The sequence below is a fragment of the Marinobacter sp. genome, assembly GCF_041690455.1.
Lineage (GTDB): Bacteria > Pseudomonadota > Gammaproteobacteria > Pseudomonadales > Oleiphilaceae > Marinobacter.
Window position 1 is genome coordinate 57,672 of the sequence record NZ_JAWLHI010000003.1, and the last position, 42,511, is coordinate 100,182.

General features: G+C 52.8%; 29 protein-coding genes (1 of these 29 running past the window's edge). 4 read left to right on the forward strand and 25 right to left on the reverse strand.

What is annotated here, in order from left to right; all coding sequences use genetic code 11:
- Positions 1-368, reverse strand: the start of a protein-coding gene (locus tag ACESMW_RS01150) for an AraC family transcriptional regulator (RefSeq protein WP_372985251.1). Its footprint begins 637 nt before the window's first position; the window shows 368 of its 1,005 coding nt (coding positions 1-368); its start codon is at positions 366-368; the stop codon falls past the left edge of the window.
- 179 nt (positions 369-547) lie between these two features.
- Here ACESMW_RS01150 and ACESMW_RS01155 point away from each other — a divergent pair, with 179 nt between their 5' ends.
- Positions 548-1,423 (forward strand): MaoC family dehydratase, encoded by an 876-nt coding sequence (locus ACESMW_RS01155; protein WP_372985252.1) that lies wholly within the window; start codon positions 548-550, stop codon positions 1,421-1,423.
- Here the strand turns inward: ACESMW_RS01155 and ACESMW_RS01160 are convergent.
- Genes ACESMW_RS01160 through ACESMW_RS01170 form a run of 3 tightly spaced genes read right to left on the reverse strand, consistent with a single transcriptional unit; the run spans position 1,420 to position 6,111 of the window.
- Positions 1,420-2,991, reverse strand: a complete 1,572-nt coding sequence (locus tag ACESMW_RS01160; RefSeq protein ID WP_372985253.1) for a response regulator — start codon at positions 2,989-2,991, stop codon at positions 1,420-1,422. The genes ACESMW_RS01155 and ACESMW_RS01160 overlap by 4 nt on opposite strands.
- A 51-nt stretch (positions 2,992-3,042) precedes the next feature.
- Positions 3,043-3,663 (reverse strand): response regulator FixJ, encoded by a 621-nt coding sequence (fixJ, locus tag ACESMW_RS01165; RefSeq protein ID WP_372985254.1) that lies wholly within the window; start codon positions 3,661-3,663, stop codon positions 3,043-3,045.
- A 39-nt stretch (positions 3,664-3,702) separates the two neighbouring features.
- Entirely contained in the window at positions 3,703-6,111 is a 2,409-nt protein-coding gene (locus ACESMW_RS01170; RefSeq protein WP_372985255.1) for a Lon protease family protein, read from the reverse strand.
- Between the two features lie 251 nt (positions 6,112-6,362).
- Here ACESMW_RS01170 and ACESMW_RS01175 point away from each other — a divergent pair, with 251 nt between their 5' ends.
- The gene (locus ACESMW_RS01175) at positions 6,363-6,740 is read left to right on the forward strand and encodes a PilZ domain-containing protein (protein ID WP_372985256.1); all 378 of its coding nucleotides are present in this window, start codon (positions 6,363-6,365) and stop codon (positions 6,738-6,740) included.
- On the opposite strand, the gene ACESMW_RS01180 is transcribed toward ACESMW_RS01175, so the two are convergent.
- The 6 genes from ACESMW_RS01180 to ACESMW_RS01205 form a co-directional block, all read right to left on the reverse strand.
- Complete coding sequence (locus ACESMW_RS01180) at positions 6,737-7,198, reverse strand: flavodoxin family protein (protein WP_372985257.1); 462 nt, start codon at positions 7,196-7,198, stop codon at positions 6,737-6,739. The two genes, ACESMW_RS01175 and ACESMW_RS01180, sit on opposite strands and share 4 nt — an antisense overlap.
- A 26-nt stretch (positions 7,199-7,224) precedes the next feature.
- Positions 7,225-8,271: a recombinase RecA gene (recA, locus tag ACESMW_RS01185; protein ID WP_372985258.1), complete on the reverse strand. Its 1,047-nt coding sequence runs from the start codon at positions 8,269-8,271 to the stop codon at positions 7,225-7,227.
- A gap of 176 nt (positions 8,272-8,447) precedes the next feature.
- Positions 8,448-8,948 (reverse strand): nicotinamide-nucleotide amidase, encoded by a 501-nt coding sequence (pncC, locus tag ACESMW_RS01190; protein WP_372985283.1) that lies wholly within the window; start codon positions 8,946-8,948, stop codon positions 8,448-8,450.
- A 781-nt stretch (positions 8,949-9,729) separates the two neighbouring features.
- Positions 9,730-10,446, reverse strand: coding sequence for an inovirus-type Gp2 protein (locus tag ACESMW_RS01195; RefSeq protein ID WP_372985259.1), 717 nt, complete (start codon positions 10,444-10,446; stop codon positions 9,730-9,732).
- A gap of 274 nt (positions 10,447-10,720) precedes the next feature.
- A complete protein-coding gene (locus ACESMW_RS01200) occupies positions 10,721-12,265 on the reverse strand; it encodes a YfjI family protein (protein ID WP_372985260.1) in 1,545 nt (514 codons plus the stop codon).
- A complete protein-coding gene (locus tag ACESMW_RS01205; protein WP_372985261.1) occupies positions 12,232-12,462 on the reverse strand; it encodes a helix-turn-helix transcriptional regulator in 231 nt (76 codons plus the stop codon). The genes ACESMW_RS01200 and ACESMW_RS01205 overlap by 34 nt, the downstream gene beginning before the upstream one ends.
- A 99-nt stretch (positions 12,463-12,561) precedes the next feature.
- Between ACESMW_RS01205 and ACESMW_RS01210 the strand changes: the two genes are divergently transcribed.
- Positions 12,562-13,872, forward strand: a complete 1,311-nt coding sequence (locus ACESMW_RS01210; protein ID WP_372985262.1) for a hypothetical protein — start codon at positions 12,562-12,564, stop codon at positions 13,870-13,872.
- Positions 13,873-13,956: 84 nt separating this feature from the next.
- Here the strand turns inward: ACESMW_RS01210 and ACESMW_RS01215 are convergent, their stop codons facing one another.
- The 9 genes from ACESMW_RS01215 to ACESMW_RS01255 form a co-directional block, all read right to left on the reverse strand.
- Positions 13,957-17,340 carry a DEAD/DEAH box helicase family protein gene (locus tag ACESMW_RS01215; protein WP_372985263.1) on the reverse strand — a complete coding sequence of 1,128 codons (3,384 nt, stop codon included), beginning with the start codon at positions 17,338-17,340 and terminating at the stop codon, positions 13,957-13,959.
- On the reverse strand, positions 17,315-20,707 hold the full coding sequence (locus tag ACESMW_RS01220) for a site-specific DNA-methyltransferase (protein ID WP_372985264.1): 3,393 nt from the start codon (positions 20,705-20,707) through the stop codon (positions 17,315-17,317). The genes ACESMW_RS01215 and ACESMW_RS01220 overlap by 26 nt, the downstream gene beginning before the upstream one ends.
- A gap of 44 nt (positions 20,708-20,751) precedes the next feature.
- Positions 20,752-21,342, reverse strand: a complete 591-nt coding sequence (locus ACESMW_RS01225) for a DUF4276 family protein (RefSeq protein WP_372985265.1) — start codon at positions 21,340-21,342, stop codon at positions 20,752-20,754.
- Complete coding sequence (locus tag ACESMW_RS01230) at positions 21,339-22,442, reverse strand: AAA family ATPase (protein WP_372985266.1); 1,104 nt, start codon at positions 22,440-22,442, stop codon at positions 21,339-21,341. The genes ACESMW_RS01225 and ACESMW_RS01230 overlap by 4 nt, the downstream gene beginning before the upstream one ends.
- 140 nt (positions 22,443-22,582) lie before the next feature.
- Complete coding sequence (locus ACESMW_RS01235) at positions 22,583-25,462, reverse strand: SNF2-related protein (protein WP_372985267.1); 2,880 nt, start codon at positions 25,460-25,462, stop codon at positions 22,583-22,585.
- 72 nt (positions 25,463-25,534) lie between these two features.
- Positions 25,535-27,538: a DUF262 domain-containing protein gene (locus ACESMW_RS01240; protein WP_372985268.1), complete on the reverse strand. Its 2,004-nt coding sequence runs from the start codon at positions 27,536-27,538 to the stop codon at positions 25,535-25,537.
- Positions 27,528-28,997 (reverse strand): DUF262 domain-containing protein, encoded by a 1,470-nt coding sequence (locus tag ACESMW_RS01245; protein ID WP_372985269.1) that lies wholly within the window; start codon positions 28,995-28,997, stop codon positions 27,528-27,530. The genes ACESMW_RS01240 and ACESMW_RS01245 overlap by 11 nt, the downstream gene beginning before the upstream one ends.
- Positions 28,990-31,578, reverse strand: a complete 2,589-nt coding sequence (locus ACESMW_RS01250; protein WP_372985270.1) for an AAA family ATPase — start codon at positions 31,576-31,578, stop codon at positions 28,990-28,992. The genes ACESMW_RS01245 and ACESMW_RS01250 overlap by 8 nt, the downstream gene beginning before the upstream one ends.
- 353 nt (positions 31,579-31,931) lie before the next feature.
- Entirely contained in the window at positions 31,932-32,858 is a 927-nt protein-coding gene (locus ACESMW_RS01255; RefSeq protein WP_372985271.1) for a viperin family antiviral radical SAM protein, read from the reverse strand.
- A gap of 105 nt (positions 32,859-32,963) precedes the next feature.
- Between ACESMW_RS01255 and ACESMW_RS01260 the strand changes: the two genes are divergently transcribed.
- A complete protein-coding gene (locus ACESMW_RS01260; RefSeq protein WP_372985272.1) occupies positions 32,964-34,967 on the forward strand; it encodes a hypothetical protein in 2,004 nt (667 codons plus the stop codon).
- A gap of 103 nt (positions 34,968-35,070) precedes the next feature.
- On the opposite strand, the gene ACESMW_RS01265 is transcribed toward ACESMW_RS01260, so the two are convergent.
- The 6 genes from ACESMW_RS01265 to ACESMW_RS01290 form a co-directional block, all read right to left on the reverse strand.
- The gene (locus ACESMW_RS01265; protein WP_372985273.1) at positions 35,071-37,029 is read right to left on the reverse strand and encodes a DUF3732 domain-containing protein; all 1,959 of its coding nucleotides are present in this window, start codon (positions 37,027-37,029) and stop codon (positions 35,071-35,073) included.
- Between the two features lie 479 nt (positions 37,030-37,508).
- Positions 37,509-38,651 (reverse strand): hypothetical protein, encoded by a 1,143-nt coding sequence (locus ACESMW_RS01270; RefSeq protein ID WP_372985274.1) that lies wholly within the window; start codon positions 38,649-38,651, stop codon positions 37,509-37,511.
- A 210-nt stretch (positions 38,652-38,861) separates the two neighbouring features.
- Positions 38,862-39,749, reverse strand: coding sequence for a hydrolase or metal-binding protein (locus ACESMW_RS01275; protein ID WP_372985275.1), 888 nt, complete (start codon positions 39,747-39,749; stop codon positions 38,862-38,864).
- 60 nt (positions 39,750-39,809) lie between these two features.
- Complete coding sequence (locus ACESMW_RS01280) at positions 39,810-40,811, reverse strand: YqaJ viral recombinase family protein (protein ID WP_372985276.1); 1,002 nt, start codon at positions 40,809-40,811, stop codon at positions 39,810-39,812.
- A gap of 86 nt (positions 40,812-40,897) precedes the next feature.
- The gene (locus ACESMW_RS01285; RefSeq protein WP_372985277.1) at positions 40,898-41,860 is read right to left on the reverse strand and encodes a DUF932 domain-containing protein; all 963 of its coding nucleotides are present in this window, start codon (positions 41,858-41,860) and stop codon (positions 40,898-40,900) included.
- Between the two features lie 4 nt (positions 41,861-41,864).
- The gene (locus ACESMW_RS01290) at positions 41,865-42,233 is read right to left on the reverse strand and encodes a hypothetical protein (RefSeq protein WP_372985278.1); all 369 of its coding nucleotides are present in this window, start codon (positions 42,231-42,233) and stop codon (positions 41,865-41,867) included.
- Positions 42,234-42,511: the final 278 nt, after the last annotated feature.

The following is a 42,511-nucleotide window of genomic DNA, read 5'->3' on the forward strand; positions in this document are numbered from 1 at the left end:
GCGTCAGATGCGGCGTCGAGCACCATGCAGGCGTCATCGCCCTCAATGAAGAAATCGGTATTGGCCGCATCGCTCAGCAGACGCTGATAGTTCTGGGCCCGGCGCAGCCCCTCACCGAAGGTTGGACTGCTGAGGAACAGGTACTCGAGTACCTGGCCCTTGTAGGCGGGCAGCAGTGGCCCGAGATGCAACCCGATATCCGGATCACCCGAGACGTCTTCAACGGCCTGCCAGAAGTACAGCTGTGCACTGTGGGGCGTGCGCAACTGGTCGGTGTATACGTAACTTTCATCTACGCCCAGGCGACTGAAGATGGCATCGGTATCGATACCCTTTTTCTTCATTGCCTCGTAAATCAGGCGTAACATTACTCCCGCGTCACGAAGTTCCTGCATATGATCCCGCTTTTATTCTTTATGGGTACTACCTTGACCGGCTGGACAACCGGCCGGGCTCGCCAAGTCAATGCCTGTTCTGGCCGGGTTTGCCAGACTCTAAGACCATCGTCTTACATTAGAGCATATCAGGCCACAAGGAGACCTGCACCATGCCAAACCCATTGATTTACCACCACACACCGCCACCACTGGTACCGATGTTTGCAAAATCCCTGCTTCCTAAAAAGACCAGTGCCGGCGATGACCCTGAAATTCCGGCACTTGAAGCACATCTTCTGGGTGCGTCCACCGCGACTAGACGGCTGCGGGACTACAAGAAAATCTGCGGGTTTGGCCAGCATACCCACGCCCCGATTACCTGGCCGCATATCCTGGCGTTTCCGCTACACTTGAAGCTGCTCACCGAGCCGGAGTTCCCCCTGCCGCTGCTGGGTCTGGTGCATCTGCGCAATACCATTACACAGCACCGCCCCATTGGCGAGGGCGAATCACTGGACCTTACCGTGCGCCTGGGCAACAAACAACGCACCGACCGCGGGATCGAATTCGATCTCATCACCGAGGCTCGCTCTGCCGGCGTCCTGGCCTGGGAAGAGACCAGCACCAACCTGTTCCGCCAGGCCCGGAAGAACGACAAACCAGCGGGTAAAACGGAGCGCCCGGAACTGGAGCGCTATCCGAACACTCTGAGCATCCAGGCGCCGGAGTCCATCGGCCGGCAGTACGGCTCGGTTTCCGGTGACCGTAACCCGATACACATGCATGCGCTCAGCGCAAAGGCATTCGGGTTCCAGAGAGCCATTGCCCATGGCATGTGGAGCAAAGCCCGGGCACTGGCGTTGCTGGAGCAGCAGGAAGGTTGGAAGGGCGGCGCACTGAGGGTCAGCTGCCAGTTCAAGAAGCCCCTGTTCCTGCCGGGAACGGCGCAGCTGAACTGGCAAGCGGGAGAAAAGGGCTGGGATTACCAGCTACTGAACAGCAAGGGCGATGCGCCCCACCTGAGCGGACGCATTGACTGGCTCTAGCCTTCCGATGCCTTGCAGGGCTCACCTTCAGCACCGGCAACCGGCAAGGTGAAGAAAAAACGGGCGCCGCCATCCTCGGGGCGCTCGAAGCCGATTTCACCACCCTGTGCCTGGATCAGCGAGCGACAGGTCGCCAGCCCGATCCCCATGCCCTCGTCCTTGGTGGTGTAGAACGGATGGAACAGCTTCTCCTCGGCCTCTTCCGGCAGGCCGACGCCGTGGTCCCGCACCTCGACCCGCACACAGCTGTTTCCGGCCAGACGCGCACTGACCTCCACGGGCACCGATGAATCGGCCGAGCGTGTCGCCTCGAGGGCGTTGCGGATCAGGTTCAGAGCCACCTGCTGCACCTGGATCGGGTCAGCCAGAACTTCGGGCAGGTCCTCGTCAACGGTAACCTGGATACCGCCTTCGTTGTTGCGCATGTCCACTTCCGCAAACTGACGGGTATCTTCCAGCAGGGCAGGTACAGAAAGCACTTCCTTGCCGGTCGCCGGCTTCTTCATGAACCGACGAATCCGGCGGATGATTTCGCTGGCCCGGTGGGACTGGGCCTCGATCTTGTCGAGGGTCTCCTGCAGCAGGGAAAGGTCCGGGGATTCCTTGCCCATCATGCGCTTGGCGACCCGGGCATAATTGGTGATCGCCGTCAGCGGTTGATTGACCTCGTGGGCAAAGCCGGCGGCCATCTCACCCATGGTGGTCAGGCGCGAGGTATGGGCCAGCTGGTCACGCTGTTCCTGGACCAGTTTCCGGGCCTCCTGAAGCTCCCGCTCGCTCTCGAGTTCCGCGGTAATGTCACGAAATACAACAACCGCCCCGTGGAGCTCGTCGTTATCCAGTTTGGGCGTGGCACGGTACTCGGCCGGAAAGCCGGAACCGTCCATGCGCAACATACGAATATCGCGCTGGCCCTCGGCCTGCCCCTGGCGACAGGTCGCCTGAACCGGCAGCCCGTCCGGGTTGTCCGACGCGGTGGCAAAATGGGTGTCAAAAAAGTTGCGGCCGATCAACTCTTCAACCGGAACACCAGCGATCTGGCCTGCAGCAGGGTTGGCGAACTCGATGACGCCATTCTCGTCGAGCCCGTAAATACCCTCGCTGATGGAATTGAGGATCCGGGCCTGGTCACCCTGAAGTTCCCGGTTGCGGGCCTGCAATTCCCGCTCGAGGCGGATGACGCGGGCATGAGTCTTGACCCGGGCAATGACTTCCTGGGACTGGAAAGGCTTAGAGATGTAATCGGCCCCGCCGAGATTGAACCCCTTGACCTTGGCCTGCAAGTCATCGAGTGCGGACAGGAATACCACGGCACAATCAGCCGTCTGGAGATCGGCCTTGAGGCGCTGGCACACCTCGTAACCGTCCATTTCAGGCATCATGATGTCCAGCAGAATCACTTCCGGCTGATGCCGGTGGGCAAGGTCCAGCGCTTTTTCGCCTTCGTTGGCAATGAGCAGCCGGTAGCCTTTGTCTTTCAGGGTTTCATAGAGGACTTTCAGGTTCTGCGGGTTGTCATCAACCAGCAGAACCGTCACCTCGGAGTTCTCGCAGACAGCTTCAGTCATACAAACGTGGCCGGTTAGAAACGTCCGGCTATGATGCCGGTGCCACCCGCCTTAGTCGATAAGGTCCTTTACGGACAAGACCATACGAACCAGATGGGCCAGGGAGTGGGTGCCCATTTTGTGCATGACCCGGGAACGATGGATCTCTACAGTGCGCTGACTGATCTCCAGCTCGATCGCGATCACCTTGTTCGCCTGGCCGGCGATCATCCGGTCCATGATCTCGTGCTCCCGCGGCGTCAGGCTCTTGATGCGACGGATGATCTCCTGCTTTTCGTCCAGGGTCTTGCGCTGGTCGAGATCCTGCTCCAGGGCCGCTTCGATCTTCTCCAGCAGGGCTTCCTCGCGGTAGGGCTTCTGGATGAAGTCCACTGCGCCCTCTTTCATGGCGTCCACCGCCATGGGAACATCGCCGTGACCGGTGACAAAAATGATCGGCAGGATCGAGTGCTTCTCGTTCAGCTTCTTTTGGAGTTCCATGCCATCCATGCCGGGCATCCGGATATCCAGCACAATACAGCCGGCCATCTTGTCGGAATAATCCTTGAGAAAGGCATTGGCGCTCTCATAGGTCTTCACCGGCTTACCGTCGGATTTCAACAGTAGCTCCAGCGAATCCCGCACCGCCTCGTCATCCTCTACCACGTATACCGTCTGCTGGATATCAGTCATGGGTGTATTCTCTCCTGTCCGTTTTCTTGTCGTTTCCGGTCAGTGAATTGACGGATCCTTATGTTCTTCTTTCGCGTGTTCCTGGCGCTCGTGTTCACGCATTTTTTCTAGCCGTTGCTGGATAATGCCAAAAACACTCTGCTTCGGGTACCGGCCCTTCTTGTCGGGCTTGCCCGCCGGGCGGCCCAGCAGCAACGCGATGACCTCCTCCACGTGGGATACGGCGTAGACCGCAAATTTGTCTTCCCGGACGGCCTGGACCACTTCGCTGTCAAGCATCAGGTTCTGGACGTTGGTGGTGGGCACGACCACGCCCTGAGTCCCCGTGAGCCCGCCTTTCAGCTGGCAGGTGGCGAAGAAACCTTCGACCTTCTCGTTCACGCCACCGATGGGCTGTACCTCGCCGAACTGGTTGACCGAGCCGGTAATGGCCAGGTCCTGGCGCAGGGGCACACCGGAAAGCGATGACACCAGCGCACACAGTTCCGCCAGCGACGCGCTGTCACCCTCCACCTCACCATAGTTCTGTTCAAAGGTGAGACTGGCCGAAAGGTGCATCGGATCCTCCACGGCAAACAGGGAGGACAACCAGGAGGTGAGAATCATCACGCCCTTGGAATGCAGGTTGCCACCGAGCTTCACATCACGCTCGATATCCATGACCCCGCCATCTCCATAGTAGCAGGTCGCTGTCACCCTGTTGGAAAGGCCAAACTCGAAGCCACCGGTGGACAGTACGGACAACGCGTTGACCTGGCCCACGCAGGTGCCCGTGGTGGTGACCAGGGTGGAGCCATCGCGGATCGAATCGTAGAACTGATCCCGGATACGGCTGCTTCGGTACCGGGCACTTTCCAGGGCCCGCTCCACGTGAACCTCGGTGATCAGCCTTGCCTTGGCCTGGCGCGCCCAGAAATCCGACTCGCGCAGGAGGTTGGCGATGTCGGCTGCGTGCAGGGACAGGCGGTTCTGGTGCTCCGCCATGCGGGCGCTGTGCTCGATGATCCGGGCCACCGCCTTGTTGGAGCAGTGCAGCAGCTGCTTCTCCACCACCAGGCTGGCAATGAACTTCGCGTACAGCAACTGACTGTCGTCGGTGCGGTACATCTCGTTCTCGAAGTCCGCCGTCACCCGGAACAGTTCGGCAAACTCGGAATCATACTCCTGCAGCAACAACCAGGTTTCCCGATCCCCGAACAGCACAATCTTCACGTCCAGCGGCACTGCCTCGGGCTCGATGGAAATGGTCCCGGACAGAGTCATCTCGCGCTCGAGGGAGTTGATCTGCAGGGAACGTGAACGCAGTGCACGCTTCAGACCGTCCCACACAAATGGTTGCTCGAGGACCTTGATGGCGTCCATCAGCAGGTAGCCACCGTTGGCCCGATGCAGGCTGCCCGGCCGGATCAGGGAGAAGTCGGTAAACACGGTGCCCTTGTAGGTGACGTTCTCCACATACCCGAACAGGTTGTGATAGGTGGGGTTGTCCTCGACCACCACCGGCACCTCGTTGGTTTTCTGGTGCACCAGCAGGTTGATCAGGTAACGGCGAGGCATCTTTTTGTCCAGGGAGGCATAGGCGATGGCCGCCTGTTCGTCGTTGTCCTCCAGGAAGATGTCCAGGTTTTCCACCAGATCGGCACGCACCGCTTCCAGGTACCCGACCACATCGGACAGATCCTTGTACTTCTCGATCAGCTCATCAATCTGGTGACCGGAAATACCCTCCAGGGTTTCCTGGTTCAGCGCCTGCTGCTTCTCCGCGTACTCCTGCTCCCAGTCGGCAATCTTGCGCAGGGCCTGGCGCAGCCTCTTCTCGAGCTTGTTGATCGAATCCTCAAACTTGTCCCGCTGCTCCTGGGTCAGCGCCTGGAAGGTCTCCGCGGTGTGGGGCTCCTCACCGTTCATCGCCACCAGACGATAGCCCCCGGGCGTCGAGACCGTCAGGCGTACCTTCTTCCGCTTGGCCTGGGTGGCCACTTTCTCGAGTTCTTCTTCCTGCTTTTGCGCGTACTCATTCTTGAGCTGTTCGGAGCGTTCCAGAAAGCTGTCACTGTCAAAGGTCTGGGGAATGACCTTGACCAGACGGGACATCAGTTTTTCCATGTCCTGCTTGAGCTGGGTACCCTTGCCGCCCGGCAACTGCAACAGTTTCGGCACCCGCGGCTCTTCGAAATTGGCGACATAGCACCAGTCATGGCTCTGCTGCTCGGTATCCACATGATGTTCCAGATAGCGGAGCATCATGGTGCGCTTACCCAGCCCGTTACGCCCTACCGCGTAGACGTTGTATCCGCCATGGGGCATTGCCAGTGCGAACCGGACGGCTTCCTGGGCCCGGTTCTGGCCGACAATCTCCGCCAGGGGCTCCAGCTGCCGGGTGGTTTTGAAGGGCAGGTCTTTAAGTACGCAGGCCTTGTACAGCTGATGCAGAGGCAATGACTTCAATGTGTGTTCCTGTAACAGTCAGAATGCGTTGATGATTTATCATCGAGTCTTTGGCCGCCCATTGTAGATTCTGCAGGCCGCCATGTCGCGTTTCGGCCAAAGTTTTAGCGGCCCGGGCCTCGACGGCTTTTGTTAACCAGCGCACAAAACCACATCTGATCATTTTTCAGCCGCCGATCCCGGCACTAAACTTCTTCACCCGGCCATGGTTCAGGCCGACACAAGACAAGAATCGCAATGGATGCCCAGTTATGACGAATGATTCCGCCGATCGCAGAATCAAGGACCGCTATCCGGCTTCGTGCCTGAGGGTGCGCATGCAGGAGCGGAGCTTCTTTGGCCGAAGCAGGAATGTCATCGCGGTCAGCTGTCTTGATCTCAACCGCTACGGCATGGCGGTGCTTTGCCCTCGCCCGATGGCACCGGGCGCGCGACTGTTTCTCGACCTGCAGGGCAAATACATCAGCGAGTCGCGGGTCGGTGCACGGGTGGTGGATTGCCAGCCGTTCCAGGCCGGTTACCGAGTCAGCGTGCAGTTCAGTTATTGCCTCAACAAGAAAGGCTATTCCCGGGCCATGGACAATGCCCTGTCCCGCATCGAGGGTTTCTACAACCGTCTCGCCGGCTAGATCAGCCCTGCATCCAGACTGGCCGCCACATACATGCCCAGCTCTCGGCACTGCTCCTCGAATTCATCCCGGTATTCCCCGCGGCAGATCAGGGGATCCTGCACCAGTTTCCAGCGAAGGCCGGTGGTGATGCTCTCGATGGCGCGATTGGTACCGGTGCCGTCGTGGCCGGCGCGGATGTAATAGGCGAAAGGTAAGCCCTGGGTCTTTTCGAGACAGGGATAGTAACTGCGATCAAAGAAGTCTTTCAGGGCGCCACTCATGTAGCCCAGGTTTTCGGTGGTACCCAGGATGATGGCGTCACAGGCGAGGATGTCATCGGGGCCGGCGTCGAGCGGTGCCTTGACCACCACCTCGACCGCCTCGATGTCTTCGTGGCGGGCGCCATCTTCGACAGCGTCCCGCAAACGGAGGGTATTCGGGGAAGGCGCGTGGGCAACAATAAGCAGTCGCTTCATGACATCCTCCCCCGACAAACGGAGCCTTAGAGCAATTCTCCGCTGGCTTCCGCCGGCGCTTCTGCGGCCGCTTCTTTCTTTTCCGGCTTGGGCATCAGCTTGTCCCGGACCTTGGCCTCGATCTCGTTGGCGATATCCATGTTCTCTTCCAGGAACTTGCAGGCATTCGCCTTGCCCTGGCCGATCTTGTCGCCATTGTAGGAGTACCAGGCACCGGACTTATCCACAAAGCCTTCCTTGACGCCCATATCCAGCACTTCGGCCATGTGATAGATGCCCTTGCCATACATGATCTGGAACTCGGCCTGTTTGAACGGCGGCGATACCTTGTTCTTCACCACCTTGACGCGGGTCTCGTTACCGACCACCTCATCGCCCTCTTTCACGGAGCCGATGCGGCGGATATCCAGGCGCACGGAGGAATAGAATTTCAGGGCGTTACCGCCGGTGGTGGTTTCCGGGGAACCGAACATGACGCCGATCTTCATGCGGATCTGGTTGATGAAGATCATCAGGCAGTTGGCGTGCTTGACGTTACCGGTCAGCTTACGCAGCGCCTGGGACATCAGTCGCGCCTGCAGACCGACGTGGCTGTCGCCCATCTCCCCTTCAATCTCCGCTTTTGGCGTCAGCGCGGCTACGGAGTCGACGATGATGACGTCAACGGCGTTGGAGCGGACCAGCATGTCCGCGATTTCCAGGGCCTGTTCCCCGGTGTCCGGCTGGGATACCAGCAGGTCGTCGACGTTGACACCCAGCTTCTCGGCATAGACCGGGTCCAGGGCGTGCTCGGCATCCACAAACGCACAGGTTTTGCCGGCCTTCTGGGCTTCAGCAATCACCTGCAGGGTGAGCGTGGTCTTACCGGAACTCTCCGGACCGTAGATCTCGCAGATTCGACCATAGGGGAGACCGCCGATACCCAGAGCCACGTCCAGTCCCAGGGACCCGGTGGATACCGCAGGAATGGCTTCACGGGGCTGATCCCCCATCTTCATGACGGCGCCCTTGCCGAACTGGCGTTCAATCTGGCTCAGTGCTGCGCTAAGTGCTTTCTTGCGGTTGTCTTCCATCGGTACAAAACCCCTTGTCGACTGGGCTGCCAGGTCATTCCAAGGTATTGGCAGCGGAATCCGGAAGGGAAACCACTGTGCTCGTCCAGCAGATTCCCTGTATATTTGAACAGTATTAAAACACAAGCGAACGGGGAGACCAACCCCTCATCCCGTGAACCTGATCAAGAAAATTGTTACGCCCCCTCAAGGAAGCCGGTAACTGCCTGCAATGCAAACAAAACCGACTGTCGGCGCACCTCATCCCGGTCACCGTCGAAGTGTTTGACCACAGCCTCGGTCTGGTCCAGGCCGCTGCCCCAGGCAAACCAGACCATCCCCACCGGCTTGTCGGGACTGCCACCGCCGGGACCGGCGACGCCGCTGATCGCTACAGCCACATCCACTCCTGCAGCCTGAACGGCGCCGGCCACCATCTGGCGGACAACCGGCTCACTGACAGCACCATGCTGTTCCAGGGTTTTCCCCGACACTCCGAGCAAGGCCTGCTTGGCACTGTTGCTGTAGGTTACCAGCCCGGCCATCACATAGGCGGAGGAACCCGCGCGATCGGTGAGCACCTTGGCCACCCAGCCACCGGTACAGCTTTCTGCCGTGGCAATGGTACGCCCCTGCTCCTGCAGCAGTTTACCCAGGCGAACCCCGGCCTGCTCCAGCTCCTGATCAGTCGTCACCATCATCCGCTCCTTCCTGAATAGGGATACAAACCCTTCATTTCATCGCCGCCGTTATTTTCTTACAATTCACGCCTTCATCCAAAAGCAAGGCAACCGGACCCATCCATGTCAGTAGCCCAGACCGATCTCTCCAAGCACACCCCGATGATGCATGAGTGTGTTAACACTGTTTTATAAAGACTTTTTGTCCGAAACGCGAAATAGCTACACTTAACGTTATACTTTGCCCCGAGACTGCAATAAATCTATCTGGACCACTTTGGCCCAAACCGACAACGAGGCGCCTACTAAATCGTGGTTCACCGGTACCCACGCTCAATCTCAGGTCAATCTATACCACTCAAAATCCCACTATAGTTTTGATGTGCGCTGTGACGTGGTGCCACAAAATATGCATTGACGACCTACCTGATGGGTCAGATACGGCCGGAGAGCCACCACTCATACCTTGAACAAAGCATCGCCCCTGTGGTTGCGGATTGCGGAGGATAACTTAAAAGGCTGGAGCCGGGAGGAGTTTGCCACCACATCAGGTTCGAGGCGGCTAACGAGAGCGAGCAACTGATAGGCGCTGAGAAGCCCGACAGTGCGATGTATGCACCTTCATCAAGAAGTGTGATCTTAGAGCGCGCCTAAAGGGCATGAGATAAGCTGAGGAGGCCGGCCACTGGATCACACGGCCTCCTTAAAAAAATGCCTGTAGACGGCCAGGGGCAGAAACTCGGTGACCAAATAGAACGATCACCAAGCCTTGTACACAGGATTACGCAGAAGCCTGAAGTTACCAGTCGGCAAACTTCAGACGCGGAGATACAAAAGAACGATAACCGTCATGGAAGTTTTTTGTTGCCACTTTCGCCAAGTAAGAGCTTACCCAAAATAGATTCTGGAACATCTGCTCATCTCCTCTTTCCAGAAGCATGGAGCCATAACGAACGTAGCTCTGCCCCCTGCTCTCAAGCGCACTCCCATTGGCGAACTGAATCAAGCCCTGAATTTCGGGCGCCCTCATGCCGAGTGCATAAGCCCATGCCTCATGAAGGCGGGTATAAAGATTTTCACATGATAAATCCCACTTTCCAGTCCCCCGAAAAGCATTCCCATTTAAAAGAATAAGGAGATGAAAGTGTGGTTTGCGCTCATGCTTATCATACTCTCGAGCGCACAAGAGCATTAAATCATGATTTCTATCCTGAGGAAGCCGGTCAAGTTTTCGCTTAAGATGGGCTCTAAAATCCTTTATAAATTCATTCCCAAGAAACTCTTCCTCATACCCCCAGTAGTTAGCTGGAAACCTGAGATCAATTCTAAGGGCTAGAACCCGGCTATGTTTTGCCAGCTGCTCCATAATACTCAATCTAATTCTTTCCAACCATTCTTTTACTAAAGGGCCTGCCGATGTCTGTACCGGCAGGCCAAGATATCGATTATCATAGTGAAGATTAAGGTTTGGGTTCTCCACCAACCTCTTCCTCTGTGTTTCTAAATGTTTGATCATCAACAACCCCTAATCATCCTTCACATCTATTCTTAATAAGCCAACACTAAATAAATCCTTACGCATCAGAATACAATATTACTATTAACCGCATGCAGGATTATTCGTAACGACCCAAACTCCCTGCCAAACACAGCAAGACACAACGATAAATAGAAAAATCAACAATTATTAAATATTAACCTTTGGTGTTACGCAAAGACTCAAAAAACCTTGATATTCCTGATACAAATATCAGGAATATCGGGCTTCACTCGAAAAAGAGAGTTAGACGTTACAACAAGTTGGCATTGACAGGGACCCGGATTCGATTTTCCAAACAAAAATTACTCCATTGAAAGTCGTCACGAGGATGCGACGGGTATAAATCAACAACCATCATTCCACTATGGGTAATAAGAACAGAGATCTCGCCAATCCGAGACAACTCATCCAAATTATTATCGAGAACAAGCTTATTCCTCATTCGAGCAGGTCCACTCTGACGAATTTTATTTTTCCTAACAAAGCGACGACCATCATCTCGTACCCCTTGAAGATAATCTCTTAGCGCCGCCAGATCTTTCACATATTCGGGAGTAGACTCAAAACACCGCAAAAAAACGTCAGAGAAGAAAAAGCCCATAATTTCTGCATCTTTAAGAACCCCAACTGATATCTCATGCTCCTCGCCATATTCAATGCAGGATAATAGTGCGGCAATCCTGGTTATATTTTCAGCGAGTTTTGATCCATGGTCCCTCGCATACTGGAATCGCCCATTTACTTGTAAGTTTTCCTCGATTTTGTTATACAGCGACTCCCAGTAAGTCTTGGCTTCCTCAGTAAAACGAAGTATCTTCTTATCATCCCTTGAGCTTTCAATATTACCCTTTGTCGCACGGAGTATTTCACTAGCTCTCTGAAGGTAGCTTTGATAACCATCACTATCTCCTCCAAGTGCTCCCCTCAACAACCTGGTACCTTGCGAACTACTTGGATTACACACCAAGAAGCGCGCTAAAAAACCAATCCCCCGTGACTCATCTCCTCTATTCTTCATGAACTTATCTACGGCGCTTGGCTGTGCCATTAACGAGACCGTCAAGCGCGCATCACTTACGGTGAAACTCTCGGAACTTTTCCGAGTAACGTTGAAAGGCTCAGCCGACCAAAGCTTGTTAAGCCGTGGTAAATCTTGGACAATCCTGCCATTCAAGATGGTGGCGCCTTCATCGGATACCAGAGCTGCGCTCCCGCATCCATGGTTTAACTCAAGAGCAATTGCTTCAGTTGTCACATCCTCAAAAATCATCTGAAATTTTCTTGGCTTTTTCGGTTCGTGCTTCCTTAATTCCACTAGTTGAAGCTTCAAATCCTCGACACTTAGTTCCTTTTTCAGTCTGCCTGATATTTTCTTCCGTAAGACTTTTACTGCGTCCCGGAAAACTTCGGTCTCAGCTTCATAGGTGGCCATTTTTTCTGCATACTCCTCATTTTGGCTAGCCTGAAACTCAACAACAGGCTTCTCCAAAAGACGAGCAACTGTAGACTTTCTTTCCCCGGAATCAGCAATCGTTAATCCAAACAGTGAGACCGGCCCCACCCCCACTCCTGGACGTTCAACATCGATCCTCCCCTGTAAAAGAAGGGAATACGTCGACAAAGCTGACAGCAAAATCAAGTCAGCCGGTGCCTGGGTCTTCCTCCACAACGAGTGCACAAGGTTGTGTGTCATTGGGCATGAGCCGGGCGCCTGCAGCGGCTGGTTCATTACTGGCAGTGCTGGAAGAGTAACTGGCAGATTCATGACCGGGCCTCCATTCTTGCCTGCAGCCATTCAATGACCTCCTGCTCAACGTAACCAACGGATCGCGCTCCTAGTTTTATGGGTTTTGGGTAGTCCGGGTCGTAGCTTGAGGAATTCACATTCAATTTCGCGAAGTGGGTCGCTCGCGAAAGAGACGTCATTTCTAGAACCTCATGGATTTTGAGAATCCTCAAAGATCCGGCGGTAGTTAGCGATGGTGCGGTCATGCAGCCTCCTGTACAAAGTACGATGTGGGTTCAGCTACAATGGAACCAGAATCATCCGAATCGAGACATCAAAACCCCATGGGAGATAGCTGCAAAATCATGGAAAGAACATCGCCATCAATGAGTTATAGCGATTTGCAGAACACGCTGGATGAAGGTTTTGCCGAGCAACGACACCGCGATCTCTGGCTTTTTTTATATTCTAGCCGCCACGCACACATCCAATTGCACCACCCGGATGCACACAAAAGTCTCTGCATAAGAAAAAGCAATCAGCTGATCGATGACACATATCTCCTACTAGAAAAATTTGCACCTGCGGAAACTATGGCGCTCCGTCCAACTAGTGAAAAATTAGCGGTGCTATTCTTTAGGTTTTGCTTTGGCATCACATATGCTTTTCATAGGCGACACTTCGCAGACGGCTTCATCGACATTCGCTTTGAAGCCCAACTTGCCCGCTACAACGCATTCATCAACAAGCTCACCCGAGATCAGATAGCAGTCGTATCTCAGCTGCATGATCTTACTCACAAATACGGCTTCCTAATAACTGAACTTTGGCTGCCTCTAGTTAGCTCGAAATCATTAATGGAAACTTTCGTTATAAAGAATCTAGAAATTAAAGATATCGCTCCAATTCCATCCTTTACTTTTACCAAAAAGCAAAGTCATCTCCAAGGCATCCAAATATCAAAAAAAGAGCACCAGAATAAAATAACTAAATCATGGGACCTTGTCATATTCATCAATGAAAATGACAAGCTATCAGACATAAAAGAGAAGGTCAGTGGTTGCTGGAAACTCTCTGAAAATCAAGTTATCGGTGACCACAAAAATCACAATATAGCTTTCTATGTAGGTAGGAAGCAGTGCAGCATCAGAAACTTATTAGACACAATCAAACTTCAGATCGATCAATTAAATAGCTATAACAACGGACTTTCGCTAATCGCAGAACCGGAAGATCTGGGCGGCTTTAATAAAAATAAGGCTAAGGCAAGCAAAGAAACTAAGAGAAATCTATCATCCACAATAGATCGCCTTAGATTAAGTGAAGGACTTATATATAAGCGCTGGAGCGTAGGACAGAGTAACGTGCGTCGCTCGGTAGGGCTTTACCTGTGGGATCAAAAAAATATCGAAACACCTTCCCGAAGCAGGAAAAGCATTATAAGGGACTTAATAGATAAACTGAAACGCCAACAACCGGAAGCTCTTGAATTCTATTTCAAAAACTTCAACAAATATGACTCACCAGCGCAAACAACAAAATTTGGAGACTCAGCAGGCGCTCTCGAAACAGTGACGAGAGAAATGGAGGCGGATTTCGATTTAACAGATAACTGCATTCGAAATTTCGAATTCCTTACGCCTCAAGATGTAAAATCCAGAAGAAGAAAAAGCTGAGCAGTCACTTTCTCACTTCTTTTCAGGGAAAAAGCCCGGAAATTGAACGCTATTCCCGGGCAACACCCCAAATTAACTCCACCTCTAAACGGCAGAAACGCTCTCAACCAGCTTCTCAATATATCGGTCATCTTCCTCCCGGAAGAGGATATTCCAGCTTTCCATAAGCTCCCGTGTCACGGGCTGGCCCGCAGCATCCCTCCACTGACTTACCAGTTGGGAGGAGTGGGTTTCCGAGATCAGGAAGGCATGTAGCTCGATTCCAGCGTTCTCAGGTTGCTGCTGGCGCAGGTCTCGCTCGATATCTTTGATGGTCTCATGGAAGCGAACTTTGGAATCGTCCGGTTTGTGATGGCGGAGGCCTTTCGGGTCGACGAACACGACTTTTTGCGACTGGCCTTTCACTAGCCACAAGATGAAGTCCGGGTAAAAGCCGCCGTCGACGAACACGCCTACGGCACCTTGCCCGGTCTGGTTCCGCAATAGGTAGACCTCGTAGCCTTCAAACGCACCAGATTTTGTGGCTGACTGTACATCTCGCACAAAATCAGCCTCACCCTTGTTCAGTGAAACCGGGCTTACCTGGAAGTCCAAGCCTTGGGTCGACGCCAGCAGAGGCTGATAGAAGTGTCGTTCGCACCAAATGAATTCCAGCCCTTCTGCAACCTTCTGATTCCAGAAGTCCACATCCCCCTCAGCAATACTTTCGCGGAGATTGGACAGCTGCTTAATCAATGAGTCATGCCGTACTCGGTCCAGCGTGATCGTGTAGCTGCCGTCTGGTGCCGCCTCGCTGACACCAGGCAAATACTTCCGGTTCTCAGTAATAGGCCGGTATTCAAGCTTGTCCGCCTCCCACTGCTTTCTACGGAAGCCATAGAACAGCTCACAGTACTTTCTGAGCAGAGAGATCGCCATGTCATGCCACAGCGTCATCTTCTCCAGCCGACCCAGCTCCATGGCCTCATCAGGGGCATAAAGCCGGTACCAGTCGTACCGGTTGTCTGTGAGCAGCTTTTCCACCACATCCTGAGTGATGGTCAGGTTCGACCAACGCTTGTCCCGCTTGAATGCCAGCAGCTCGAAATAAAGGCGCTGCATATCCAGCAACGCGATGTGAGTCGGCTTCAAACGCTGGATTTTGGCACCGGTGTTTTGAACGCCCTTCTTGTCGGTTGCGAACAGTCCAACCTGGGGATAGAAATCCAGACTGACCCTTGGCGGATTGCAAAAGTAGTCAATCTCAGTCGGCTCCAGGTCCCCTGGCGCCTTCAGTACTACCTGTTCGGCAAGTTCCTGAAATGCCGTACCGGAACCGCCAATGGCCTTATTGGCAATGCTTTCCTTTACTCGAACAACATTGAGGTCCTTGCGCAGATCCTTCATCGGTTTCAGCGGAAGCACGAATTCTTCCAGGCCTTCGTTAACCGGAATCTCTTCCTCTTGCAGCTCCTTTCTGAATTGCGCGATGTAATCGGCCTTGACCCCGAAAATATTCAACGTCTCCATGACACCGATGTGCTCAGGCCGCTCTATGCCAGCCTCTTTCAATCCGGCTGCCAGCTCGGCAGAACGTTTCAGCGTTGTCTTCCATCCCTTCAACCTCACACCACGGCCGAAAAGCTGAATGATCTGGGCACCCTCATTTCTGCCAACGTTCATCAACGTCATATTGGAAACGCGCCAACTGCTCCAACCCTCGGTGAACTTCTTCGAGCCCAACAGTAGGTTGACCGGCGAACCGTCGGTATTGATGCCATGGAACAGGCTTTCGCTAAAACGAGAATCCTGAGTGAACAGGTCGTGCTTCTCGCAGAGTTTGACCAGCTTTGAGTCATCCCCCACGTTGATGACACCGAAAGGCGTGTCTGAAGTGCCAGCTCGAAGCGCGATTTCGCCGGAAATGCCAGTAATGTTTTCGATGTGGAGACGACCACCACTGCTGTGGAACACCCGGTCTAACAGGTCGTGATAAAGCGTATCCCCACTTTCGCCAAGCTCTTTCAGGTAATTGAATCGGCCATGCAACAGATCGGTACCACCCTTGGCAACCATACCGCGCTTCAGAAGGTAATCAATGGCAGCAACCGTCTCCTCCTGCTTGTGCAATACCTGGTCGATAAACGCCAGCACCTGAACCGTGTCTGAAGCTTCACCGCTGGACAGCCCGGCCGTCACTTTGGAACTGACAAACACCCACAGGGGCCTCTCCAGGTTGAAGGGCTTGAAGCTTGCGCCGTGTTCTTCGAACAACCGCAATTGCTGGTAGTAGCTCAGTAACGATGCAACCAGATATCGGAATTCATCCTGGGCATTGGGATTCGCCTGCAGGTTCAGAATCTGGGATTGCTTACCATAGCCATCCCCGTAGAAATGTCGGTAGGAGTAATCGAACAGAATGGCCTTGGTATAGGTCTGGCGCAGGTTCTCGTGTTTGGAGCCTGACTGGGCAAACGTAGCGGAGTATTCAAAGGAAAAACCCAACGAACACAATTTTTGCCGGTATTCGTACCAGCTGCCACCCCCACTGGCTGTTCCCCGATGACCCTCGTCCACCAACAACAAGTTGCGAGAGCCGAAAGAGTCGACAGCAACCGTTTTCTTCTTCTCGCTATCACGGAGCTTGTTGATGTCGATAACAATCACATCCTGAGCAAACAGATCACCGCCACGAGCAGAGAACTCACTGGCCCGGATTCCGGATTTCTCCAGATCACGCAGGTGCTGCTGCGTAAGACCCTCGTTGGGGGTCAGCAAAATAATCTTGTTAATGTCCCCGGCTTTACCATACCGCTGCAGGTAGAAGCGATATTGCAGGATGTTGGCATGCATGATCAGAGTCTTGCCGGACCCGGTCGCGCTCCAATAGGCCACCATATTGAGTTGCGGCCAAAGATCGTCTTCCGGGTTCAGCAATTCCAGTGCCTTATGCTTAAAGCCCTGCTCCACAATCCAGTGCTCATTCCAGCGCTCAATCTGATGATTGAGCGCCTCCAGTAATTCATCCGGCTTAGTGAACAGATAGTCGAGGTAAATCTCAGTGAACAACAGCGTCAGGTACTGGAAGTACTTCCACTCAATTGGCTCTTCACCCGATGTCATACGAGCGTTATTGATGGTATCCGTCAGCTGCTTTATCCGGCGGTCGTACTCCAGGAGTTGCTCATCGCTCAGCTTGGCATTTTCGTTGAGATTCTCCCGGATTCTCTGAATCAGCAGGTGCTCCCCCTCAGCATTACGACCGCTGGTTTCGCCAATCAACTGGAAACGGTCCCGGAACGCCTCGAGCGTTGGCGCTTCCCGGTTTCCCAAATCAAACTGGCCACTGAGAGAATCGAAGCCGAACAGAGAAAACAACCACTGGTTCAGCACCAAGTGATGGCGGAAGGGCAACGTCTGTTTGCTGCCCTTGGCGGATTTCCGTGCTGCCATGATATTCCCCTTAGTGAACCGCTTCGGTGTCAGCAAACATCAGCCGATGGAACGCTTCCTCGATCAGCTGGATACGCGCCTGCTCCATGGGTTCACCCTTGCGGGACCGGGGGATACTGATGTTGTGGTCACCGTTTACGTACAGCACGTCGATCTCGTCGTCCTGGCTTTCGGTCAGGCGAATAGAGAGCTTCTCGATCAGTACCGCATCCAGCACAGCATTGTCCTTCTGGATACCATCGGCCTCTCCATCAATGACCGACGGCAGGTTTCTCCATACCACCAGCACCTGCTGCCCAGTCCGATTCGTGCCGTAGACGGTTCGGAACCACCACTTGCCGGTTTCACTGCGCTTAACCTTCGCCTGCCAGCGGCCGTATTCGCCTTGGTTCAGCTCAGCCTCGAAGTGAATGGGGGCGGCAATATGTTCGACTTCCAAGCCCAGGAGATAGTTGAAGGTTTCCAGCAAATCGACATTTATAGACCGAGTTTGATCACTATTAGAAGCGCAAACTTTAAGCTCGTAATGATCTGGATTCCAGAACTTCCTAGCATTAAGAAGGGAGTTAGATTCCCGTGATTCGACTTCAAGCATGTAATTCAAAAAATACGCTTCTCGGGCAGCTTGAACCTGAGGCGTTGAAAGCTCGCCAAAGATCTTTTGTTGATTTGGCGACTTGGTTAGAGACAAGTTGTTGAGAGAATCTTCGTAGCTTTCAAGTCGAAGATATTTGAAGAACTGTGATGTGGATTCGAATGTGCCATCTTCCGATAATTGAGGCAATCCACCTTTCCAGCGGGCAGAATACGAAACCTTTTTCAGCCTAGGAATAATAACAGTATCGAAATGCTCTCCCATCTCGATCAAAATATATTTACGATTTCCACCATCGGTTCTGTTTTTATCAATGACCGCATGGCCAGTGGTTCCTGAACCGGCAAAGAAATCAAGAACTTTAGCATCCTTTTTGTTTCCACCAGAAATATGAACAGTGTCCTTAACTGCATGTATTGATTTCGGGTAGGAAAAAGCCATATTTCCAAATAAATCCTTAATCAACGCTGAACCATGCTCAGTTGCCGAATACTTAGCGTCAAACCAAGAAGAGACCGATACTACGCCGTCATCATTTGGACGCCTCTTGTAATATACATAGTCTTTTCCTGATCGATCCTTTCGAATACCAATTAGACCTGGTGATGAAGCGACCTTCGAGTTCTCCCATCTCCACGTTTTTTCATCCCCCTGGTCGTTAATCGGCCAAACAACTGAATCAGTGGGCTTTGGATCTTCAGTAACGACCCATGACTTATCCTGCTCTTCCCAGTACATTTCTGGCACATAAGCCTTTTCATCTCTGATATAGATTGGATAATAAAGTGCGCGCCTTGCGCTTCGGTCAGAGTTCGAGCCTTCTCTTCTTAAATTTCTCCATTCGAAGATTCCAAATTCATCCTTCTCGCTGAACCGAGACAGCTGAGCGTCGGTCGGGGGCAGCCTACTTATATTAGACTCATCACTCTTTCCCACAAAAAGGTTGTACTCATGCGAAACAGAGTATCCGGTCTTGGTCGGTCGACCTGAGGGGTTGGACCGGATAGAGAACACTCCCAGGAGCTCCGATCTGAAGACCGACTCTAATAGAAATGCGAGCTCCTTTTGTTGTTCATCATCTATAGCTGACGCCAAAACACCATCACGACACATCAAATCTCTTGCTAACTGAAGTCGGTCATTCATCAAAGAAATCCAACTTGATGATTTATATCCATTTTTATACATTATGGCACTGGCATCAGTGTTATATGGCGGATCTATATAAATGCACCCGACTTCTGACGCATATCTCTCTTTCAAGAAAGACAGCCCTTGGAAGTTTTCTGCATTGATCAGAACGCCATCACACTTCTCATCAAGTCCCTCAACAAAATCAAGTAGACCCTGTTTAAAAGATTTATCAAATTTTGCAGTATCGACCAAAAGGTACCGGTATTTCGGGTTGTCAAGAACACCTGAATAACCTACTTTTTCTAAACACTTCCGAAGATCGGTCAAATCGATTTTATAGAGATCTTCCCACTCTTTTAATTGATCACTATTGCTAAAGATCTCTGCTAGAAGACCGTCATTGCCAGCCAGCACATCTAGCGTAAAACAGTAATTAGTTTCGGTTACGAACTTCTTTTTCAACCACAGTTTCTTCTGAAAGTTCTCCAACTGCGCAAGGAAAGCGATGATCTTCTCTCCAAGCGAACGAATCACTTCAATCTTGCTGAGCAGTGGGGCAAGTCTTGCCGTATCATTTTTTAACGAGGCGATATCCTCCCAATCGAGGAGCTCATTCTTGATGTAAAAATCCAGCTCCCGGGTTAAAAATCCGGCGAGATCTTTGTGGATGAAATAATCAAACGTATTCTTCTTGGTGTAGTTATTCAGTTGCCCAGCCAGCATTGAATAATCAGCTTGGTTGCCATCAGCCTTACGGTAGGACTTTGCCAGCGCACTCTTCCAATACTCCGGCACATCCGAGGCCGCTCCCAAAAGCCTTTCTTCAGCAATCGCTCGGAGCGCATCTTGTGTCGGCGGTTTCTTCTGGGCTGCAGCTGTCGCCTTTTTCTTCTCGGCTTCTGTCCAGTCGCTTTCCGTTGCCGGCCGAAACACGAACCGACATTGCAGTTCGGTGTGCTGGTCACCGTACTCGGTTGGTTCACCGGTGATCAGCTCAAACGGGTTCTCTACGTCCAGCACGAAAACTCGACGACTATCACCGGATTCTTTGTTGTTGTCTTTTGCACCGGCTTCCGCATCCACCAGCTTGAAATGAACCCGCATGGGATCTTCACCGGGGCCGGCATCCGGGTTCAGGCGGAAGCTGTAATCCCGCAAGGTTTCGCTGCTTTTAATGTAGTACTGGTCTTTGTTGGCCCAGTGCAGCACCACTTCTTCCCCCTGGTAGGGAATCGCATAGGTACCGTCTTTGTATACCCGGCGCGACAGGAAGTCGCCCTCGTTGTAGTAACGGTTAAAGAAGGTGACCAATGCGTCGTAGACTTCGCCCTCTTCCCGCGCGAGATCAAATCCACCCTGCAACTGCTGCTTGAGCTCCTGCACCTTGGGAATCGCGTCTGGGTCCATCCCCAGGCCTTTCGCGCTCTTGATGTGCTCTTCCAGCTCGGCTTCAAGCTGTGCCTGATCTTGGCTAGCGTATTGGCTGAACGCTTCCTGAGTGATTCTCGGCAGGTCTTGATCAATAAACCGATTAATGTCGTCTTTACGGGCATGCATAATGCGATAGAGCCCGAAATCCAGTTCTGGCTGATTCAGCTGGAACATTTCGCGCAAAAGGTCGGCAAATTTCTGTCGACGTTGCTGGGCCTTGAACTGCTGTGTCGCGTTACTCATGGTATTCCCTGTTAAAAGATCAAACTTGGCAGGTTGGGGTAGATTCAGGCCAATTCGAGGAGGCTTGAAACCCAAGCGTTAAATCTGGGGCACTGGTTGCGTACGGCATCCAGTGATTGTTCAAGTATTACCGGGCCGTGGAGCTTTTTGTCGTAGGCGGCAGCCAGGCCTTTAATTCGGCGGGAGGGGCAGGTTTCATAGCCGTCGTTTACATTTTCGGCGCCGCCTGCTGTTGTGACGATTTGCCTCAGCTGTTCGGCTAGGCCATTTACGCCAAGTGTATTCTCTGCCTGGTCTGGCGCAGCCAGCACCAAAGCCTCGAACTCGTATAGCTGCACGTATGGCAGCAACAGATGGCGTTGTCCCGGCTCCAGGAGCTCTTTAATGGCATGCTCAACGGCTTCCACGCCACCCTCTGGGCGTTTATGAAAGCCGTAGTAGTCGTAAAATGTAGTCACGTAATCGAAGGCCGGGATCAACCGTTTCAGCTCGTTACCGATGCGATCCAGTGACACTTTCCCGCGCATGTCTATCGGGCTGGCAAAGATGCCATGCTGGCTCAAAAAAGGAGCGAGAACTCTGGTGACAAATTCCCGCTCCGTTGCGCCCTCAACACTGACTCCAAGCCTGATCATTGGGGCGTGCCTCCAAGCAGGTTTTTCTCCCACAGGTCGCCCAGGCGATAGTCTTCCAACCAGGACTCAAAGGCTTTCGGGTCAAGCCGCCGGAACTGAGAGTTGTTGTCCCTGTGCTCTACCACAATCACGTTTTCTGGCTGAAACTCGTTGGCAAGCGTTACGGACTGAGTTGACGCAATAATCTGCGTGTTCTCACTGGCTGACCGCAGCATGGAGCCCAGCAACTGGATAGCGTACGGGTGCAAGCCCAATTCCGGCTCATCCAACAGGATCACCGACGGCAACTTTGGTTGAAGCAGCAGTGTTGCGAGGCAAATAAAGCGAAGAGTCCCATCCGACAAGGAATGGGCATCAAAATAAGCATCGTTGCCCTTGTGCTTCCAACGGAGCCGGATTTTGCTGTCGTTGTGACGATCGGGCTCCAGGATGAAGTCGTGGAAAAACGGTGCCGCGCGCTGAATGGTTGAAACGATGCGCTGGTATGACTCTGGTTGGTGTTCCTGAACGTCAAACAGGAACGCTGCGAGATTTTCACCTTGTTCTCTCAAGCGTTCGTTGTCCTGAACTTCGCACGGTTGCTTAACAACAGCAGTTTTACTGGTGTCGTGGAAGTGGTAGACCTTCCAATCTTCGATGTACCCAGCAACGTGGCCCGCAATGGTCGCGGTGTTAGGCCTTGGCAGGCCTGATTCTGCTGCCCCAGGGTCGGCCAAATTCTTTTGCTTAAGCCCGCCGCCATACCCAATTTTGTTGCCATCAAAACGACAGGTTTCAGACTGGAATACCAGACGACCATCGTTTGTTGGCATCAGTTCACAAGTGTAGGAATTGGGATCAAATCTCAGATTGGCTGAGAGTACCGGCGTTTGCTTCCGCCCAAAGTGCAAAACGGCATCAGCTCCACCCTGCTCTGCCACATAGAGCTGGAGATCTTTCTGGAGCAGCTTGTTCATGAAGCGGAAGAAGTTGATGAAGTTGGACTTCCCGGCGCCGTTAGGCCCAATCAGGACGTTGAGCCGGCCAAGGGGCAGGTCCATTTCCTTGATTGAACGAAAACCGCTCAGCTTGAGATGGTTCAGATAACCTAGCTTAGGCATGATTAAGCTTTCCCGTCAGATACCTACGTCCAGTACGGACAAATCGACCTGGCCAGCTAGTCTGGCTTGCCGGTAGATCAAAATGGGCGGAATTCTCCCACAAATGCCGGGGTAATCTCTAATTTGTTTTGACCTTGATTCTATTCCAGGCGCCAGCGAATGCGAAACAGATGATGAGAGCTGCTGCTTTGATGCATTTGCCTTTCCAGGGCATCAATCAATGCATCTCGGCGGGCTTCAATTTCATCCTCAACATCAAATATTTCCTGTCGCTGCCTGCGCTGCAACCGACTCAAACGTTGCAGCTCCTCCTCGGCGTGCTTCTGCTGTTCAACGCTCTCAGCCATTCTAGCCTGCCGTTTGGCTTCTTTGATTCGTGCCCGGGTATCCTCTAGCTTTTGTTCTGCGCTCAATAATTGATCATCCGCCCAGGCTTCAAGCTTTGAGCGTTCTCGCTGAAAGTATTGGTTGTTTTCATCCAACAACCGGCTGAGCCGAGCGTCCAGCTGTCGGGTAACGGTTTCAGTCAAAAGACTATCGGGCTGAACCTCAGGGCCATCCGAGTTGCTGGATAAGGCCTCACCTTGCAACCGGAAGATGAGCTCGCACTGCTCTTCATCCAGCAATGTTCCACCATCGGTGATTGCGGTAAAGACCAGATGCTCTTCCTGCTGAAAACTTTGCAACTCCAGGAGATTAAGCTCTAGCCACCCAGATTTTTCCGGCAGGTTCTGGAGGGCGGAAAGCTTCGCTTCGTGCCCGGAAAGGTTGAACACCATTTCGGTAACCGGCGTTTCCAGTCTGCGCCCGGTGTCCAAAACATACTCACCTAGCGGGTGGCTCAAGCGGTAGAGGTGAGCATGCTCTGATGGCTTCTCGCCTTTGCGAATCAATTCATAAGCTCCTGAGGGCACCTTGGCCAAGGGGCTTTCTTTCAGATCAAAGGCAAGACGCTTTTCGTCGAAAGTGGCGAACCGAGCCAGTTGATGACGGGTCAGTTGCCAAAATAAACGACTTACCCGATCCAGCTGTTGCTCAGCACGCTCACGCTGGATTTTGAGCAGGTCGTGGATTTGCGCATCAAAATGCTCCAGGAGCTTTTCCTGGGTCTCCTGCATTCTCAGATTGATGTTTTCTTCCAGTTCTTTCTGAAGCTCATTAAAGGCCCGCTCTATCTCTGACTGAGAGCGGCACGTGTCATAGATAGCTGCAATGCGCTTCTCAAAATCGACACCAGATTCAATTCTGCCCAACACTTCATCCGACGCACCAAACAGGCCATCAAACAAATGGAACTTATCGCTTAACAGCTCAAGTACCCGCCGATCAGCTTCGTTCTTCTGGTTGAGAAAGTTGATAACAACCACATCGAACTTTTGACCGTAACGGTGGCAGCGGCCGATCCTTTGCTCTACACGCTGAGGGTTCCAAGGCAAATCGTAATTCACCACCAGGCTGCAGAACTGCAGGTTTACGCCCTCTGCCGCCGCCTCGGTCGCGATCAGTATTTCTGCGTCATCCCGGAAGTGATCAATAATCGCCGTTCGACGGTCAACCGCCGGACTCCCGGTGATTTGATCAGAGCCTTCATTCCGGGCTAACCAACGCTTATAAATTGCCTGTGTCGTCGCTGAGTTATTGGTCCCGCTAAACGTTGCGACCTTGCCAAGGTAGCCATGGCGCTCCAGGAATTGCAGCAAGTATTCCTGGGTACGCCGGCTTTCCGTAAAGATCACGGCTTTACGTTCAGCGCCCATTTCGGTCATGTGGCTGAAGCCTTGCTCAAGGGCATTCAGCAAGGCCGCTGATTTAGCGTCTTCCGTAATCTTGTGAGCCAGATCTAAATACTGCTCCAGCTCCGCAATTTCGCCACGGAGACGATCCAGCTGTATGGGCTCACTCTGCTCTTCAACATCAGCCTCGTATACGCCCTCCTCATCGGCTGCTTCATCAAGGAGCTCGTCTTCGACATCTTCACTCCCAATCAGTTTTTCCAACCAGTTGTCTTCATCTTCCTGCGCTTGCTCCAGCCGTTTCAGCCGGTCAATCATTGTCTCCAGCGTGTTGATAATAGCGCTGGTGGAAGAGGCAAGGAGCTTCCGGACTACCAAAGTAACCAGGTGGCGCTGTTGCAGCGGAACGCCATAACTGTTTTCACGCTGAAGATAGGCTGACACAAGATGGTAGAGCCGCAGCTCATCTTCCGACGGGGCAAAAGGTATGGTGATCGCACGCCGTTGCGTATACCGAATGTATTCCAGAACCTGTTTGCGCAATGTCCGCTTGGTGAACTCTTGAAGTCGGTCTTTCAGCCCCTCCAGATCTTCTCCACCACGGAGATACTGGCGCCGGAAGCTGAGCGCATCACCGAATAACTGGCTGTCGATAACCGTTGATAGGCCGTACAGCTCCATGAGTGAGTTTTGCAGGGGCGTGGCGGTCAGCAGCAACTTGTTGCAGGCACCAAACGACTGCTTGATGGCCTGGCCGGTGCGGTGGCTTTCCCGGTGGGCGTTACGGAGTTTGTGGGCCTCGTCAAATACAACCAGATCCCACGGAGTAAGCCGTAATTTATCCGACATTTTGGCGGCAAAGTTATAGGAAATAACGTTGACGCCAGGTTGGTCGAACGGATCTGCGGTCCCTTGTCTTCGTAATTCTTTATAGGCTCGCGCATCCAACACCTGCGATGGCAAATGAAACTTTTCTGCCAGTTCGTTCGCCCATTGCTTACGCAGCGCAGCCGGGCATACCACGATCAACCGCCGTCTACGTTCTGCCCAGTACTGAGCCAGCACCAGGGCTGCCTCGATGGTTTTACCCAAACCCACCTCATCCGCCAGAATCACGCCTTTCACCAGAGGGTTCTGTAGAGCGAATAACGCAGCGTCAATCTGGTGAGGGTTGAGATCTACCGAAGCATCGAACAACGACTGAGTGAGACGACCAACATCACCACCACGGCGCTGCCTGGTGAGCTCATAGGCGAAATACTTGGCGTGGTAGTCCGTTATGGTCATGAGTTACTTCCTTTTTTGGAGGCGCAAGCAGTTTCAACTGTAGCCTGCTAACGGCAAGAATTAAACTCACTACTAGGGGCAACCTGCGTTACCCCCTGACTTCAAACTTGCAGCGTATTTGTCAAACGCTGAAACCATAGCGTTCTCGTGTTTTTGAGCGGAGGTATCGCCCCAGGTCTCGTGCCTGTAGATCACGCTCATCTTCAGCGAATCCACTGTCGATTTGTTGTTGTTAATGAACCTTTGCCGTTTTTCGTTGAAAGGCAGGTTACTGTATTCGGAATTCAAGCTTCGAGAGACAAGCGCTAGATTGCCGAAACGATGCAGCATTTTCTCCACGCGGTTATCGTCCTGCTTTACTGGATTTTGGGGAGAAATATGCTCAACAGAATTCTTGGCTGTGAAACGAAAGTCACGCCATCCGGCATTTTCGTTCCGATACAGATACCAAAGAACAAATTCCAGCTTATAGAACCAGTAGTGCCGAAATTCGACGCCATGTTCCTTCCTGAGCTCCTCCTCGTGGTTCAAGTCATGGCGAGACCAAGGCTTGTCCAGAAATGTTTTTGTCCGCTCAATCAGACTTCCCTCTATGGTTGATCCAAGAAGGTGGGTATCGAGGTGTCGGAGGTATTCATAATAATTCTCTGCTTCTTGCCGGCCTTTATGGATAAAGTTCAGCAAGGGCGTGATCCAGTAGTGGGTCGTAATTTCCTGCGAGTGATAAAGCATGCTCTGGAGCAAGCCGAATCCTTGTTGCTTCTCGCTTTCCCGACCACGGCTCAAACTAAGCGCTCCGTCGCTTTTGCTTAAACTGAGCGGGCTGATCATGTGGATCTCTTCATCACCACGGTCGACCCACTTGATGACATGCTTGTCAAAAAGGTAGCGCAGCTCCCAGAGCAACTTGATGAAGGAACGACAGCGTTCGGCCTGCTCGATGTCCGTCCCGTTATAAAAAAAATGCGTTTCAAACAGCTGCAGGAGCTCCCGATCCAAGATGCGCGGAAGATCCGGTCGGCCCTCGCGGATCAGCCAGATACGAAGAGCATGTTGCAAAAACATTGGGAAGCCAACGATGCTTCGCATCCATGTCGTTCCCTCCTGGGGCTCGCCCTTATCCTCATTATCTAATTCCCCACACTCTTCATGAGAAATCAAAATCTCATCCAGCCCGAGAGCATCGGCCGAACCCTGATCTTGGACGGTGGCATTGAGCCGTTTGAGTACCGCCACAGCCTTAGCCAGGGGCTCGGCATCACGAACCATCGCATCCGCGTCGCAGAGCTGCGCGACATCCTTAGCGCTTAGCGGGGAGTTGGCCGCCAATCCGCGTTCCACAAACTCTCCCATGTCGGCGCAACTGTCCCATAAAATGGCATAAGCCTGACGCTCCTGGTCTGATAGAGCGTCCAACATCCGAGCCTTGAGAATCTCGTGGTGCTGGAGTTGCACGCCACGATTGTTGATCACCTCGAACAGCTTGTTCAGATCGGTTTCGGTGGGAACCACGGTAAAGACCAGCTTAACCTTCTCGAAAACATAGCGACTGAGTCCCGCCAGATGCTCGTCCAGGCTGACACCGTCGGGAAGGCTTCGGCGTTTGAAGAGCGCCTCCATGGTCGCAACGGCCTCCCGCATCTTGCTGGTTTCCCTCGCCGCTTCCCCCTCCTCATCGTGCCCGATGAAAACCAAAGATCTCAGGTAACGATTGACCGTCGGGCGGATGGCAAAGTCCAGACGCGGTAGAATCTGTCGACCTTCTTTGACCGTCAGAAAGGGTTCAAGCGCCCCGCGCCAGACATGACAAAGCATCCACAGGGTAGTAAAACGTTGCTGCCCATCGATGAGCTCAAACTTCCGTCCATGATTAGATGGCTGTTCGACTACCAGCGTCCCCCCCAAGAAAAACAAGTCTTCATCCCGCTCGTAAGCGTTGACGAGATCATCAAGCAGGGTTTTTACCTGGTCACTTCCCCACACGTAGAGGCGCTGATAGATAGGCACATTGAAAGTCCAGGACTCTTCCTTTTCAACGATCTCCGCCAGGCTGATAAGTTGCGAATCATAGGACATGCCTCACCTCCTCCTGATCCATATTTACCAACTGCTCTATCCATTCAGTTTTACCCTTCAGGTTTGTGGATGGCATCTGGAAATAGCTCAATACCGCCCGCTTGTATCGCCCCTGCACGCCTTTTCCGGTTTCGATCTGCTCGTCAGCATAGATCCTGTCATGTCGATGGTGTCGTTTCAGATGCCCTATGACTTGATCTGGGAGATAGGCCCCAGCGATGACGTCAAGGAGGTTGAGCGCATCATCGCGAAAAAAATTCTTCGCCGCTTCGTGACGCACCTGCTGTTTCACGAGTCGTATCGCTCCAAGCGCGTGTTCATACCAGAGTGCAAACTCCCACAACCGCTCCTCGCCAAATTGATCCGCATACATCAGTGCCCCAAGGACGAAGATTTCCCTCAGATATATGGAGTTGGCCCCCATGAGCTCCGTATAGATGGTTTGAAAATTACGCCGCTCTGCTGAATTGGCCTTTTCTGCCAACAACCAGTGGAGCAAGGCACCATACTTCTCCGCATAAAGGAAAAAACCGATTCCTCTATGCACCGGTTGGCGAATAGCGAACGGCAGATCGGCCGCATTTTCGCTCAGGGTGATCGGGTGAGTCTGGATTTTCCGTTGTCCGCCCTCACCAAGCCGAAGATGGGTGCCCAGGCGATTCTGACGGGAACGGTAGAGCGGAATGCCATCTTCCGGGCCGGTCAGCGGCCAAGTATCTTTTTGGAAAGCCTCCATTAGCGCGTCATGGCCACCAGGTCCCAGTTGCTTGCCGGTCCAACACCTTGCCCGCCATAGAAACAGGTTGAACAGGCGCGGAGCAGAGTCCTTGACCTCCGCCTCCGGGCCGAGTGCGGTGCGGCTTTGCTGGACTTGCTCCCAGCCGCTGGCACACAGCGTTTGCAGTCGCTCCCTCGCATCACCCTCTATTGCACGAAGGTGATAGGCCTTGAGCAAATCGGTCGCATGCAAAGGCACACCTCGATTGTTCTGCGTGTCAAAGAAGGTAAAGGCCAGATCTACCCGATCGACTTCGATAATGGTGAAGCGAATCCGTTTAAAGATCTCTTTGCCGGGTTTTCGCAGATGCTGAAAGGTTTTTGCCGCCGAGCGAATGCGGCGCGCCGATCGCGAAGAATACGTCATGGCAAACTGTTCCGGCAGGGAACCCGTTAGCTGACGATACAGGATGCTCAGAGCCGTCAACCGTTGCTGTCCGTCGATAATAAAGCGCTTGCCCTTCGCCGGACTGCGGTGAACCAAGACCGTGCCCACGTAATAGGGCGGAGCCTCCTCACCCAGTTCCTCATACGCCACCAGGTCCTCCGCAAGCTGCGTCACCTTCTCCAGGTCCCACACAAAGCCTCGCTGATAGGTATCGACTGCCACCGGTAAAGAAGATTCATCAAAGAACTCGACGAAACTTCGCACGCTTACTGTAACGGGACTATGCTCAGGCACTAGCAATGCTTCCTTCGGGGCGCTTGCGAAAACTCTCTCGCCATGTTTTCAATAACTCGATATCGGCTCGCAACTCATCTGCCTCTGGAATAAAGACCGGCACCTCCGATGACTGACTATGCTCGTAGCAGGAATACTTGGTCATCATGTCATCAATAAACTGACAATCTTCATGACTAATCAACGGCAATGGGGCTAATCGATTGTCCGTCGTAACGCTGCGGCGATGGCGCCTTACAACTTGATTTAGGAGGTCGTCTTCGACTGTGCGCTCCAGTAATTTTCGAAAGTCACTGCATATCCCTTGAGCCAAACTCCTGTAGGCTTCCGCCCCAGAGGCTTCACCTACTTTCTTGGCGTCATCGAGCCGTTGCAATAGGATGTTGTTGGCTTTTTTGGTATTGGCATTCCATACCGCTTGATTCGCCGGGTGGCCTGTCGTACCAGAAAAAGATTCGATACAAAGCTGCTGCAGATGATCTTTTTTCCAAGCATCACCAAGCTTCTTAGCAGCATCTTCCATGGACCCGTATAGCGATAGCCGATGCGTGAATACGAGCACCTGCCGAGTCCGCGCCAACTCAGCGAGCCGAACGGCCACATGCCACTCGTAATCATGATCAAGGGAAGAGATCGGATCGTCGAAGACAAAGGGGGCAGCATGAGGCTGCTCTGCGACATCCGCGAGGAACGCTGCCAATCCCACAACCCGGCGCTCCCCCTCACTTAATACCGACTCCGGTAAATCTCGGCCAGTTTGCGATCCCTTCAGCCGAAGCTTGTGGAGCGATTTTCCCCTTGTTGTGCGCGATTTACTAAGCTCAACCTTTATCCGGGAGGCGCCCAAGGCTTTCAGCTCGCGATTAAAACGATCCACGAACATCTGAGTAATAACCTGCTCGCCAATTTCCCCCGCCTTGCGAGAAATACCTTGGGAGTTAGTGGATCGCTTCCAGTTTTCGTAGGTCGCCACTTTACGAAGGCGTTCAAGCTCGGTACGAATAGCTGCAGCCTGCTGCGCGGTCCATTTTCGAGCCTCGAGGTTTAGCTTTTCTTTGGCGGCGTGGGCACGATCAAAATATTTTCCGTCTTCATCGTGCTGTGCGGCCTCACGCTCAAGTGTTTGAGCCCGATTGCTCAATTCCTCAATGATATCGGTCGGCCAATCCACCGGCTCTACATTGCTGTTGGACTCATGGTCCAAAAGCCCAGTCCGCGTATTGGCGATTTTACGCCACGATTCCATGAGCCTTGTTTCCCATGGACCGTCGCTCAACCCGGTCGCCTGAGAGGCTGTTGCAGACTGTTCCTCTGTCAGCCCCAAGGGCAAGTCCGCCAAAGCCTGTCGATAGGACTGTTCTGCCGCATTAGCTTCGGTCTCCAACCGGCCTTGCACGAAACTTTCGAAATCCAGCAGCCGCCGCTGCGCTTGCTCCCCCAGTTCCTGATGACACAAAACACATCGTGCATCGTCTGTAACAGGGTACTGTTGCCCAGGATAGACGGTTTGGGAATAAGCTCGTGCAGCTTCCCATAATGCGCGCCAAGTGTCCGCGCCAACGCCCTCCAACTCGGCAGACCCTACGTTAGCTGCCTCTGAAGCCATACGGCGTTTATTGGTTGCGTCAGCTCTTAACGACCGTATCGAATCAAGGCGGTCTTTGCCGAATGCAGTCATGGCAGTTTTGAGCTTCGCCACAAGTTGCTCAAGCTGCTGTTTAGTATTTCGTTTGCTGCGAGCCAACTGTCCTGGATCTGCTGCTTCTAAACGCTCCCCCAATTGATCCAGGGTTATCTGGTCGTATGGTTCCCATTGGAGGATGGGCTCTATATCTGCCTCGGTCGTGGTCGACTTCAACCCGCGATAAGCATCGCCTGCCTGCGTTGCCGAATATTCGCTAGGCAACCGTGGCAATGCACTAACCAGGGTTTCCTGCTCAGATTGGAGCTTCTCTTTGATTCGGTTGCATACACTGACCAGCTCCTCAAAAAGAATAACGGAAGGCGGCGTGTAGGTGGCCGCTGTTTCCTCCGTGAGATAGGCAACCGCAGTTTCGGCGTCGAAAATATCAACAGATCGAAGGGCATCAATCGGTGCGCTATTCGCTGGCCACTCCACATTGCTTGGTTCCCCGTTTTCAGAATAGCTGACCTTACAACGGCGCTCAGCAGGCGGCGCTTCGAACACATTGGGTTTGAGGTCGTTTGCTCGTGGTTTTCCGCAAACTTTCGTTAGCAGGCGCGTGTAACCGGATTTGCCTGAGCCGTTATGCCCATAGATCACACACAGATTCCCCTTACCGAAGTTCAGAGGCTGCCTGGGTGCAAGATTTTCAATTCCGCTAATGTCACCGATCTCAGTGAGTCGCAACTCCCCGGCAGCGGTTGCATGAGTGGCAAGGCCATCGAATTGCCGGTGGTTTGTAACCGCCTGTCCCTCAGATGTTTTGAGATAGGCGACCAACTCATCAAGCTTCGCGTCGGATAGACATCCGTCAGTGAGCAGTGTCTCAGTTGCTTGTTGTAGCCAGTCTTGCTGACCATGGAGCCACTTGATAATTGTTTCATTTACATCAGGCATAAGCTGCGTCCTCCCTGTATAGCTCTCAGAGTCGTTCCCGATCAGTCAGCAATTGCTGCATGGCAGCTTAAAGCCGCGCTCTTTACTTTGGGGCCGACTTTCCGACGCCAGAAATGATTGTGAGGCTACCATATTCCGGGCAGCCGCTGACTCTCAACCCCGGCGGGCTATCCTTTTTACAGTTGACTCCATCTCCTGCAGCGCCCTCTTCTTGCTGGGAGTCGATGGAATCACGACCATTTCCGGGGACTCTGGAGGCAGCAATTTTCCATGTTTCCTACCTTGCTTGAATCTCCAACCATGGCGGACCAAACGTTTTGCAAACCGATTAATGTCCTTATCCAAGGAGAACTTCATGCGGCACCTCCGGTTTCACCGGCATACCGAGCTACAAACCGATCAGCATCAAAGCTGACCTGTTCAAAAGCCTTCGCTACACCAACATCAAGGATGGGCTGGCTGTATTGGTAACCAGCGTCACATGGCGAGTTCTGGAAAAAGCGACCTTGAGGATCAACCATGATGTAGGATTCAACCATGTCCGGGTTGTCCTCAACTACCGCAATTCTGCGATGACGCTGCTGATGGCGTTCAACGAAAGATCCGAACTGCTCATCACTGACTGTCATAGATTGATCAATTACCGGCAGTGCTCTAAGGATCTTCCACCTATCCGGTCGCAGTAGCGTTACCAGATCCGAGAAATCATCCCGCCAGTTCACCCTGTTTACCACCGTATTGAGCTTGATCTTGATTGCCGGATTCCGCTCTCTAATCGCCTCGACAGAACTCTGTAGCTGTCTGATATCCAGAAACGATCCTTGCGAATTCATGCGGCCGATGAGCTGATTGCTGAAGGCATCAGCCGAATCAATACTGATACCAAGGACCTCTAACCCTGCGCCGATTCTGCGGGCAATTCGTTCTGTAAGGAGCGACCCGTTCGTTATCAGCGAGGCCTTGAGGCCAACCCTACTAGCGAATTTGACGGTCTCTTCGACGACAGAGGGAAACAACAGGGGTTCGCCGCCTGCGATATTCAATCGCGTATTCGACCAGGCCATTTTCCATGCCAACGGGTTCCGCGAATTGATCGGATCAAAGAACTCCCGGAGCTCTAACAACAACTTATGTATCTGGTATTCTTGCCGGATAAGATCCTTCACCGATTCATGGCGCTGCCAGTGCGCGTAGCAGTATCGACACGAATAGTTGCAGGCTTCTGTCAGATGCCAGTTGATGACCAGTTGTTTCGGATTGTGAGCACTGTACTGCAGCATTTTTGACTCTCCTTCTATGGGTGAAGAAGAGACAATAAATTTCTGTGGCACGTTGCTGAGGAAAACGAGTTCCCACCCCCCTCAAAAAATTAAAGGACTTCTCAAGTGGCTTCAATTCCACCCATGGAATCAGTACTGGCGTTTGTTCGACAGGTATTCCAGGCTGGACCTCCCGATAAAAAACGCAAACAACTGGAGTCATTTCGCAAAGGCTTTGATTACCAGCTCCAAACAATCCACGACTACACAAACGACATTCTGGGGGCGCTTGGCCTCAATGCTGATCAGAGAAGGGATGCGAGAATAAACTTTGCGCACTGGGAAACCTTGAACAATTTCCTGGAACGAAACACCTGGGTTGGTCAAGCTGATATGCGGCAGATTCTCTGGACGCTGGCTACCCATGTGTATGCTCCGGGGTTTGCACGGCACTTGGCCTTTTGGGATCACCAAGCTCGTACCGATGAAGGGATGCCAGGAGGCGAATTCTGGTACCTGCCCTCACCATCCGACAAAAATCCTGACGTGCTGGAAATGCCAGTTCAGAAAACGTTGCACTGGCTTCTTGATCTGATGGATTGCAGCGTCGATGATCTTTCAACGGTGCTGGCCGAGTCGAATACCGTATTCAGCAAAGATGGCGAAGCCGTTGCTGATTTCAAATCCATCCAAAAAACGCTGAAAAGCTGGCTCACGGACGCCCCGGTGCCGGAAATGAATACGATCGAGGCCTACTTCAATGACTCATTGAGGCTCAAATTTCCGGGAGGACTAGAGCGACATGAACACTTGAGCGCGAACGACAAGCTTGCCACGTTCATCGACTTCGTTCGTTGGAAGGGACTTTCAGCAATAGAGCTCAGCCGTCAAATTCCCATAGGCGGGCTCCAGGGCGCTGAATTGTTGATGGCAGGCAAAGTCAACCGGGAAGGAAAAGGGTATGCATACTCATTGCTCTGTGCCCGGTATGCGCCCCCTTCAGTTTCCCTGATACGCCATAGACTTCGCATCGCCGCAGCCGCGCAAGATACCTATAAGCGTTTACATCGCGCCCTACACGGCGGCTCAGCAAACCTCTTTGAGACCTGCCCTCTCTCAAATAAAGCACTGCAAGTGCTCGCAATTTTCCAGGACGTCTACAACCTGACAATTGACTGCTGCGACCAAACCGCAACTGAAAATGAGGAAAAGTCGCTGTTTGCTCAACTACTCCAGGAAAGAAGGCCGCTCCTCGCCCAAACTACCTACCTAGCAGTTTTTCCGCATGAATGTGGGTTCCAACAGCTATCAAACCGACTCAATCAATACTTTCTGAGAGCATTTCCAGAAGCGCCATTGGAAGACGAGGCCCCCTTCAATTTTCCGGAGAATGAGTTCAAAAAAACAATGGCCTCAAAGATCGAGTCCGTAGAAACAACAGCAGAAGTTGAGAAGCAGACCGAGCGATTGTTGAGTGCTCAGAGCTGGGGGCAATTGCACAAGGTCATACCAGAAACGAACAATTGGATTGCTCTTAATAACCTGGCATCGATGGATGGAACCAATTTAACAACGAGAATGGCAGCGGCGACTCGGATGATTCAGATCGCAGACTCAAGCACGAAAACGGTTTACAGTTACGTATGCCTTTTGGGGCAATTCCTTAACGATCCAGATAAGCGTTATCGCCCCCACAATACGGAGAGTATAGTGGAAGGGCTTCTAGAGAAACTTCGCGCCGCATCACCCTCAGACCGCTTCGATGCTTTCATTTTGCAGTTCGAGGCGAAACACGTCTTATCAAAGAATGATTTTTCCACGGCCAAAAAGAAATTCGATCTGGCTTTAGATTGTTGTCGGGTTAATGGGTTTGGTGAACTGCGCGGAGAAACTGCAAGGGACGCCCTTGCGGTTTACGCGGGCATGAAGCCGGCCGGATTCAATGCTAAAGCGTGTGAAAAATACAAGCTGCTATTGCTTCGCTATGGTGGCGCGGAGTGGCCAGTTGAAAGCATTCCAGATACTCACGAGATGATTGACGGTGCCATCGAGTACTTTTGGCATAACCTATACCAGCCATACCAAGGCTATGACAGGTTGAGCCGCGATCCGGTGGGCACCTCTCAGTGAGATAAAACCGCCTTTTGTCTAGATTTGCGGCCATTCCGCCTAACGGAGCGAAACCAATGCCCCTCTGCGGCAGCCATCCCGGAAGAAAAACGCTTAGGCCAACTTAATGGGTATTTGCTGGTTCATCAATCCAGTTCTCTGGCACTAGCTTTTCACCATGTCGCCACTCATAGCGAATCATATCGTCAAACCACTTATCTCCGAATTTGGCATGGTCCATCACGATGATTTGGGAGAATTCCCCCTGGGAAGTCATTTCATCCAGTACACGATATATTTCCCTAACTCTACTTTTGTCTTCTTCATCCCCGGGAGCCAGTTCCCCCTCCTCATCCGTTATTCTTAGCTCTTCCGGAAACCATGCCTGACTCGGTTGATCGAGAAAAAGAGTGCGTGGTACCGGGCAAGCAAAACGATCCAAGTGATAGTGTATGGCCAATATTCCTGCCAAGTGATAGCAGACCCAATTAGCCCCACTGCCTATTTCCGCTAAACTAGTCATCTCGTCGCTGTTTGGGTCTATTTGGACCCTGATGGATAGATCCTCTACCGATATAGATGCATTGCCTTTCTTGAACTCAACCTCCATCCGGCGCGCGAGCTCAGTCATTGTCTTGTCAATCGCTTTCTGCGCCGCTTTACGACGAGGCGTAACCGAATTGAGTTTCTCCTGGAGAGCATCAATCTGCGCTATAAGCGAGTCAGCATCCTCCTCTTCATCATTCATGTCACCAACATCTACCGTGCGAATGTACTCGGATATTCGGCCAAGCAATCGTTCAATTTCCCGGTCCGCTTTTAGGTACTCAGAATTTTTAGAGATCGTAATCATCGCTTTTCTGAGCATGCTCCGCGACTGTTCGTGCCTCTCCTCCAGCTGCACGAGCTCTTCCTCCAGTCGCGCTCGAGCTTTGCGAGCTTTTGAGTCCACTCGCAGCGGTACAGCGCGGATACCTGTCAAAGCGGAGAGTGTCATCCCTAGCTGATCGCGGTGCTTTTCTGGATTAAAATCTCCAGACTCGCAGACTGGACAGACTCCATTCTCAGCCGGGGTCGGGAGAAGCTCTGAGACACTCAGCCTATTAAGCTGGCGAGAAACAACATCTTGATGAACAGCGGTCCTGTGTTCAAAATCACGTAAACTTCTAACCCGTTTTCGGGCTTCTTGGACCGCGTCGCGAGACCTAAGCTCATCAGCTTCCAGCTTGCTGATATCAGGTGTTGCTGTTGCGACGTTAAAACGTCGATTTTCATCAATCTCAACATCTCGCAAGGTCTTCAATAGTTCCGAAACTGATTGCGGATGTGCGCCATCAAGTAACCCAATACCTTGGGCCTCTAACCACAGCTTGTGGCCGCGAGTAAAAGTGTTGGCCCTCAGCCTCTCTCGCTCCTTCCGCTTCATCCTCAGAGCCGACAAATTGGACTTCAGCTTTCGCAAAGTTATTCGGGCGCCAAGTATTTCCGTATCCTCGATACCCAGTAGAAATGGCAATGCATCTAACATATGCCTTCGATGCTCATCTCTATCTAAGCCCGGGACACTCACATGACGGTTAGCAATCACATCTTGAGGCTGAAAAATAAGCGGAGCGGCATGCCTAATATTTGCTTCCGCCAGAACTTCCTCCCATGGCTGTTTAGGATTCGACAACACGGCCGCCCCGGAGATCCCCGTAAATGATGAGAGTACGTCCCGTATCTGATCCCGATTCGCCACCATTTTCGGAGGATCGTTTGGGAATTCAAGATTAGCCCCCAGTTGATACCATCCCTGCGTAGATACCTTGCTCCCAGGAGCTGGTAACGGGCGAACAATCAGAAGCTCTCCCTCAAGGCCAACCAAGTGCGCACCTACATAGGAAACAGCTTGACGAATGATACCTTTGGGAATGGGACAGGACCGACTCATCATGAGGTAGTTAAAAATATCCAAAACCGCTGACTTGCCGGTTTGGCTATTCCCCGTGATCACATTCACGCCATGAAGGTTGAAGGTTAGTTGCCTACGGTCCGCTCCCCCGCGCTGGTAAAGAACCAGACTCTTAATTCTCCAAGTCATTCGACAAACTCCAGTCCAAGTGCGCTGGCAATGCGCAAATCATCTTGCTCTCCTCCAAGTGTCCCGCCAACGGCACGGGCGACACGGCGAACAAAAGCAGAACGACTGTCAGCCTTTGGCAAGTCAACTTTTCCCCTAGCGATTAGCCGCCCCTCATGCAACCTCACAATCCCGGCTACCTCACCGTGAGCACAAGCGTTCCAAAAAGTTTCTCTCCAAGCAATGATGGTCTGCTTCGAATATGCTCGCCAGCTCCTCGCACCTTCACCTCTGAGCCAGCCCGTAAGTGTTTGCTTCCTCAAAGGCAAGGACGTCAGAGTGCCGTCGGTTGAAATTAATCCAAGGCTTAACATTGCCCATGGTATTAATATCCCCTCGCTAGGGGATCTAGCTTGCTCGTGGCTTTCCGCTAACCAGTGCAAGATAACTGCTGATGACATCGGCTCTTGGTGAATATCTGTATCAACGAACTGCCGCACCTATTCCTCCCCCCCGTATCTCGGATTCCATTTCAACAGTAATGCGTTGCTCATCTCGTGATAGCTTCCTTGCGTGAACGGAAGTGGAGGATCAGTACGCCCCAGTTTCGCTTGATACTTCATGCAAGCTGCATGGATGTCACGACCAACTGCTTTTGCATTCTCGAGACCAGAAATTGGCAGGTGTTCTTCATGCAAAGTCTGACAATATTCCTCCAAGCCTCTATCGTGACGTTTCAGATCCTGAACTTCGTGAGGAGCGCCGTCCATGAACTGTTGACGCCGGGCACGAGCTTCAAACCAATTATTTAAGGCACGTGAAATTGTACCTGGCTGGTCTCGGTCAATTGCTGCTAATTGCGGAATCAGATGCTGGTGGTGATTTACCTGAAGGTGTTTGATTTCTTCATATGTGTAGTTGAGATCCGGAAATTCGTAGAACCCTGGCTCAGCATTGCGCGCATATGCCTCCATCAAGTCCGAATTCACATCCTTTACGGTAACTTCGAAACCGCCGGAATCCAGAGACGCCATTAAGCGACTCATGAATGCGCCAACCACAGCCTGCCGTACTTGTGGCACAATTGTGGGGCTGATGCCCCGATCCATAAGCGCTTCTTCCAACAGATCATTACTGGCCGCTAATCGGCTTTGAGCACCAGCAATCTCAATACGGGTTAGCAATTCACGCTTGGAATTATTCAAATTGTTCCAGCGGACGTAGACGCCTTTGCTCGCGAGGTGCTTGTTCGGCTCTTCAACTGCCCGCTTATTCATTTTTTCGAGTAATGAATCCCATGGAGCAAGCCCAGTCGGTTGGTAACATGAAGCAAGTAAAGAGTTCGACTTGAGATCACTCGTTGTCACGAGCCGCAGCTTCGACTTCTCGGGAGCCGGTCCTCGAATCCAAGCGTCGACTGCTTGCCACCAAACTTGACTGTCTTCACTAATGACATTGTTATGTTCACTATGCTTCAACTGCTCGCACGCGAGGATAGCACCATCCATAGTAGCCACTGACAAGTCATCTTCTACTTCGACCCTAATGACTACATCATTTGGGGCTGTCAAGGCGCGGCGGCATGCCTCTGCCGCCTGCCAGAGATACCCTGCCATCTGACCGCCAGCACTCGTTGTCGTCATGACTCCTCCATTTCCATCCCCCCCCAAACCTAAAATGGAGGGTAACCTCACCGAGCTTAATATCACCCATGGCCAAATTATAACGGCAATCTACTTATTTCAGGCGAATACCATGGCATCATGCTTGATGTCCCGGGTAGCACTGTCTCAAACAAAAAATAAATTCACCAGTACTCTGACGAGTGACCTCGAAGGGCCACTCGTCAGTCTCTATCCTGCTACCGAGTGCTGAGATTCCAAACCTTTCCTGAACTTAGAGGCCACTACCGAACTGTCCGTCGAACGCCCGACTGGTGCTGCAGGATAAAATTCCTCCACAACTTCAGTCATCTCATCCTCATCATACTCAAACAACGCATTCCCAAATCCCTTGGCAGCCGCCGCATCCAGCGCGGCCTGATCAATACCTTCCTCTGCCACCTTGTTGGCTGTTTCCTTCGCTTTCGCCACGACTTCCTGCAATGACAACCCTTCCTTGATCACCAGATCCACATAGAAAATGGGCGTTCGCCGGCTCTGGGTCGTGCTTTTACCCCGCAGTTTCAGTTCCAGCGGCATGTAAGCCAGCAAGCCACCGGACACCGCCTGGTAATAGCTCAGCCGGGCCGCAAGCGTCCGGATGCTGTTGTAGCCGGTCGTGCGGAAGATGAAGGTGCCGAGATCATCGTCGTCACCGATCTTCACGTTCAGACGGCCGTAGGGCTTGCACAGGCCACCTTTTCCGAACTCGCAGAGCGTCGGTCCCGGGCATGGCAAAGACTGCACTCCGGACTGCGTTAGCCGCTTGCAGGTATCGCCGTTACCCACACACATGGGCCGACCGCTTTTGCGGTCGAACATCGTGTACTCAGCCCGCAGGTTGAGATCTGCCTCGTTGAACAGCATGCGTACCGGAATGGTTCTCAGCTTGCTGTTGGGCGCGTCCTTTCTCAGCTCTTCGTCCAGGGGATGCAGTACCCAGCCATCCTTTTCCTGGATCTGGGAGGTAATGGTGAATTGATTGTCTTTTTGTGGCAGCCGGATGCCGTTCTTCTCAACGACCCGACCGATACTGATGCGCCCCAACACCGGAGGCGTGATGGCTAAACCTTTAATCATGATGGCTCTCCTGAAAAAGGGCCACGGGGCGCTCGTTCCACCCACGTGGCCAAGGGGACATTAGGCATGAATCAGAAACCGGCGGCTGCCCGGCTTAGTGAGGGGATACTGCTCCAACAATTCCGGCTGGTCTTTCAGTAGCTGTTTGACGTTGAGGCCCACAGAATCCTTGCTTCGTTTCCAGCTCACGCTGCCACCCGGGAACGTGGCCTTGGAGGCCTCGCCCATGTGGCTTTGAATGCGCTGCTTCAGGTGGGATTCAGTGGACTTGAGGGTTTCCATTTCAGAGCGAATCGCCAGCAACTCGCTGAAAGCATCGGACAGCTCCTTGCTTTCGCTGAAGTCCAGGGTCTCGCCCTGGTCCTCGGGGTACAGATGGCGCAGCGCGCGTTCCGCCGACGCCGTGCCATCCACCGGGGGTGGCGTATCCGTTTCCACGTAATCCCAGAACTGGCGTTCCAGTGTGATCAGCGCTTCAATCAGCTCTTCGTTTCGCTCGATTCGGAAGATCTTGAGTGACTGCCCACACAACAACACGCAGACATCGGCTGCCTGCTTGCCGGTGACTGCCAGTTGGTGCTGAACCTGGCACTGGATGTAGTCCGGCACACCGTCTTTCCAAAGACGTGCCCCAAACTCACCAGCGGTTTTGCATTCCAGGACTTGCACTTCGTCATCGGCCACCACGGAATAATCCAGGTTGGCCATCATCCAGTGTTTGTCCGGATCAGGATGCTGCAGCACCGCATTCACTCGCCGGACCTTACGCCCGGTTTGTCGGCTGTACTGCTCAGCCACAATGGGTTCCAGGATATGCCCCCAGTAGACCGGTGATTCAGGATCATCCGAGTCTGGTTTTGGTAGGCCGGCATCTCGACCGGTTTTGACCATCCAGAGCTCCAGCTGAGACTGGTATGGGTTCATGCCCACCGCTGCCGCAGCATCACTGCTGCCAATGCCTTGTTTACGGACCTTCAGCCATTCGTCACGGCTGAGGCCTTTGGTTGAGACCAGCCGCAGTGCTGACCGTTGCTTGGGAAGTACGTTTGCGCTCATGCCCATGGTGTTTTCCTCCAGACATAAAAAAGCCCACCAGAGCACGAGGCTCCGGTGGGCTTTATGGCGGTTTTAGGTGTGTGAGACTGGGTTCAGGCCACAAGTGACATGGCCTGTTCGAGGGCGCGGTTTTTGATGGATGCGCCATTACCGAACCAGGCGGAATCCAGCCGGTGGTCCACGGTTTTGGCGCGGCGCTGATGGTCAATGAACTCGGTGACTGCGTTCAGCAAGCCATAGGCAGTGCCGTCCGACGAAGCCAGCGTTGCGCCCATGCCCTCCCCTTCATACAAGGACAGAGCTTTGGCCATGGACCGTTCGTTGGTTTTGCCAACGCCGGTACCGGAATCGTCGGTGAACACCTTCAGGAAGTAATTCCTGGCCTCGGTGGTTTTCACCTTCCGCTCGCTCAGGGTTTTCAGGCGATACATGAAATCGTCCCAGGCGGAAACGGAAATACCGAGTTGCTTCTTGACCAAGTCCGCATCGAACGCCGTGTTGTGCTTCACCTTCACTGCATTGGCCGTGGAATTCTTCAAGGCCACAGCCAGGGTGTTGTTACACACCACCCGAATACTGGTGAATTGAGCCGTCGTGGCCATGGTGCCATCACAGGCGGTTGCCAGTAGTACGTAGGCGTTGGTTTGGTCGTTGCCCTTCAGCATGCCGGATTGACCGGTGCGAGCGAGTGCCCACATTTTTCGGCCGCCTTTCAGCACACCGGCTGTTTGCAGCTCAAAACCGGAAACTTCAGTCAGATCCCGGTAGAACTCCAGTATCTCTTCCGGCTGAACCACCTTAAAGCGGTTACCGACGACCGACAGCGGCGCTTTGGTATCCGAGCGATACAGCACCTTGGAATCCGGGTAAGACAGGATCTCGCCCAGCGGGCTTTCGGCATTAGTCACGTAGCGAACAGGGCTTTCCTGAATCTGCCAGTCCAAACCAGCCTGTCTGGCCCACACTTCCAGTGGTTGATTAGATGTCAGTTCATTCCCCAAGCCATGCCAAGGGGTTTGGCCAACGTAGGCCATTTGCTCGATGAGATGGGCCATGGGGTTACTCCTTTGGGAATTTGGAAGTGGGGTTATCGGCACTCTCGTCTTCAGGCTCAGATTCTTTGCTGAAGGAGTGACCGCATTCCAGGCAGCGGTAGTTATCGAGCACCTGCTCATCCAGCACGTCACCCAGGATGATGCCAGCGGAAACACCAGTGACTCCGCCCAACAAACCACCAATCACGGCACCACCGATGCCACTCACTGGACCTGCGACGGCGCCAACCATCGCGCCAGTTCGGGCGCCTGCTATGGCAGACGCATAGCCGCCATAAACGCCGGCAGCAGCGCCGACGACACCAGCAGCTTTCTTGCCATAGTTGTTCTTGCCGATCCGTTCGGACAGGCACTTGGGGCATTGTTCATTCATGGGGGAGATACCTCTGTGAATGGGAGGGAAGGCACCGTTAGTGCCTTGGTTCACAGGGGTGATATAGGTTTGAGATTCGGTCGAATGGCGATGTGAAACCGGCAACTAGGTCGTGAAGATACTCGGTGCCTGGCAGGGCCGCGACGAGGCGGATAAACTGATGACCCTGAACCTGCGACGTAAGCGTCTGGCCATCACATCTTGTCAGATATAGCCGGCGTCCAGTTGTGGGGCAATAGCTCGTCGATGGCGTTGTTTTTCTGCGTCGGCAGGCGGGT

Excerpts from the sequence above, each read along its gene's own strand:
- ACESMW_RS01155 (WP_372985252.1), top strand. The coding sequence starts at position 548 with ATGCCAAACCCATTGATTTACCACCACACACCGCCACCACTGGTACCG.
- ACESMW_RS01160 (WP_372985253.1), bottom strand. The coding sequence starts at position 2,991 with ATGACTGAAGCTGTCTGCGAGAACTCCGAGGTGACGGTTCTGCTGGTT.
- fixJ (WP_372985254.1), bottom strand. The coding sequence starts at position 3,663 with ATGACTGATATCCAGCAGACGGTATACGTGGTAGAGGATGACGAGGCG.
- ACESMW_RS01175 (WP_372985256.1), top strand. The coding sequence starts at position 6,363 with ATGACGAATGATTCCGCCGATCGCAGAATCAAGGACCGCTATCCGGCT.
- ACESMW_RS01180 (WP_372985257.1), bottom strand. The coding sequence starts at position 7,198 with ATGAAGCGACTGCTTATTGTTGCCCACGCGCCTTCCCCGAATACCCTC.
- recA (WP_372985258.1), bottom strand. The coding sequence starts at position 8,271 with ATGGAAGACAACCGCAAGAAAGCACTTAGCGCAGCACTGAGCCAGATT.
- pncC (WP_372985283.1), bottom strand. The coding sequence starts at position 8,948 with ATGGTGACGACTGATCAGGAGCTGGAGCAGGCCGGGGTTCGCCTGGGT.
- ACESMW_RS01195 (WP_372985259.1), bottom strand. The coding sequence starts at position 10,446 with ATGATCAAACATTTAGAAACACAGAGGAAGAGGTTGGTGGAGAACCCA.
- ACESMW_RS01200 (WP_372985260.1), bottom strand. The coding sequence starts at position 12,265 with ATGGCTGCAGGCAAGAATGGAGGCCCGGTCATGAATCTGCCAGTTACT.
- ACESMW_RS01205 (WP_372985261.1), bottom strand. The coding sequence starts at position 12,462 with ATGACCGCACCATCGCTAACTACCGCCGGATCTTTGAGGATTCTCAAA.
- ACESMW_RS01210 (WP_372985262.1), top strand. The coding sequence starts at position 12,562 with ATGGAAAGAACATCGCCATCAATGAGTTATAGCGATTTGCAGAACACG.
- ACESMW_RS01220 (WP_372985264.1), bottom strand. The coding sequence starts at position 20,707 with ATGAGTAACGCGACACAGCAGTTCAAGGCCCAGCAACGTCGACAGAAA.
- ACESMW_RS01225 (WP_372985265.1), bottom strand. The coding sequence starts at position 21,342 with ATGATCAGGCTTGGAGTCAGTGTTGAGGGCGCAACGGAGCGGGAATTT.
- ACESMW_RS01230 (WP_372985266.1), bottom strand. The coding sequence starts at position 22,442 with ATGCCTAAGCTAGGTTATCTGAACCATCTCAAGCTGAGCGGTTTTCGT.
- ACESMW_RS01235 (WP_372985267.1), bottom strand. The coding sequence starts at position 25,462 with ATGACCATAACGGACTACCACGCCAAGTATTTCGCCTATGAGCTCACC.
- ACESMW_RS01240 (WP_372985268.1), bottom strand. The coding sequence starts at position 27,538 with ATGTCCTATGATTCGCAACTTATCAGCCTGGCGGAGATCGTTGAAAAG.
- ACESMW_RS01250 (WP_372985270.1), bottom strand. The coding sequence starts at position 31,578 with ATGCCTGATGTAAATGAAACAATTATCAAGTGGCTCCATGGTCAGCAA.
- ACESMW_RS01255 (WP_372985271.1), bottom strand. The coding sequence starts at position 32,858 with ATGCTGCAGTACAGTGCTCACAATCCGAAACAACTGGTCATCAACTGG.
- ACESMW_RS01265 (WP_372985273.1), bottom strand. The coding sequence starts at position 37,029 with ATGACTTGGAGAATTAAGAGTCTGGTTCTTTACCAGCGCGGGGGAGCG.
- ACESMW_RS01270 (WP_372985274.1), bottom strand. The coding sequence starts at position 38,651 with ATGACGACAACGAGTGCTGGCGGTCAGATGGCAGGGTATCTCTGGCAG.
- ACESMW_RS01275 (WP_372985275.1), bottom strand. The coding sequence starts at position 39,749 with ATGATTAAAGGTTTAGCCATCACGCCTCCGGTGTTGGGGCGCATCAGT.
- ACESMW_RS01280 (WP_372985276.1), bottom strand. The coding sequence starts at position 40,811 with ATGGGCATGAGCGCAAACGTACTTCCCAAGCAACGGTCAGCACTGCGG.
- ACESMW_RS01285 (WP_372985277.1), bottom strand. The coding sequence starts at position 41,860 with ATGGCCCATCTCATCGAGCAAATGGCCTACGTTGGCCAAACCCCTTGG.
- ACESMW_RS01290 (WP_372985278.1), bottom strand. The coding sequence starts at position 42,233 with ATGAATGAACAATGCCCCAAGTGCCTGTCCGAACGGATCGGCAAGAAC.